The 52,287-nt window shown below is 54.1% G+C and carries 35 protein-coding genes; 22 read left to right on the forward strand and 13 right to left on the reverse strand.

All coding sequences use genetic code 11. The features are described 5' to 3' along the window. Nucleotides 1-86 precede the first annotated feature (86 nt). From AC0QHF_RS28695 to psb27, 4 genes are all read right to left on the reverse strand, one after another. Complete coding sequence (locus tag AC0QHF_RS28695; RefSeq protein ID WP_324707703.1) at nucleotides 87-2,027, reverse strand: ABC-F family ATP-binding cassette domain-containing protein; 1,941 nt, start codon at nucleotides 2,025-2,027, stop codon at nucleotides 87-89. A 248-nt stretch (nucleotides 2,028-2,275) separates the two neighbouring features. Next, on the reverse strand, nucleotides 2,276-3,127 hold the full coding sequence (locus tag AC0QHF_RS28700) for a prohibitin family protein (protein ID WP_324707704.1): 852 nt from the start codon (nucleotides 3,125-3,127) through the stop codon (nucleotides 2,276-2,278). A 129-nt stretch (nucleotides 3,128-3,256) separates the two neighbouring features. Then, a complete protein-coding gene (locus tag AC0QHF_RS28705) occupies nucleotides 3,257-4,735 on the reverse strand; it encodes a family 10 glycosylhydrolase (RefSeq protein WP_324707736.1) in 1,479 nt (492 codons plus the stop codon). 198 nt (nucleotides 4,736-4,933) lie between these two features. Beyond that, nucleotides 4,934-5,332: a photosystem II protein Psb27 gene (psb27, locus tag AC0QHF_RS28710; protein WP_324707705.1), complete on the reverse strand. Its 399-nt coding sequence runs from the start codon at nucleotides 5,330-5,332 to the stop codon at nucleotides 4,934-4,936. Between the two features lie 226 nt (nucleotides 5,333-5,558). Between psb27 and AC0QHF_RS28715 the strand changes: the two genes are divergently transcribed. After that, nucleotides 5,559-11,183 (forward strand): PAS domain S-box protein, encoded by a 5,625-nt coding sequence (locus AC0QHF_RS28715; protein WP_324707706.1) that lies wholly within the window; start codon nucleotides 5,559-5,561, stop codon nucleotides 11,181-11,183. 93 nt (nucleotides 11,184-11,276) lie between these two features. Here AC0QHF_RS28715 and AC0QHF_RS28720 read toward each other — a convergent pair whose 3' ends face one another. Next, nucleotides 11,277-12,470, reverse strand: a complete 1,194-nt coding sequence (locus AC0QHF_RS28720) for a methyltransferase domain-containing protein (RefSeq protein ID WP_324707707.1) — start codon at nucleotides 12,468-12,470, stop codon at nucleotides 11,277-11,279. 318 nt (nucleotides 12,471-12,788) lie between these two features. Here AC0QHF_RS28720 and AC0QHF_RS28725 point away from each other — a divergent pair, with 318 nt between their 5' ends. Continuing rightward, complete coding sequence (locus AC0QHF_RS28725) at nucleotides 12,789-13,679, forward strand: polysaccharide deacetylase family protein (protein WP_324707708.1); 891 nt, start codon at nucleotides 12,789-12,791, stop codon at nucleotides 13,677-13,679. Between the two features lies 1 nt (nucleotide 13,680). Here the strand turns inward: AC0QHF_RS28725 and AC0QHF_RS28730 are convergent, their stop codons facing one another. Beyond that, nucleotides 13,681-13,950, reverse strand: a complete 270-nt coding sequence (locus AC0QHF_RS28730) for a hypothetical protein (RefSeq protein WP_324707709.1) — start codon at nucleotides 13,948-13,950, stop codon at nucleotides 13,681-13,683. 619 nt (nucleotides 13,951-14,569) lie between these two features. On the opposite strand from AC0QHF_RS28730, the gene glgA reads away from it, so the two are divergent. The 4 genes from glgA to AC0QHF_RS28750 all read left to right on the forward strand — a co-directional run bounded on the left by glgA (nucleotide 14,570) and on the right by AC0QHF_RS28750 (nucleotide 18,510). Beyond that, on the forward strand, nucleotides 14,570-16,045 hold the full coding sequence (glgA, locus tag AC0QHF_RS28735; RefSeq protein ID WP_324707710.1) for a glycogen synthase GlgA: 1,476 nt from the start codon (nucleotides 14,570-14,572) through the stop codon (nucleotides 16,043-16,045). 88 nt (nucleotides 16,046-16,133) lie between these two features. After that, on the forward strand, nucleotides 16,134-16,928 hold the full coding sequence (locus AC0QHF_RS28740) for a sulfotransferase domain-containing protein (protein WP_324707711.1): 795 nt from the start codon (nucleotides 16,134-16,136) through the stop codon (nucleotides 16,926-16,928). Nucleotides 16,929-17,666: 738 nt separating this feature from the next. Next, nucleotides 17,667-18,101, forward strand: a complete 435-nt coding sequence (psbU, locus tag AC0QHF_RS28745; RefSeq protein ID WP_324707712.1) for a photosystem II complex extrinsic protein PsbU — start codon at nucleotides 17,667-17,669, stop codon at nucleotides 18,099-18,101. 247 nt (nucleotides 18,102-18,348) lie between these two features. Next, nucleotides 18,349-18,510: an AAA family ATPase gene (locus AC0QHF_RS28750; protein ID WP_324707713.1), complete on the forward strand. Its 162-nt coding sequence runs from the start codon at nucleotides 18,349-18,351 to the stop codon at nucleotides 18,508-18,510. Between the two features lie 148 nt (nucleotides 18,511-18,658). On the opposite strand, the gene AC0QHF_RS28755 is transcribed toward AC0QHF_RS28750, so the two are convergent. Then, nucleotides 18,659-19,582: a TIGR04168 family protein gene (locus AC0QHF_RS28755; RefSeq protein WP_324707737.1), complete on the reverse strand. Its 924-nt coding sequence runs from the start codon at nucleotides 19,580-19,582 to the stop codon at nucleotides 18,659-18,661. A gap of 427 nt (nucleotides 19,583-20,009) precedes the next feature. Here AC0QHF_RS28755 and nadA point away from each other — a divergent pair, with 427 nt between their 5' ends. Then, complete coding sequence (gene nadA / locus AC0QHF_RS28760) at nucleotides 20,010-20,975, forward strand: quinolinate synthase NadA (RefSeq protein ID WP_324707714.1); 966 nt, start codon at nucleotides 20,010-20,012, stop codon at nucleotides 20,973-20,975. 327 nt (nucleotides 20,976-21,302) lie between these two features. Here the strand turns inward: nadA and AC0QHF_RS28765 are convergent, their stop codons facing one another. Further along, the gene (locus AC0QHF_RS28765) at nucleotides 21,303-22,010 is read right to left on the reverse strand and encodes a Uma2 family endonuclease (protein WP_324707715.1); all 708 of its coding nucleotides are present in this window, start codon (nucleotides 22,008-22,010) and stop codon (nucleotides 21,303-21,305) included. 389 nt (nucleotides 22,011-22,399) lie between these two features. Between AC0QHF_RS28765 and mutS the strand changes: the two genes are divergently transcribed. The 5 genes from mutS (at nucleotide 22,400) to thiS (ending at nucleotide 29,360) form a co-directional block, all read left to right on the forward strand. After that, on the forward strand, nucleotides 22,400-25,036 hold the full coding sequence (gene mutS, locus AC0QHF_RS28770) for a DNA mismatch repair protein MutS (protein ID WP_324707716.1): 2,637 nt from the start codon (nucleotides 22,400-22,402) through the stop codon (nucleotides 25,034-25,036). 395 nt (nucleotides 25,037-25,431) lie between these two features. After that, nucleotides 25,432-26,202: a hydroxyacylglutathione hydrolase gene (gene gloB / locus AC0QHF_RS28775; protein ID WP_324707717.1), complete on the forward strand. Its 771-nt coding sequence runs from the start codon at nucleotides 25,432-25,434 to the stop codon at nucleotides 26,200-26,202. A 317-nt stretch (nucleotides 26,203-26,519) separates the two neighbouring features. Then, complete coding sequence (gene rplI, locus AC0QHF_RS28780) at nucleotides 26,520-26,978, forward strand: 50S ribosomal protein L9 (RefSeq protein WP_324707718.1); 459 nt, start codon at nucleotides 26,520-26,522, stop codon at nucleotides 26,976-26,978. A 93-nt stretch (nucleotides 26,979-27,071) separates the two neighbouring features. Continuing rightward, nucleotides 27,072-28,937, forward strand: coding sequence for a replicative DNA helicase (dnaB, locus tag AC0QHF_RS28785; RefSeq protein ID WP_324707719.1), 1,866 nt, complete (start codon nucleotides 27,072-27,074; stop codon nucleotides 28,935-28,937). Between the two features lie 207 nt (nucleotides 28,938-29,144). Next, nucleotides 29,145-29,360: a sulfur carrier protein ThiS gene (gene thiS, locus AC0QHF_RS28790; protein ID WP_324707720.1), complete on the forward strand. Its 216-nt coding sequence runs from the start codon at nucleotides 29,145-29,147 to the stop codon at nucleotides 29,358-29,360. Here thiS and AC0QHF_RS28795 read toward each other — a convergent pair. Continuing rightward, nucleotides 29,357-30,355 (reverse strand): J domain-containing protein, encoded by a 999-nt coding sequence (locus tag AC0QHF_RS28795; protein ID WP_324707721.1) that lies wholly within the window; start codon nucleotides 30,353-30,355, stop codon nucleotides 29,357-29,359. The genes thiS and AC0QHF_RS28795 overlap by 4 nt on opposite strands. A 127-nt stretch (nucleotides 30,356-30,482) precedes the next feature. Then, the gene (gene dnaK, locus AC0QHF_RS28800) at nucleotides 30,483-32,495 is read right to left on the reverse strand and encodes a molecular chaperone DnaK (RefSeq protein WP_324707722.1); all 2,013 of its coding nucleotides are present in this window, start codon (nucleotides 32,493-32,495) and stop codon (nucleotides 30,483-30,485) included. Nucleotides 32,496-32,664: 169 nt separating this feature from the next. On the opposite strand from dnaK, the gene pds reads away from it, so the two are divergent. After that, a complete protein-coding gene (gene pds, locus AC0QHF_RS28805) occupies nucleotides 32,665-34,128 on the forward strand; it encodes a 15-cis-phytoene desaturase (protein WP_324707723.1) in 1,464 nt (487 codons plus the stop codon). Between the two features lie 43 nt (nucleotides 34,129-34,171). After that, nucleotides 34,172-35,098 (forward strand): 15-cis-phytoene synthase CrtB, encoded by a 927-nt coding sequence (gene crtB, locus AC0QHF_RS28810; RefSeq protein WP_324707724.1) that lies wholly within the window; start codon nucleotides 34,172-34,174, stop codon nucleotides 35,096-35,098. A 193-nt stretch (nucleotides 35,099-35,291) separates the two neighbouring features. Here the strand turns inward: crtB and AC0QHF_RS28815 are convergent, their stop codons facing one another. Next, on the reverse strand, nucleotides 35,292-35,759 hold the full coding sequence (locus AC0QHF_RS28815) for an RNA recognition motif domain-containing protein (RefSeq protein ID WP_324707725.1): 468 nt from the start codon (nucleotides 35,757-35,759) through the stop codon (nucleotides 35,292-35,294). Between the two features lie 747 nt (nucleotides 35,760-36,506). Next, the gene (locus tag AC0QHF_RS28820) at nucleotides 36,507-38,897 is read right to left on the reverse strand and encodes a zinc metalloprotease HtpX (protein ID WP_324707726.1); all 2,391 of its coding nucleotides are present in this window, start codon (nucleotides 38,895-38,897) and stop codon (nucleotides 36,507-36,509) included. Between the two features lie 214 nt (nucleotides 38,898-39,111). On the opposite strand from AC0QHF_RS28820, the gene AC0QHF_RS28825 reads away from it, so the two are divergent. The 5 genes from AC0QHF_RS28825 (at nucleotide 39,112) to bchB (ending at nucleotide 43,807) form a co-directional block, all read left to right on the forward strand. Continuing rightward, entirely contained in the window at nucleotides 39,112-39,666 is a 555-nt protein-coding gene (locus AC0QHF_RS28825) for an adenylate kinase (protein WP_324707727.1), read from the forward strand. A gap of 27 nt (nucleotides 39,667-39,693) precedes the next feature. Next, nucleotides 39,694-40,416 (forward strand): ribonuclease PH, encoded by a 723-nt coding sequence (gene rph / locus AC0QHF_RS28830; protein WP_324707728.1) that lies wholly within the window; start codon nucleotides 39,694-39,696, stop codon nucleotides 40,414-40,416. A 164-nt stretch (nucleotides 40,417-40,580) separates the two neighbouring features. Next, nucleotides 40,581-40,868 (forward strand): hypothetical protein, encoded by a 288-nt coding sequence (locus AC0QHF_RS28835; protein WP_324707729.1) that lies wholly within the window; start codon nucleotides 40,581-40,583, stop codon nucleotides 40,866-40,868. Between the two features lie 85 nt (nucleotides 40,869-40,953). Continuing rightward, a complete protein-coding gene (locus AC0QHF_RS28840; RefSeq protein WP_324707730.1) occupies nucleotides 40,954-41,967 on the forward strand; it encodes a GGDEF domain-containing protein in 1,014 nt (337 codons plus the stop codon). 313 nt (nucleotides 41,968-42,280) lie between these two features. Then, a complete protein-coding gene (gene bchB / locus AC0QHF_RS28845) occupies nucleotides 42,281-43,807 on the forward strand; it encodes a ferredoxin:protochlorophyllide reductase (ATP-dependent) subunit B (RefSeq protein WP_324707731.1) in 1,527 nt (508 codons plus the stop codon). 438 nt (nucleotides 43,808-44,245) lie between these two features. On the opposite strand, the gene AC0QHF_RS28850 is transcribed toward bchB, so the two are convergent. Beyond that, complete coding sequence (locus AC0QHF_RS28850) at nucleotides 44,246-44,647, reverse strand: hypothetical protein (RefSeq protein WP_324707732.1); 402 nt, start codon at nucleotides 44,645-44,647, stop codon at nucleotides 44,246-44,248. Nucleotides 44,648-44,779: 132 nt separating this feature from the next. Here AC0QHF_RS28850 and AC0QHF_RS28855 point away from each other — a divergent pair, with 132 nt between their 5' ends. The 3 genes from AC0QHF_RS28855 to AC0QHF_RS28865 form a co-directional block, all read left to right on the forward strand. Then, nucleotides 44,780-50,602 carry an Ig-like domain-containing protein gene (locus AC0QHF_RS28855; RefSeq protein ID WP_324707733.1) on the forward strand — a complete coding sequence of 1,941 codons (5,823 nt, stop codon included), beginning with the start codon at nucleotides 44,780-44,782 and terminating at the stop codon, nucleotides 50,600-50,602. 500 nt (nucleotides 50,603-51,102) lie between these two features. After that, nucleotides 51,103-51,354, forward strand: a complete 252-nt coding sequence (locus tag AC0QHF_RS28860; RefSeq protein ID WP_324707734.1) for a UPF0175 family protein — start codon at nucleotides 51,103-51,105, stop codon at nucleotides 51,352-51,354. 408 nt (nucleotides 51,355-51,762) lie between these two features. Then, a partial coding sequence (locus tag AC0QHF_RS28865; protein WP_324707735.1) for a tetratricopeptide repeat protein occupies nucleotides 51,763-52,287 on the forward strand: 525 nt, incomplete at its 3' end.

A 52,287-nucleotide genomic window follows, 5' to 3' on the forward strand; every position in this document is an offset into this window, starting at 1 on the left:
AACAGTTGTGGGTTTTTCCGAAAAATTACTGCCGCGCCTAACCCACCCTACTATTGCCTCATTTTAGCCGAAACGGTTCACTACGACTAATCCTGAGAGTCGATTTCCGCCAACTCCATCCACCGTTCCGTGGCGCGATCGATTTCTCCCGCCAGGGATTCGACTTGTTGATGTAATTCCTGCACCCGACTCACGGAGGCGGGGGGTGCGGTGTAGAGTTCGGCTTCAATTTGGCTCTTTTTCTCCTCCAGTTCTGCGATCGCGGTTTCGAGTTTTTCGTATTCCCGCCGCTCCTTCGAGGAGAGTTTCCGCCGGCCGTCTTTTCCCCAGGAATAGCGGGGGGATTTCTCCGGTTCGGGTTCCGCCGCTTTTTGGGGGGCGGCGACCTGTATTTGTTCCTCGGCTTTTTTGACTTCTTCGGCTTGTTTGTAGTCGAGATAGACGGAATAGTTACCGGGGTAGAGGCGGACTTTTCCGGCGGACTCGAAGGCGAAAATCATGTCAACGGTGCGGTCCAGGAAATAGCGATCGTGGGAGACGGCGATCGCGCACCCGTTGAATTCTTCCAAATATTCTTCTAAAACCGACAGGGTTTGCACGTCCAAATCGTTGGTGGGTTCGTCCAAAATCAGCACGTTGGGCGCCCCCATCAATACCCGCAGCAAGAATAACCGCCGCTTTTCTCCCCCGGAAAGTTTGTGCAGGGGGGCATATTGTTGTCCGGGGGGAAACAAAAATCGCTCCAACATTTGGGAGGCGCTAATTTGGGTTCCGTCGGCGGTGGTGACGTATTCGGCGACTTCTTTTAAGTAATCAATAACCCGCTGATTTTCGTTCATCGCCGCCAGCAGGTTTTCGGAATGTTGGTCGAAGTAGCCGATGTGGATGGTACTGCCGATGTCAACGGTTCCCGCGTCGGGTTCGGTGCGCCCCGTTATTAAGTCCAAAAGGGTGGATTTTCCGACACCATTGCCGCCGATGATCCCGATGCGATCTTGGGGGCTGAAGGTGTAGGTAAAGTCTTTAATTAACGTTTTGCCGTCGTAGGATTTGGAGATATTTTCCAATTCGATCACTTTTTTTCCGATCCGGCGTCCGGGGGTGGAGATTTCCACTTTCCCCAACGCCTGTTTGAATTCCACATCCTGCATCCCTTCGATGCGCTGAATGCGGGCTTTTTGTTTGGTGCTTCTGGCTTTCGGCCCCCGCTGCAGCCACTCCAATTCCCGCCGCAATACGCCCCGGTGTTTTTGCTGTTGGCCGGCGGCGACATCTTCCATTTCCGCCTTTTTTTCCAAATAGTAAGAATAGTTGCCGGAGTAGGTGAACAAATCGCCGCGATCGATTTCCACGATGCGATTGGTGACGCGATCCAAAAAATAGCGATCGTGAGTAATTAAAAAGAGTGCGCCCCGATAACTATTCAAATAATCCTGCAACCACTCCACCGACATGGCATCCAAATGGTTCGTCGGTTCGTCCATCAACAAAACGTCCGGTTCCCGCAGCAGCGCCGCCGCCAGGGCGATGCGCTTCCGATAGCCCCCGGAAAGGGTGCCGACTTTGACATCAAAATCTTCGATACCCAGTTTCGTCAAAATAATTTTCGCCTGGGTTTCCAACTCCCAAGCGTTGCTAGAATCCATGCGCTGCATGACCTCGGAAAAGCGAGTCATCAGGCTTTCATCTTCCGGGAATTTGGCAATTTTTCGGGATAAGTCCTCGTACTCTTGAATCAAATGCAACTTCTCGCCGCTGTCGGCAAAAACCTGCTCCAAAACGGTATTATTTTCGTCGAGTTCCGGCTGCTGCGGCAGGTAAATTAATTTAATTTTCGGATTGACCCACAATTCCCCCCCGTCGGTAGGTTCGGCGCCGACGATCATTTTCAGAAGGGTCGATTTACCCGAGCCATTCGTGCCGATCAAACCCACTTTATCCGACACGCCCAAACTCAGATTGGCATCCCTGAGAATTTCCTTGGTGCCGAAATCTTTTTGAACCGATCGCAGAGTTAAAATATTCATATTCAAACGCCAAAAATAAAAATTTTATCAGTTGATAGATTATCAATTATAACAATCTGAATCCACAGAATCCGTAATCTGCGCCATCTGCAAAATCCTTAAAATCGGCGATCGCGGAGGGGGGAATGGGAATTTCACGACATCCCACACCCCCATCCTCCGGCAAATCACCCAAATTCCACTGATCGATTTTCAACTCAATTCAATCTGTGTAATCTGCGTAATCTGCGGATCGCCTCACACCCCAATTACTGGGCTTCTTCGGCAATATCGCCGACATTAAACAAGAAAGGAACGCTGCTCTTCGAGTCCCCGAGGATCAGCACCTTCGGCATCTGAGAGCCGCCCTGGCGCCAAGCTTCAATCGCCTCTTTTTGCAGCACCAATTCACCCCCCTGAGCTTTCAAGGTTTCCGCCAACAGCCGCTGGGCTTCGGCGCGACCTTTAGCCCGGTTGATATCCGCCTGGGCTTGCTGTTCGGCTTCCCGCGCCACATAAACGGCCCGCTGCGATCGCTGTTCGGCGATCTGTTTGTCCTCGACCGCCCGGGCAAATTCCGGGGAGAAGGCTAGGTCAACCACACTGGTATCCAATACGATAATGCCATACTTATCCAATCGAGAAACCAGAGCATAATCAAAATCAGCTTTCAGTTGTTCCCGTTGGGTAATCGCTTCTTCAATGGTCCGTTTTGCCGCCGCAATTTTGAAGGATTCCTGAGTCTGGGGGGCGATAATTTTGGAGACGACATTTTGCAGGGTTCCCTGTTCCCGGCGGATCTTGACCACGTTCACCGGATCGAGGCGGAAGTTGATCGCGAAACTGGCGGAAAGCTCCTGCAAATCCTTGGTGGAACTCTGGGCCGGAACTTCAAATTTCTGCACGGTGACATCGTAGATATCCACCGCAGAAATGAGGGGCGGCTTGAAGTGCAACCCCTCCAACAGCGCGCCATCCTGGGCTTTTCCCAAAATGCTCAACACAGCCGCTTGGCCGGGGGTGATGATCACGAAGGAATTGAGGCCGATGAGAAGGGCCGCTGCGGCGATAATTCCGAGGATAATTGCGGGTAAACCTTGTTGAGGTTGTGCGCTTTTCAAAATACTTACTCCTGTTTTGGATACGACAATTTGAGGGAATAGGGAATCGGTAACTTTTCACTGTTCACTGTTCACTTTCCCCACCGAGCACCGAGCACCGAGCACACCCCAACTCTCCCCACACCCCAATTATTGGCAAAATTTTCGCTCCCGGGTGATTTCCGGTTCCTGCCAGTCGTAGGAATAATGGCTGACGGATTGAATCTGGGGAACGGCGTTGATGATGTCGCGCATCTGGGTTTCCAGAGGGGGGCGGTTTTTGATAGACTGGCCCGAGTCTCCCGCGAGGGCGGGGATAATTTGGGTTCCGGGGGGAGCCCCGGCGGCGACGGTTTGCACCTGTTCGACGATGCAACTTGTGGTTCCGCAGACGCCGTAAGCCATCGGATGCCATTGTATCGAAGATGGGAAGCGATCCCAAGGTTGGAGGCGGGAGTCGAATCCCTGTCCGCCGATGCGGCGGTTGCCTTCGGGGAAAAAGACGGCGCCGGCGGGGATATTGCGCGATCGCACCCTTTGGCTGACATTGCTCAAAAAGTCGATCACCCCCTGCTGCGCGTGGGCGACACTCAACCGCCACAGTTGTTGATTGTAAGTGTCCCCGAGGGAGGGAATTCCGGCCAGGGCGGGCAAAGCTTCCTCGTCGGGCCACGGAGACGGGGGCGGTTCCTGTTTCTTGTCGTCGTCTTCGGACAGTTTGTCTTCCGCCCCGACATTGGCGGGGGAATATTTCTGGCGGATTTGGCTGACGTCGTTTTCGGTTAAATAGCCCTGTTGGAGGTAGCGCCGCAGCAGATCCCGGCCCATGTCGGTGTTGGGGCGTCGCAGGAAGGTTTCCAGGGAGGCGTCGCCGTAAATCCACAGGTCCTTGACGCGGGTGGCGACGGATTCGGGGCCGAGCCCTTTGGGATAGCGAACGTAGTCGAATAAAACGCCGTCGGGACGGCGGCTCAAAACCGCATTCAGGAGGATGTCATAATCCTGCCGCCCCCGGGGATTGTAGGGATCGACGAAGCCTTGGTTGACGTAGCTTTCGCCGAAGTCGTCCCGGTTGGTGGCGTCCACGTCGGCGCTGACGGTGGTTTCCCCGGCGCCGTTGCGGGCGAGAACCTGCTGCCGATCGCCCAACAGGGTGTAAGTGTAGCCGAAGTTGAGCATGAACATCCAGGCGTACACTTGCAGCCCTCGCCGCCGGCCTTTTTGGATGGTTTCGGCTAAAAGGTCCACTTGTTCCAAACCGGGCGATCGCATCGCGGAAGGCCAAGCCGTGGGATTATTGGCGACGGGGAGCAATACCTGGCCATCATAAAACACCTCCAGATAAACCTGGTTGTAGCCCTTGTTGATGATGTCGTCGAGCAGCCGTTCCAAGGCGCCCGCTCGGGCGTCGCAGTCGTACAACCGCACCCAGATCGCCTGATTTTGGGGGCGACTCTGCCGGCGGCAGCGATCCACAGCCTGGGCGTGTTGGGTGAGGAGGTCGTTGTATTGCTGCTCGGCGGTGGCATCTCCGCCCAGGGCGGCTTGGCGGAGGCGGTCTTTTTGGGCGATCGCATCTGGGGACAGGCGGCAGTAGGCCTGGGTTTGCGATCGCGCCGCCGTCATCATCAGGGGCGACAAGAAAACGGCCAGGAGCGTCCCCGCCAGGGTGCGTTTCAGGGCCTTTCGGTGGGGGATTGGGGCGATCAAAGGGTCGGACATGGGTTCACGGGAAAAAAAACGGAAGCAACTCCAAATCAATACGCCTGAAATTGAGTTGCTTCAGTCTATGGGTCGGTTTGAGAGTGGGAAAGTTCGGATCTCGGATCAGGCGCCCCGTTTGATCGCCGCCTCGACTTGCTTGAACTCCTGTTCCAGACGCTGCTGGAGTTTCTCCGGAACCGGGCGGTTGGGGTAAGAACTGTAATGTCCGGCCAGGGCGTTCAATGCCGTCCGCATGGTCGTGAAGGAGGCCAGGTTGGCGACGGCGGGATCGCGGCGGTAGCGGGAGGCGAAACTGTTGATCAGGGTCCGGGCCTCCGCCTGGGCGGCTCTCTTTTCGGGGGCTTCTTCGGGGAGTTCGATCGCCGTTCTCAAGCTGTTGACGACGGCTAAAGTATCCTGGCTGTAATTTCCCGTCAGGCCGTCGGTGGCACTGCCACACCCCACGAGGGTAATCGCGACAACCATAACGAGGGCGAGCAGGCGTGAAACAAAATATCTCATAAAAACGTTGTCAAAATCTTTTCTGTCCTATCCTACCTTGAATTCAGGACGGCGATTATAAACTCCTAGAATGTAGGAGTCCGCACGCAACCCGATCGCCGATCGTGTTACTCCGATTCTCTATCTCCCGCAGGGTCCGCCGAGCGCGATCGCTCCACCGCAGATTGATTGTTCCGCGATCGAGTCGATTCAATGCTGATTGCCCCTATTCTGTAATCTCAACTCCATGAGCAGCTCAAGTTCTCTACTGTCCAACTTGTCGTTGGATACTGCGATCGATCCCCACCCGCTCACCGCTTCTCCTCAAACTGCTTTGACGGAGGTCATTTCCCTAATGAGTCGGGAGCGCGGCCGGTGCGACCTGTCGGAAACGGTGTCGGAGCCGGCCCGGGAAGTTCGGGGCAGTTGCGTTCTGGCCGTCGAAGGCTCCCGACTGGTGGGGCTGCTCACTGAGCGGGATCTGGTGCGTCTGTCCACGCAATATCACGACTTGGGGGATCTGACCTTGGGAGAGGTCATGACCCGGGATTTGATCACCCTGCAAACCTATCCGAACCCGGATATTTTCACGGCCATCGCCCTGATGCGCCAACATCAGATCCGCCACCTCCCCCTGGTGTCGGAAACGGGCGAAGTGCTGGGGCTGATCGCCTCGGAAAGCATCCGCGCCCGGTTGCAACCGGCTGACCTGTTCAAATTGCGTCAGGTCGGAGAGGCGATGACGCCGGAGGTGATCCACGCCTTACCCGGCACGTCGGTGCTGGAACTGGCGCGGCTGATGACGGAATATCGGGTCAGTTGCGTGGTGATTGTTGAACCCCAGATCGCCGCGTCCCACGCACCCCGTCCGCTGGGGATCGTCACGGAGCGGGATATCGTGCAGTTTCAAGCGCTCCAACTCGACTTCCGGCGGGTGACGGCGGCCCAAATCATGAGTGCGCCCCTGTGGAGTTTGCGCCCCACGGACCACCTGTGGACGGCCCACCAGGAAATGCAGCGACGGCGCGTCAGGCGCCTGGTGGTGTGCGACGAACGGGAACAATTGCTCGGGATCGTCACCCAAACCAGTTTGCTGCAAACCCTCAGCCCCGTGGAACTCTACCAGACCGTCCGGGCCCTGCAACAGGAAGTTTGCCAACTGCAGACGGAACGGCTCGAACAGATCCATCAGAACCGCACCGAACTGATCCGGCAAGAGCACACCCAGAGCCGGTTGGAACTGCAACAGGAGCGGGATTTTACCACCGCCATTCTCGATACCGTCGCCACTTTGATCGTCGTTTTGGACCGGCAGGGGCGGATCGTCAAATTTAACCAAGCCTGCGCGAGGGCGACGGGGTATTCTTTGGCAGAGGTGCAAAACCGAGTCTTTTGGGATCTGTTGGTTCCCGAACCGGAGGTCGAGGGGGTGCGGGACACGTTTGCACGGCTCCAGTCGGGTCGGTCGATGAATTGTTACGAAAATTCTTGGGTGACGAAAACGGGCGATCGCCGCCTGATTTCTTGGTCGAATACGGTGCTGTTCAATGATGCGGGGGAGGTGGAGTTTATTATCGGCACGGGGGAAGATATCACTGATCGCCGTCGGGCCGAACTGGAGTTGGAAGAACGGAAGGAAGCCTATCGAAAGTTGTCGGAAGAATTGGAATTGCAAGTCGCCCGACAGACCGAAGAATTAGCCCGCATCAATGAAGAACTCAAGTGCGAAATTGCAGAGTGCAAGCAGACGGAGCGGGACTTGCAACTCGCCCGGGAGCGTTTGGATTATTTGCTCAAGTCCAGCTCGGCGATTATTTACAGTTGCGAACCGGAGACGTTTCGCAGTACGTTCGTCAGCGAAAATGTGCGGGATATCCTGGGTTATGATGCCCAAAATTTTGATGATGACGGGGACTTTTGGCGCGATCGCATCCACCCGGACGATCGGGATCTGGTTTTTGGAATGAGTCCCCAGGAACTGCCGGACCGCTACTGTTACGAGTATCGCTTTCTCCATCGGGACGGCTCCTATCGGTGGATGCGAGACGAGTTCAAACTGGTGCGGGACGGGGCGGGAAATCCCCTGGAATGGGTGGGCTACTGGATCGATATCGGCGATCGCAAGCGGGCGGAAATTGCCCTGAAAGAGAGCGAGAAACGCTACCGGCAGATCGTCGAAACGACCCTGGAAGGGGTTTGGATTATCGCCCAAAATAATATCACCACATTTGTCAACCGGCGCATGGCGGAAATGCTGGGATATACGGCGGAGGAAATGCTCGGGCAATCTTTGATGAAATTTATGGAATCAGGCGATCGAAACTTCGCCGCCCAAAATCTCGTCAATCGCCACCAAGGAATCGGAGAAACTCACGATTTTAAATTCATTTGTAAAAATGGCGATCCGATCTGGGTGTTGGTTTCGGGAACGCCGATTTTCGGCCACGGCGGCGAATATCAAGGCTCTCTTGCCCTGATGACGGATATCACGGAGCGCAAACAAATGGAAGCGGCTCTCCGGGAGAGTGAACAACGGTTTCGCGTCATCTTTGATGAAGCGGATATCGGAATCGGCGAACTCGATTTGGAAGGCAATTTTATTTTAGCCAATCCCAAATTAGCCGAAATTACGGGGTATTCTGTCGGCGAAATACTGCACAAAAATGTCCGAGATATCACCCATTTGGAAGATGTTGCTAACACTCGGACTCAACTCCTGGATTTGCTCGAACAAAAAATCCCGAAGTTGTCCTATGAAAAACGCTTTGTCCGCAAAGATGGTTCGCCCATTTGGGTCAATATCAGCGGTTCTTTGATTGTTAATGATGCCGGGGAACCTCAATATATCCTGGGAATTGCCCAAAATATCAACGATCGCAAACTCGCCGAAATGGCGCTGCAAGAACGGGAGGCAATTCTCAACAGCTTATACAACAGCACGACCCTGATGATGGGGGTGGTGGAACTCCTCGAAGATGACATCCTGCACATCTGGGATAATCATGCGACCGCCGGATTTTTTGGCATTCTTCCGGAGGAAATGAAGAATAAAAAGTCGAGTCAACTCGGCATTCCTGAATCCACGATCGCGCTGTGGTTGAACCATTACCGGCAGAGTCAAAAGCTCGGAAAGCCCGTTCAATTCGAGTACGTCCACTCCACCGCCACGGCTGAATATTGTATATTAGCGACGGCTAACCCCATTCTCAATTCCGACTCCGATCACATCCGTTTTTGTTATATCGCTGAGGATATTACCAAGCGCAAACAAACCGAATTGGCACTCTATCAAACGACCCGAAACATCCTCCAATCCCAAAAAATTGCCGGCATTGGAACTTGGGGATTTGATGCGGTTTCCCGCCAAATTACTTGGTCGGAAGAGGTGTTTAAAATCTTCGGCATCGACCCGACTCAGCCCCACCCGAGTCTGGAAGAACTTGTGGAGATCATTCACCCGGATGACCGCTTCATTCACGAAGAACAATTGAGGCGAACGTTGACGATGGCAGAACCGTTTAACGTCGAATATCGCCTGTTCCGTCCCAGCGGCGAGATGCGGTATTTGAGAGCCCGGGGGGAAGTGGAAATGGATTCCCGGGGACAGGTGGTGCGCCTGTTCGGTCTGGCGATGGATATCACGGACAAAAAATTGGCGGAAATCGCCCTCAGCGCCTCGGAGGCCAAATATCGCCGCCTGATCGAACAGATGCCGGCGGCGACCTATACGGCATCTTTCGACGAGATTTGTTCCACCCTTTACATTAGCCCCCAAATCGAACGCCTGTTGGGATTTTCGCCGAGCGAGTGGCTGGAAAATGCGAATTTTTGGATGGAACGGGTGCACCCCGACGATCGCGATCGGGTGTTGCGGGAGATCGGCGAGGAGACCCAGCGGGACGGGGGATTTAGCGTCGAATATCGGATGGTGTCGCGATCGGGTGAGGTTCTCTGGGTTCGCGATCGCGCCCGCACCGTCGCGGATGAGGGCGGACAACCCCTGTTCATCCAGGGCATCCTGATTGACATTACCGAGCAGAAAAATGCCGAAATTGCCCTCCAAGAAAGTGAGGAAAAATTCCGACAAATTGCCGAGTCGGTTCGGGAAGTTTTCGTGATCACGTCTTTTGACGGCCAGGAAATGCTTTATATCAATCCCGCCTACGAAGCCATTTGGGGGCAAAGCTGCGAGAGTCTCTACCGCAATCCTCGGGCTTGGATGGAGTCGGTACATCCCGAAGATCGGGAGCGGGTCGCCCAAGCTTACCGGCGACAAATTCAGGGGCCGAATTCCTTCGATGAGGAGTATCGGATCGTCCGCCCGGACGGTCAAATTCGGTGGGTGGAAGTCCGCATCTTTCCGGTGAAGGATGAGTCGGGAAACATTTATCGATTTGCGGGTATCGTCGAAGATACAACCGAGCGAAAACGGGCGATGACGAAATTAAAAGAAAGCAACATCTTTATCAAAAAAATCGCCGATACTCTCCCCAATATTCTCTACATTAACGATATCATTCAATCCCGAATGATTTATGTCAATCAAAGCATTCGGGACGTGTTGGGCTACAGTTCCGATGAAATACGGGACCTGGGCGATAATTTTTTAAAACGACATCTTCATCCGGACGATCGCAGGGCCGTTCAAGAACACTACCGACGCTTGGAAGGGGCGCAAGATGGCGAGATTCATTCCGTCGAATACCGATTGCAGCGGTCTGACGGACAGTGGCGCTGGCTGTTCAGCCGCGACGTGATTTTCAGCCGCACTGCCGGCGGAAAGGTGCAAGAAATATTGGGGACGGCGACGGATTTGACGGAACGGAAACAGACGGAAGAGGCACTGCAAAAAACCTATCAGCGGTTGAAGCAGCGCAACCGAGAAATGGAAATCATCAGTGACATGATGGAATTCCTGCAAGCTTGCGACAAGGTTGAGGACGGGTACGGGGCGATCGCAGAGTTTCTCAAACAACTGTTTCCGCAGTTTTCCGGCGCGGTTTTGCTGGTCGAAAATAACGCGGATTATGGCGGCGATCAGGCAAATTTAGAGGCGGTTTCCGCCTTCGGAGAACTCCGCGACAGCGAAATCAAATTCAACCTCAAACAGTGTTGGGCGCTGCGGCGCGGCCAAATTCACGCCGCCAACCACCGACAACCGGGGCTATTTTGTCAGCACGTTCACCTCGATCTGCCTCCCGCCAATACCGTATGCATTCCCCTGATTGCCCAAACTAAAATTTTGGGACTGTTCTATTTGAGAACTCAACTCCCGTCGTCGAATTGGCCCTACCTGGAACAGTTGGCCCGCACCGTGGCCGAACAGTTATCCCTCGCCCTTTCCAACCTCAAATTGCAGGAACAATTGCGCTTGGAAAGTATCCGCGATCCCCTCACGGGACTTTTCAACCGCCGCTATCTGCAAGAAACCCTCAACCAAGAGTTTGCTAAAGCGCGACGAAACCAAAATCCGTTGTGTATTATCATGGTCGATATCGACCATTTCAAGGGCTTTAACGATACCTTCGGCCACGAGGCGGGGGATTTCGTCTTGCAAATCATCGCCAAATTCTTGCAAGAAAATGTCCGCGCCTCGGATGTCGCCTGCCGCTACGGCGGGGAAGAACTGACCCTGATTTTGCCGCAAACGTCCCTGGAAACCGCGATCGCCCGGGCTGAGTTTTTATGCCGGGGAATTCGAGGGTTACAACTCCGACATCAGAGTCGAGATCTCGGTCAAATTACCGCCTCTTTCGGGGTGGCTTGTTTCCCCGAACACGCACAAATTCCCGACGACCTGCTCAAGATGGCCGACGATGCGTTGTATCGCGCCAAAGAGCTGGGGCGCGATCGCGTCATCGTCTGGGAGTGAAAACTCGGGGAAAATTGATAATTGATAATTGATCATTGATAATGATCAATTGATTCCCCCGACTCCCGATTCCCATTTTCAAGTTTGTCACCCTCAACAACAGCCGGACGGTGAGCAGCAAGAGTCCCCGTCATTGTCGGTGGTGACGCGATAATCCGCCCCCTTCGTCAGCTTCGGGTTGCGGACGGAATTTCGCAGGCAGTCGAATTCTTTCGCCTCCTCCAGCGGAATTTCTTGGTAAGGAGAAATGGGGATAATATCTTCGTGGTAGGGGCCGTGGCGATCGCCGTACAGTTGGAAGGTTTTGTCGCAAACCGCCATCCGCTGTCCTCGGTACAAAATGTGACCGTCGTCGTCCATCACCTGCTTCCAAGGACCTTTGTAAATGACGGCCTGATTCCGGTCTAGACAAGGCCCGTCTTTGCCCTTGTAGGCGCGGACGGTGAGCGATCGGAATTCGATGCCGTCGATCGCTTGCCAGGGTTCCACCTGGCGGGTGAGGATTTCGACGCCGTAAAATCCCGCCTCTTCAAACATTGCCAAAAATTCGTCTTCCCGAAATGCTCCGGAAATGCAGCCGCTCCACAATTCGGGATCGTTCATCATTTCCTCCGTCGGATTTTCGTCGCAGACGATATCGGAAATGACGGCCCGTCCCCCCCGCTTCAAGACGCGATAAATTTCTCGAAACAGTTGTTTTTTATCTTGGGAACGGACGAGGTTGAGGACGCAGTTAGATACCACCACGTCTACACTGTCGTCGGGGATCAGCGGCTCCTCTCGGCGGAGGCGATCGCAGGTCGCCTCGAACCCGGAAATCTCCTCCACGGAGGCGATGGGGTGCGCCCGCAACCACTCCTGAACCCGATCCAGATTCAAACTCAGATCTTGAATTTTACCTTTCACAAATTCGGTATTTTTGTACCCCAACTTTTCGGCGATCGCATCCTGATATTTTCGGGATAGCGACAGCATTTCGTCGTTGAAATCGACCCCGATAACCTTGCCGGACTCCCCGACTTTCTGGGCGATGATGTAACAATTTTTGCCCGCACCAGAGCCGAGATCGACGACGACTTCCCCCGCGTTGACGTATCGGGTCGGGTCGCCGCATCCGTAATCTTTATCAATAATTTCTTGGGGCAAAATTTCCAGATAATTGTTATCGTAGGAGGTCGGACAGCACAGGGACGGTTGGACGGCTTTCGCGCCGGATTTGTAACGCTCCAATACTTCCCGCTCCAAATCGGAGTTGACTTTCATTTCTTGGGGTTGGGCTTGGGTCATCGGGAAAAACTCTCCTCGCGGCTTCTATTGATCGTTCTTAATTGCCAGGGATGAAACTCGCGATCGCGGTCATCCGACTTCAAATTATACCGCCAATTCGAGCGGTAAAACTTAATTTTTTCTGAGAATTGACGGAGAATGCCCGCAGCGTAAAACCGAGGTCAATTTATCAATTTTTTTTGATGTGAAGTGGCGCTTTCAACGGCAGTCGAGTCGGGGACGCGAATCGATCATCAACAAATCTCAATTTTTCCGAAGCACAGGCCGCGCCCGATGAAGATAGAATGAGTCGTAATCATTACTCACCCAAAACCGACGATGGGAGTCCAGGTTTTCAACCCAATACTCGGAATCGGGCCGATCGCCCTGGGAATGTTGACGGCGATCGCATCCCCGGAACCCGCCCGGGCGGACATCCCCGGACTCTGGCGGCCCTCGGAACCCGAGGCGGTCGAAACCGATCCCTTCGCGGCCCCCGCCGTCCCCCCCCTCGGCGAAGGGCGTCTCTACCTGCCCAATCCCGCACCGCCGTCGCCCCCGGTTTTTCCCAAATCCGCGCCCAAAACCCGCACCTTTACGATTCCGGCCCGATATTACGGTGCGATCGTCAATCGAGTCTACCCCAAACAGGGGGAACGGGTGGTCGCCCTCACCTTCGACGATGGCCCCTGGCCCGACACCGATCGCGTCCTGGCGGTGCTGCGACGCCACGGAGTGCGGGCCACCTTCTTTTTCCTCGGCCAAAACCTGCCCCGGTACCCGGACATCGCCCGCCGGGTGGTCGCGGACGGCCACGCGGTGGGGAACCACACCTGGAACCACCCCTACCAGGCCCTGGACGGGGCGGCAGCAGCCCGGGAAATCGACGAGACGGCCCGCCACATCGCGGAACTGACGGGGACTCCCCTGTTGATTTTTCGTCCCCCCGGTGGCATTCTCGATAACGGGGCGGTCGATTATGCCCGCCGGAAAAATTATGTAGTGGTGATGTGGTCCATCGACACCCAGGACTATCAGCAGCCGTCCGCGGCCACCCTGGCCGATCGCGTCCTCACCCAGGCCCACCCCGGTGCGATCGTCCTCATGCATGACGGGGGGGGAAACCGGGGGCGGACGGTGGAGGCCCTCGGAACCATTATCGCCGGACTCAAAGCCCGGGGTTATCGGTTTGTCACCGTACCGGAATTGCTGGAAATGGATGGCGAGTAGATCACGGGATGTATTCCGGACACATCTGTTTGACCAAACTGTTGCGAATCATTTGATCAGCCTGCAAGATCTCCCGCAGTTGGGGGTCCGGATTCACTTCCTGGCGGAGGGACTCCTCTTGAATTTCCTGGCGTTCCTGCCAGGTCAACTCCCCGGATGCCAGGGCTTCGCAGGTTTCCCCCACATCTGCAACGATGGAGTTGAGATCGTTTTGTGCCGAAATCAGCAACATCCGCTTGTTGGGTTCCGGTTGCGAAGACTGCTCGACCATGCGCCTATAACGGGAGATAATATTGGAACCGGTCAGAATTGTCGGCGGCCCGGCTCCGGCCGGCAGTCCAGAAACCGCAATCCCAAGAGAAGCTAAAACTCCTATCCACCCATACACACCGTTCTTCATCAGGGTTCCCTCCTAAGCGGAAGTTTAAATCGGTACGGTTGTTAACGGATTCTCCAGTCCGGCCCGGGCCCAATCGGGGGAAGGGGCTATCCTCGGGATCGGCATCGATCCGGATCGACGCCGGACTCGAATCCATCACCCAACCAGGTCTGGGGGGCGATCCCCGTCGCCCCGACTGGTTTTTGAGTCCTGCGACATTCTAACCTCAGACTATACATCAAGTCTCGAATCAGCGGACCATTTGACCCGGTTTGCCCGAAAATAACTATCTGGGGTCCGAGAGCCGATCCCGGCTGATCCCCGCCATCGCACTCGGGTGGGGAAATGGGCGATCGTCGCCCCCCCGGGTTCTCGGTCCATCACCCCGGTTGAAAGATGATTCTATGGGTAGAAATGGCGGGGGTTATTTGCTCAGTTCCCGAGCGATCGGTGCTTTTTCCTGGTTGAATGGGAAAATAGAATATAAACTTTTGTTACGCGAGGAGTGAAGATGTACATCGTACAGATTGCCTCTGAATGCGCCCCCGTTATCAAAGCCGGAGGTTTGGGTGATGTCGTATTCGGGATCAGCCGGGAGTTAGAAAAGCGGGGCCACGCCGTCGAGATCGTGCTGCCCAAATACGATTGTATGCGTTATGACCACATCTGGGGGCTGCACGAAGCCTACAAAGATCTGGTCGTCCCCTGGTACGGTGCGGCCATCTACTGCGACGTTTACTGCGGCTGGGTTTACGGACGATTGTGCTTTTTTATCGACCCCCACTCCGACGACCTGTTTTTCAACCGGGGCTGCTACTACGGCTGCGAGGACGACCCCATGCGGTTCGCGTTCTTCAGCAAAGCCGCCCTGGAATTTTTGCTGCGGACGAACAAGCGGCCGGATATCATCCACTGTCACGACTGGCAAACCGGTTTAGTCCCGGTGATGTTATTCGAGGTTTACAAATATCACGGGATGGAAGATCAGCGGGTCTGCTATACCATCCACAATTTCAAACATCAGGGCATCAGCGGAACGGATATTTTGTGGGCGACGGGTTTGAATCGGGAAGCTTATTATTTTGCCAGCGATCGCCTCTGCGATCCCTTCAATCCCTTCGCATTGAATATGATGAAAGGCGGGATCGTCTACTCCAATTTCATCACCACGGTGTCTCCCCATCACGCCTGGGAAGCGCACTATGGAGATTGTGGCTACGGTTTGGGACACACCATCCACGAACACCAGCACAAGTTCGGCGGGGTGCTAAATGGCATCGATTACGAGGTTTGGAATCCGGCGAGCGATCGCTACATTCCCCACCATTTTGATGCCGATACTTTTGAAGAAAAAGCTAAAAATAAAAAGGCGCTGCGGGAGCGACTGTGGCTGGCCCACGACGACAAACCCCTGGTGGCTTACGTCGGCCGTCTGGACCAACAAAAAGGAGTCCACCTCGTCCACCACGCTATTTACTACGCCCTGCATCGAAACGCCCAATTCGTGCTGCTGGGTTCGGCGACAGAAAAGGGGATCAACAATTGGTTCTGGCATGAAAAGAATCACCTTAATAATAATCCGGATTGTCACGTCGAAATTGGGTTCAATGAAGAATTGTCCCATTTGATTTATGCGGGGGCGGATATTATTATCGTCCCGAGCAATTTTGAACCCTGCGGGTTGACTCAAATGATCGGATTGCAGTACGGGACGGTTCCGGTGGTGCGCGGCGTGGGCGGTTTGTTGAATACGGTGTTCGATCGCGATTATGACAACTATCACGACCCGGATAAACGCAACGGTTACGTTTTCTTCCAAACGGACAATACTGCGTTAGAATCGGCGATGGATCGGGCGATCGGGCTGTGGTATCACTATCCCAAGGAATTCCAAAAATTGGCAATTCAGGGGATGGAATATGACTACTCTTGGAAGAATCCCGGGACGCAGTATTTGTCAATTTACGAATACATCCGGCACAAGTAAGAGGGCGGGAGGAATTGAAAATTATTAATTATTAATTATTAATTATTAATGGATATTCCTTCCCCCGTCGTTTCAGGGCGATCGCTTTATGTTTTCATCGAGTTACCGATATCAGATTAACCGCTGGTATTTCCGGCCGAGCGATGTCTTCATCGCCTCCTATCCCCGCTCCGGCAATACCTGGATGCGGCTGTTGTTGAGCGATGTCATCCGCCAGTTGGGGGGTCACGAAACGGAGGCCGGGGGCAACGTGATTCCGGACGTTTACAAGGTGGATATCGAAGATTGGTATCGCAATCCCCAGATTGACATCCCGTTTCGGGCGATCAAAACCCACGAACCCTACGATTTGATTTCCGACTATCGGATCATTTACCTGTTCCGAAATCCGAAAGATTGCCTCTGTTCTTACTATTATTATTCGCTGCGATCGCCCAAATTTCGGGATAACAATTCCGGCATCGACGCCTTTTGTTTGGGGCGGATGGAGCAGTGGAACGCCCACATCAAAAGTTATCTGGCTGGGAAAGAAACGGCCGGCGATCGCATCTTTTTGGTATCCTACGAATCGATGAAACGGAATCCCCAAAACGTCCTCAAACGGGTCTGTCAGTTTCTCGGCCTGGAGGTGACGGACTGCCCATGTCGGAGGGCCGTCGAACATCAAGAATTTCACCGCCTCAAACAATTGGCCGACCGCGAAGATAGCCGCCGTTTGGGATTCGCCGAACAGGGGGGATTTCAGAATTTCTTTCGTCGGGGTCGAGTCAACGGCGGCGATGAAGAATTGTCGGCCGAGACGGTGAGAATTCTGGACACCCACTCCCGCCCCCTCTACGACCAGATCAAACAGTGGGAAGCCGATTTTTCCCGACCCGTTTGACGGTCCGGGGCGATTTTCGTCCCGCCGGTCCCGAAACCCATTCCGCCGCGGTCGCCCCCGGGGATCGCGGTCCTCGGATGGAGGCCAACCTCCCGGCACCGGGCGATCGCAATTTGGCCCCCTATTTTGGGTGTCGGGCGTCCGGTATTGCGGTATATTAGCAAAAAATTGGGTCTAAAGTCTTTCCCCGGGAGACTTGATGGTATCATTGGATCGGTTTGAATCCCCCTGAGTGTTGCATTGAGGCAAAATAGCCGACGATCGCCACTCAAAGGTATCCGCCGAGGATACAAAAAATTGGGTCGCGAAAACCAATAAAAACAGAGCGATCGAACTGGAGCGTCGCACGACCATAAAAGTCAAACTTTGGCTTGGAAAACGTATCGCGGGACGGGCGAGAACGCTAGGTAAATTATCCTAGTAAGCCTCGGGCGATCGTGCCATTGGGGTCAACTCGACCGGGCGTTTTTACCGGTTTTTGCCGAACGGTGAAACGGTTTAAAGATTGCCCGTCAGAGCGGGTGGATTCCCGGGGGCGATCGCAGAAACGAGGAAGTCTTGAAAGTGATTTCAAGAATCCCCATTCCGTCAGGTTGGGGAGGGCGTCAAAAACAGTATCATTTATTGCGAGACGGTGATGAAATATCGCCAGCAACGATGCTCCCCACTCAAACCGATTGGGAGTCAGTTCCTGGCATCCCGTCTGCACAGTTGATATCAATTAGGAGAAGAGTTTTGATGAAACGATTGGGACAGCTATTGGCTTTGTTGGGCTTGTTGGTCGGTTTTCTCGGGTGGACCAGTCCCCAGCGGGCAGACGCGGCAAATTTGAGCTTCGTTCAATTTCCGACGATTCAGCCCCCCGTTTTAGCCGAAGTCAACCGCATCAACCGGGCGGATAAAAAGTTGGGAACTGAATTCGGTGACAAATTGGATTTGAACAACACTTCGATTCGGGAATTCCGCAAATTACCCGGAATGTTCCCCACCCTCGCCTCCAAGATTGTCAAAGAGGCACCGTTCGACTCGGTTGAAGAAGTCTTGGAAATGCCCGGATTAACCGATGCTCAAAAAGAAGTGTTAGAACGCTATATCGACGAGTTTACCGTAACTCCGATCGAGCCGATTCTCCAAGAGGGCGACTTCCGACTCAATACCGGAACCTACGACTAGGACGAATTGCCAATTCGACACCCAAATTAAACGACCCTCGGCGTAAATGCCGGGACTGAGATGACCGCTGCCATCTCTGGGGACACCGCATCAAACGAGTGTGGTTCTCTCAAAGGTGGGAGCGGTTTAATCTATGGCTTCCCGATGATGACGTTCCCCCTAAATTCCCCTTTTCAAGAGGGACTTGAAGCAGTGCGCGTTGTGCTATAATTGACTGGAAAGCCGTAATTTTTAATTTTAGAAAAGTATGGCAACTGAAAAACTGATAATTAAAAATTTTGCAGGCTTAAATCATATCGATATTGAAATAAAAAAAATCAATATTTTGATGGGTCCTCAAGCCAGCGGGAAAAGTATGATCGCCAAAATCCTCTTTTATTGCAAAGGGTTGTCCGAACCATCCCCCTAAATCCTCCGTGGGGGCAATCGTCTCGGGTTGCCCCTTCGCCCCTTAGTCAGGGGGACGATTCCGATCCGAACCATCCCCCTAAATCCTCCGTGGGGGCAATCGTCTCGGGTTGCCCCTTCGCCCCTTAGTCAGGGGGACAGCTCAAAATTCATTTGACGCTTTCTATCGACTCCCGCTTCTCTATCAGCGGTTTTTCGGCGAGAATTTCACCGTCCGAACCCACCCAAACCTGGGAGGCTGCGGCAATTTTTCCGCCCCGCAAAACGGCGATCGCGAAATGTCGGCGTTTTTCGAGTCCGGTCCCCTGAATTCGCGGGACGCTGGCGGCATTGAGATAAACGGTATCGTGCTCGTCCACCTCCAAAGACGATCGCAGGCGGGTTTTGGTGTGGCGGAGGGTGTGGTGCATATGGCCGAAGGTGACGAGGGGAATCGTTTTTCCGAGGTCGCGGGTTTTTGCGATCGCCTCGGCAAAATCCGGGTCGCCGAAGTCCCCGCCCAGGGGCTTCCAATCCCGCCCGCAGGCCGATTCCGGGGTATCTCCCAACCCCGTCGGGCCGTTATGTCCCAAAAAAATAATTTGATTGTAAGCCGCCGTTTTCGCCGCCTCCACGATGCGATCGCGAGATTCGGCCAAGTCATTCACCCCGAACCATTCTCGGTAAAAGCTTTTATACCGCCACTCCGGACCCCCCCAACTGAAGGGGCGAGTCCCCACCACCGTCAGTCCCAACTCGGGAAAATCCCGCTTTCCATAGCCGACGTGGGCTTCCCCCAACAGGTCGATCTGATCCTGCACCCAATCTTCGGCGGCGCGATCGTAGGGGCACCGCTTCCGCCCCCAGTCCGTCATCGTGTACCAGGCATCGTGATTGCCAAACACCGCCGCCTTGGGGATATCCAGATCCGCGATCGCCCGGACGACTTCCACCGCCTCGTTGCCGAAATCCCCGACAAATAGGGCCAGATCCACCCCCAACTGTTTCAACGCCGCGCCGTCTTCCGGTTCCCACTGGTCGTGAACGTCTCCAATGACAGCAATTTTGACGGCCGTTTCCGGATTCAAACTCATGCGGTTCCTCTCGCCACTCCTTTTATAAGGATAAGGCAATGGGGAGTCGGGAGTCGGGAGTCGGGAGCAGAGGAAGCGGAGGGAGCGGAGGGAACGGAGGAAGCGGAGGGAGCGGAGGAAGTCGAGAAACAGGTTGAACAGCCAAACCGCTTGGGAATTAATTCCCAAGCTAATAGCCAAAATCATATTCAGATGATTGGGGAGATTTAGGGGGGGATAACCAGATCTGATATTAGTAAACAATAGAACTGAGTCCACTAGAGTGGACTTTAGCTATTAGCCTTGAAATTTATTTCAAGGCGGGTCTTCCTCAGCCCCCTCAGCCCCCCCTGCCTCCTCCGCCTCAACCGATGGCGGTTTCCCCCCCGACACTTTTGGTGAATTCAACTATAATTGTCACTACAGAGTAAAAACACCCAGTCAAGCCATGTTTGCAGCGACCTTAGACCGACAATCGAGCCGTGCCGAAACGCCGGACGACCTGTTCGAGGCGATCGCGACGTTGAAAAAAGACCTGAACGCGATCGTTTTGGCCCACTACTACCAAGATCCCGACATCCAGGACATCGCCGACTACATCGGGGACTCCCTCGGACTCTCCCGCAAAGCCGCCGAAACCGATGCCGAGGTCATCGTTTTTGCCGGGGTCCACTTCATGGCGGAAACGGCGAAAATCCTCAACCCCGACAAACAAGTTTTGCTTCCGGATCTCAACGCCGGGTGCTCCCTCGCCGATAGCTGCCCCCCCGACGCCTTCGCCGCTTTCAAAGCCGCCCACCCCGATCATTTGGTGGTGTCTTATATCAACTGCACCGCCGAAATTAAGGCGATGAGCGATATCATCTGCACCAGTTCCAACGCGGTGGATATTGTCAATCAAATTCCGCGCGATCGGCCGATCATTTTCGCCCCCGATCGCAACCTGGGCCGCTATGTAATGGCGGAAACGGGACGAGAAATGCTGCTTTGGGAGGGCGCTTGCATCGTCCACGAGAATTTTTCCGAAAAGAAAATCGTCCGACTCAAAGTCGAACACCCCGGCGCGGAAGTGATCGCCCATCCCGAGTGCGAACCCCCCGTTTTACGCCATGCCAACTACGTCGGCTCCACCACGGCTTTGTTAAAATACGCCAAACAGAGCCCGAATTCTTCCTTTATTGTGGCGACCGAACCGGGCATCATTCACCAAATGCAAAAAGAGGCATCCGGGAAAACCTTCATTCCCGCGCCACCGACGAACAGTTGCGCCTGCAATGAATGTCCCCATATGCGCCTGAATACGCTCGAAAAACTGTACTGGGCGATGAAAAATAGAGAGCCGGAAATTACGATGTCGGAAACGGTCAGGTCTGCTGCCCTGCGCCCGATTCAACGGATGTTGGAAATGAGTTAGGTGCGAGATGAATTGAGAGTCGAAATAGGTGAGTTATCTGTACCCAAGATAATTCCGGAAAATCCGGCTCACATCCCCCGAAAGATAGAGAAGCAAAAAAAAGCCTGATCTGGATACATTTCAACCTTTTTGGTCTATTCTCTATCTTCCTTCCTTTTTTCGCGTCAATGGAGCTGGGAAGGCACGGGCGCGAGAAGATTGGAAAATCGGGGAATTTTTTCTCATTTCCGAGGAATTTGGCACGGGGGCGGGCCAGGGAACCGCCCCGAGAAATGACAACTGCTGTAGGGGCGCAAGGCTTGCGCCCCGCATCCGATGCCGAGAATATCAATCCTCCGGTTCAATTCCAGCCGCCCGCAGTTGGGCGATCAGTCGTTCGGCGCGATCGCGTTCTTGTTGCACCTGTTCCGTACCCCACAAGAGTAAATTCCCCTGTTCGTCCCACCAACGCAACCAGTAACCGTCTCGGTTTTGCCGCGTCCCTTGCCAGACGCCCAAGAAAAGCTGCATTTCCGGGAGCCAAAATCGGTTGTTTTCGTCGGGAGATGCCAACTTATAGCGTTTATTTTCGCCGAGGCGATAGAGTTCCAACGTGCCGGTTTCCAAGTTAAAAATACCGTAACTCGGGATTTGCAAAATTCGCTCGTAGAAGAGGAATTTGCCGGGAGGATAGGTTTCTTTGATCGAGTATTCTTCCCCCGGCGTATCCGATAAAAATTCCAGCGCCACCATCGGGATTTCACCCTGAAGTTGGGGGGTATAACTGCGGACAACTTCGGTGCGATCGACGGTAATTCGGGGGATAAAAGCCCAATCGGGCGCTTTCACCACGGTTTTGCCGTCAACCGTGGCACAAATGCCGTAGTTGGTCGGAGTGAGGGCGGTTTCGGGCAGTCGGCCGGCGACTTGCAAGCTTTCAGTTAAAGCCGCGGCGAGGGCGGGTTGATTGATATTGTCCACGGGATCATCGGGGAGTTTAAAATCATCGGGTAACTTTTCCCATGTAACGTTGTAAGTTGGGGGAGTTGCTAACATGATGATTCGTCGAATTATTGCACTCCAATTCTAACTCAAAATTGAGGCGGGGGGATTTCCATTTCAGATATCGGACGGGGAGTCCGCGAATCGGGGGGACTTTTCACAAGTTGGAGGCTTGTGCTATTCTATTGGCTGAAAGTCCGATCCGAACGATCCCCCTAAATCCCCCTTAAGAAGGGGGACTTTGATACGATCCCCCTCAATCCCCCTTTTCAAGGGGGACTTTGAGGCCGAAGCGGTTTTCGATCTGATGAGAGCCGAACGATCCCCCTAAATCCCCCTTAAAAAGGGGGACTTTAGCCCCAAACTGTACTCCGCCAGCTTGAGAAACTCTAGATCTAAATTTCCGACAATAAATCGTTAAATCCCGACATCTTCAAAATCCTATGACTGTCTCCCCCAGTGCATCTGAATCGCCATCCCCCAACACCGACTACCGACAGCTCGATCGCGACAAACTGTCGGAAATGATGCAGCGTTACATCGACGTAAAATATCAATATCCCCACGCTTTACTGTTTTTTAGAGTCGGGGATTTCTTCGAGTGTTTTTTCCAAGATGCCGTCACCATTTCTCAAGAATTGGAACTGGTGCAGACCACGAAATCCGCCGGTAAAGAAATCGGCCGGGTGCCGATGACGGGGGTTCCCTTCGAGCACGTCTACCGCTACAGCAATATGTTGCTAGAAAAGGGCTATTCGGTGGTAATTTGCGACCAGGTGGAAGATGCGGCGATCGCGGCGAAGGAACGGCGGCAGGTGCGGCGGGAAATCACCCGAATTCTCACCCCCGGAACCCTGACGGACGACGAAATGTTGCGGGGCCGGCAGAACAATTATTTGGCGGCGGCCGTCATCGCCGGGGACCATTGGGGACTCGCCTACGCGGACATTTCCACGGGGGAATTCCTCGCCACCCAGTCCAAAAACTTGGAACATTTGACCCAGGAATTGATGCGGTTGCAGCCCTCGGAAGTGCTATTTCCCACCAACGCCCCCGACTTGGGGCGGATGCTGCGTCCGGGGGAAACCAGCCAGAGTTTGCCGGAGTGCCTGCCGGAGTGTTTTTGCTATTCTTTGCGATCGCAACTTCCCTTCACTTTGGGAGAGGCGAAATCCCGCATTTTGGAAGAATTCCAACTGCGATCGCTCGAAGGCGTCGGCTGCGAACACCTGCCCCTGGCGGTGCGGGCGGCGGGGGGATTATTGGAATATTTGGAAGAAACCCAAAAGGAAAATCCGGTGCCCTTGCAGTGCCTCCACAGCTACACGATCACCGATTATCTGATTCTCGACCACCAGAGCCGCCGCAACTTGGAAATTACCCAAACCGTCCGGGACGGGACGCTGCACGGTTCGTTACTGTGGGCGATCGATAAAACCGCCACGGCGATGGGAAGCCGCGCCCTGCGTCGCTGGCTGCTTCAACCCCTGTTAAATCTCAAAGGTATCCGCGCCCGCCACGACACCATTCAAGAACTGGTGGAAAATGCCGAATTGCGGCAGGATTTACAACAGCTATTGCGGCAAATTTACGACCTGGAACGCCTCACCGGGCGGGCGGGAAACGGCACGGCAAACGCCCGAGATTTGGTCGCCCTGGCGGATTCCCTCTCGAAATTGCCCGCACTGTCTAACCTGGCGATGTCGGCAAAATCTCCCTATTTGAAAGCCCTGCAAAAAGTTCCCCCGACGCTGGAAGAATTGGCGACAAAAATTAACAGTTGCCTCGTCGAATCGCCGCCCATCCATTTGAAAGAAGGGGGATTAATTCGCTCCGGAGTCGATCCGCAACTCGACGAAATGCACGCGCTGGCGGCGGGCGATCGCGAGTGGATTGCCAACTTGGAAGTGCAGGAACGGGAACGGACGGGCATCCCCACGTTGAAGGTCGGTTTTAACAAAACCTTCGGCTATTATATCAGCATCACGCGATCGAAATCCGACCAGGCGCCGGACGATTATATCCGCAAACAAACCCTCACGAATGAGGAGCGTTACATCACCCCGGAATTGAAGGAACGGGAGGCGCGAATTCTGACGGCAAAAGAGGATTTGAATCAACTGGAATACGAGATTTTTGCCCGGTTGCGATCGCAAGTGGGGGAACACACGGATTCGATCCGGGATATCTCTCGGGCGATCGCCGCGATCGATGTTTTGTGCGGGTTTGCGGAAATCGCCGTTTATCAGGGTTACTGCCGCCCCGAGATGGTCAACGGCCGAGAAATTCGCATTATCGAAGGGCGGCATCCGGTGGTTGAAAAGTCGCTGCCGGCGGGATTTTTTGTTCCCAATACCGCCCAACTCGGTAGCCGGGAGGAGGGCGACAATTCCGCACCGTCCCACCCGGATTTGATTATTTTAACCGGACCGAATGCCAGCGGAAAAAGTTGTTATTTGCGGCAGGTTGGGTTGATCCAATTGTTGGCACAGACGGGCAGTTTCGTCCCGGCAACTTCGGCGAGGTTAAGTATCTGCGATCGCATTTTTACCCGCGTGGGGGCCGTGGACGACCTGGCGACGGGTCAATCGACGTTCATGGTGGAGATGAACGAAACGGCGAATATCCTCAACCACGCCACCCCGAAATCCCTGGTTTTGTTGGACGAAATCGGCCGGGGGACGGCGACATTTGACGGCTTGTCGATCGCGTGGTCTGTGGCGGAATATCTGGCGACGGCGATCGCGGCGAGGACGATTTTTGCCACCCATTACCACGAGTTGAACGAACTGGCTTCGATTCTGGAAAACGTCGCCAACTACCAGGTGACGGTGAAGGAATTGCCCGATAAAATTATCTTTTTGCACCAGGTGCAGCCGGGGGGTGCGGATAAATCCTACGGCATCGAGGCGGGGCGGCTGGCGGGGTTGCCGGACGTGGTGATTCGGCGGGCAAAACAGGTGATGAAACAGATCGAAAAACACAGCAAAATCGCGATCGGTTTGCGGAAGGGAATTCAGAAGCAAAAACCGAAAGATAGCGCGATCGGGCAGTTGGATATTTTTGAGGATGATATTTGAATCTAAAAAATAATATCACACCCGGTTGAATGCCCGGAACACAACGGGTTGGATATCGAGTCCGCTTGGGAATTAATTCCCGAGGGCGCAAGCCAGGGGCCCCTACAAGCTCAAATCCTCGCTTCGTGGATTGGGGAGTTTGTTTTGAGTCATCTTGAGATGACTTTTGCTATGAGCCTTGAAATTTATTTCAAGGCGGGTCTAAAATTGACAGATCTGTCCGAACCGCTCTGGCAGTTGCTATAAATATCTTAGTAGTTGATGCTAAAACGGCAGAGGTTCAACAATGGATACCATAACTCGCGGCGATCGCCAAATCTTCCCCCCAGCACGATGTCGCAACCGGGCAACAATGTCACAATAGAAAATCGATGTTGACTCAGCGGTAAAGATTCATGGACGTTTATCGACTCCCGGCCCTCTCCGACAACTATATTTTTCTCCTCCACGACACCGAACGAAATCAGGCGGCGGTGGTCGATCCCGCCGAAAGCCGCCCCGTCCTCCGCAAGTTGAAGGAACTCGGCGCCGAACTCGTCGCCATTTTCAACACCCACCACCACTCGGACCACGTTGGGGGAAACCGCGATTTGATGCAAAAATTCCCCAACCTGACGGTTTACGGCGGCGCGGAAGATCGCAACCGCATCCCCGGACAGGAAGTCTACCTGCAAGAAGGCGATCGCGTGGAATTTGCCGATCGCACCGCCGAAGTCTTCTACATCCCCGGCCACACCCTCGGCCACATCGCCTACTATTTCCCCCCCACCGACACCGAAGGCGGCGAATTGTTCTGCGGCGACACCCTATTTGCGGGGGGATGCGGGCGCCTGTTTGAAGGAACCCCGGCCCAGATGGTCGATTCCCTCTCCAAACTGCGATCGCTCCCCGACGACACCCGCTTCTGGTGCGCCCACGAATACACCCTCAAAAACCTGAAATTCGCCCTCACCGTCGATGAAAATAACCCGAAATTGCGCGATCGCTTTGAACAGGTGAAATCTGCCCGCGATCGCGACGAAGCCACCGTCCCCTCCTCCATCGGCATCGAAAAGCAAACCAACCCCTTCTTCGGTTGGGACCGCCCCGAGTTACAGTCTGCGGTCCAAGGCAAAGATGCCGTCCAAACCTTCTCCCGCCTGCGGGGAATGAAAGATCGCTTCTGACACCCAATGTAGGGGCGCAAGGCTTGCGCCCTCCCCCGAACCGGCATCCCCCGAACCGGCATCCCCGAACCGGCATCCCCCGAACCGGCATCCCCGAACCGGCATCCCCCGAACCGGCATCCCCCGAACCGGCATCCCCCGAACTTACAGAAGATATTGCAGAGGGCGAATGCCATAGATATTGCAGAGGGCGAATGCCATAGATATTGCAGAGGGCGAATGCCATTCGCCCCTACATTCACCTCCGCCTTATTGCAATCTCGCCACTTCTGTCGTTATGATAGAGTGTTTGGGATAAAAATTTATCAGGAACCATTATGTCAAAGCGGATTCAAGTCGTTCTGACCAAGGATGTCAGCAAATTGGGACGGGAAGGCGATCTCGTCGATGTGGCGCCCGGTTACGCCCGGAACTATTTGCTCCCCCACAGTTTCGCGGTGCGGGCCACCCCCGGCGTGCTCAAGCAGGTGGAACGGCGCAGGGAAGAGGAACGGCAGCGGTTGATCGAACTGAAAAAAGAGGCCGAAGCCCAGAAAACGGCCCTGGAAACCGTCGGCCGCTTTACCATTTCCAAGCAGGCTGGTGAAGGCGAGGCTATCTTCGGAACCGTCACCGCCAGCGAGCTCGCCGAAGCCATTCAGGCGGCCACCGGCAAAGAAGTCGATCGCCGGGAAATCACCCTTCCGGACATCAGCAAAACCGGCTTTTACAAAGCACAAATTAAGCTGCACCCGGAAGTTACCGCAGAAGTGGAAGTTCACGTGGTCGGAAAATAGCATAAATGTTTCGGGAATAATTATTAACTATTAATTGTTAATTATTAATTATTCCCGACTCCCTAATACCGACTCCCGACTCCCAATTTTCCTATGGCTGACAATCTCCCAATTTCACCGTCCGATCGCCTGCCGCCCCAAAATATCGAGGCGGAGGAGGCGATTTTGGGGGGGATTCTCCTCGATCCGGAGGCGATTTCTCGGGTGGCGGAACTGCTCAGACCGGAGCATTTCGCGATCGCCGCCCACCAGACCATTTATCGGGCGGCCCTGGCGCTACACTTGCAGGGGAAACCCACGGATTTGATGACCGTCACCAGTTGGCTGGCGGACCAAAAGCAACTGGATTCGGCCGGGGGTCAGATGAAGTTGGCGCAACTGGTCGATCGCACGGTTTCTGCGGTGAATATCGACCAATATTCCCTGTTGGCGATCGACAAGTTTATCCGCCGTCGCCTGATTCAGGCGGGGAATGAAATCGCCCAGTTGGGATATCAGACGGCGACGGATTTGGACGTGATTCTAGATCAGGCGGAACAGCGGGTTTTCAACGTCACCCAAGTTCAGCCGAAACAGGATTTGGTTTCCATTTCGGAAACGTTGATCAATACTTTTCAGGACATTGAAGACCGCAGCGAAGGCATCGCCCTCCCCGGCATCCCCTGCGGTTTTTACGATTTGGACGCGATGACGGGGGGATTTCAACGGTCGGATTTAATTATTGTGGCGGGGCGTCCGTCGATGGGAAAAACTAGCTTTGCGGTGGCGATCGGACACAGTATCGCCAAGATGCAAAAGTTGGGAATTGCGGTGTTTAGCTTGGAGATGTCCAAGGAACAATTGGTGCAGCGGCTGCTGTCGAGTGAGGCGAGAATTGAGAGTAACCGATTGCGATCGGGGCGCATCAGCCAAGCGGAGTGGGAACCGCTGACGGAGGCGATCGGAAACTTGTCGGAATTGCCCGTTTTTATCGACGATACCCCCAACGTTACCGTCACCGAAATGCGATCGAAAGCGCGGCGGTTGCAGGCGGAACAGGGGGGCGCGTTGGGGTTGGTTTTGATCGATTATTTGCAGTTGATGGAGGGGGGAAATCCGGACAACCGGGTGCAGGAATTGTCACGAATTACGCGATCGCTCAAAGGGTTGGCGCGGGAACTCAACGTCCCGGTGATCGCCCTGTCTCAGTTGAGTCGCGGCGTGGAATCCCGGACAAATAAGCGCCCGATGATGTCGGATTTGAGAGAATCCGGCTGTTTGTCGGGGGATAGTTTAGTCACCCTCGCCGACAGTGGCTTGCAAGTTCCCATGCGGGAATTGGTCGGCAAATCGGGCTTTTCGGTTTGGGCCGTGAATGAAGCGACCATGAAGTTGGAAAAGGCGACAGTTCGGCGCGTTTTTCCGACCGGAATCAAGCCGATATTTTGTTTGAAAACTCGTTTGGGTCGCACCATAAAAGCGACGGGAAATCATCAATTTTTGACGGTTCGGGGTTGGCAACGTTTGGATCAGTTGAGCGCGGGTTCTCGGATCGCTTTACCCAGATGTTTGCCGAGTTCGGACGGGCGATCGATGAGTGATAATGTCAGCCGCGAACGAGCCACAAAATTGGCTCAAATTGTCAACTCGCGTCAAATCGCTGGTCTGGCAGAAAGTGATATTTATTGGGATGAAATTTGCGCGATCGCACCCGCCGGAGAAACGGAAGTTTACGATCTGACCGTTCCGGGGTTACATAATTTTGTGGCAAATAATATCATCGTCCACAACTCCATCGAACAAGACGCCGACATGGTGATCATGCTCTATCGCGACGATTATTATAACCCCGATTCCCCCGATCGCGGCATCACGGAAATCATCATCACCAAACACCGCAACGGCCCCACCGGCACCGTCAAATTATTGTTCGACCCCCAATATACCACCTTCCGAAATCTCGCCACCGGCAGACATTAAAACCGATTTCGTATTCTCCCCCCTACCTCCCCCCTTACAAAGGGGGGCGGGGGGGATGGGGGTTGGGGGGGATCTCTGTCTTTATTGAGGAGCGGCGATCCCCCATTATCCCCCTTCAAAAGGGGGACTTTGAGAACACAATTTATAAAGATTTATATTAAAATAAAAACCGCGATCGCACCCACCCAGTCCAACCATCAAAAACCGATGTCCGATTCCACCATCACCCTGAAAGTCAACGGAGAACCCCAAAGCTGCCCCCCAGACACCCCCCTGCCCGCATTTTTGGAAAAAATGGGGCTCAATCCCCGTTTGGTCGCCGTGGAGTACAACGGGGAAATTCTGCACCGCCAATACTGGGACGCCACCACCATGCAAACCGGCGACGTGCTCGAAATCGTCACCATCGTCGGCGGCGGCTAGACGGGGAGGGCCTGGCGGGGTTTGAACGTCTCCACCTGGCGGAGTTTTTCGTACAACTCCCGCTCCTGGGACGTCACCTGCTTGGGCACCACGATCTCAATTTCCACCAACTGATCGCCGCGATCGCCATTTCCGTTCGGATACCCCTTATTCGCCAACCGCAGCCGCTGGCCGGACGTCACCCCCGCCGGGAGCCTCATCTTCACCCAACCGTCCAGGGTGGGCACCTCGATATCGCCCCCCAACGTCGCCTCGCTCGGCGTCACCGGCACGCGACAGATGATGTCCGATCGCTCCAACTGAAAAAACTCGTGGGGCTCCACCACAATTTTCAGGAACAGGTCCCCCCCCTGAATGCCCAAATTTCTGAGGCGAATCCGCTGTCCCGTCACCATTCCCGGCGGCATATTCACCTCCAGCGATCGCCCGTCCTCCAGGCGAATCCGCTCCGTCCCCCCCGTGTAGGCTTTCTCCAGCGGCAGCGTCAACCTCGCCTCGATATCCCGTCGGGGTTGCGTCGGCACCCGCTGCACGGTTTTGCGGCTGGGGCGGTAGGGGTCCGAAGACGTCACGCGGGGGGTATCCGCGCTCACCGTCCGCACCTCCCGGCGGCGTCCGAGAAGCTGATCGACGAAGGTGTTGAAATCGGCGTAGTCGCCAAAATCCACCGGTTTGGTCTGGGTCTGGGTTGGGGCGCGGCCGGCCACCCGGGAACCCCAGGTTTTGATCCCCGCCATCGGCGATCCTTTCTTGCCGCCGAATCCCTTCTGTTTCCAGAATTGGCTGTACTCGTCGTACTGCGATCGCTTCTCCGGGTCGGACAGAATATTATAGGCCTCGCCGATATCCTTGAACTTCTCCTCGGCTTCCTTGTCGCCGGGGTTTAAATCGGGGTGGTACTGTCTCGCCAACCTCCGGTAGACCTTTTTAATCTCCTCGACGGAGGCATCTCTGGAAACCCCTAAAATTTGATAGTAATTCCGAAAGTTTTGCATCAGCGGTCAGTGTAGTAGGGCAGGCAACAGGGAACAGGCAATAGGCAATAGGGGAGGGGATGGGGAATGGGGAAAATTTCATTTTTCACTTTTCACTTTTCACTTTCCCCATCTCCCAATTTAACGTCTAGAGCCAATCGTCATCGTCATCGTCCCAATCACTGCTCTGCTGGGGATAGTAGGGGCGCCCGGGACGGCCGGTTCCCACGCCGTCGTAGGGGGAATAGCGCCCCGGCGCCACCTCGTAGGGATCGACCCGGCGCCGCTCGGTGCCCCCGAAGGTGCGGCGGATGGAGCCGAACAGGTCGTCTTCATCCTCCTCCTGGGCGAACAGCGACACCTCCCGACTCAAATCGTACAGGGCATCCTGGAGGTCGGAACTCGCCCGGTCGATGCCGCGATCGTCGTTCCGCTCCAAACTGTCCCGCAGGGCTCGAATTAAGGTTTCGATGCGGCCCCGCTGCCGTTGGGCGAACTGCATCCCGTAGTCCAGGGCAACTTCCCTCAGTTGCCGTTCCGCCTGGTAGGTGAGGGCTTGGGCGCGGTTGCGCTTTTCCACCCGCTCCCGCTGCAGGCGATCCTGGTCGGCGAACTCTTCGGCCTCCCGGATCATCTGGTTCACCTCGTCCGGGGACAGGGTAGAAGCGCCCTGGATGGTGATGCTCTGTTCCCGGCCCGTGGTTTTGTCCAGGGCCGTCACCAACAAAATCCCGTTGGCGTCGATATCGAAGGCGACCTGAACTTGGGGCACCCCCCTCGGTGCCGGGGGAATTCCCGTCAGTTTGAACCGGCCGAGGGATTTGTTGTCCTTCGCCAGTTCCCGCTCCCCCTGGAGGACGTGGATTTCCACCAGGGTCTGGTTGTTCTCCGAGGTGGAGAAAATGTCCGATCGCCGCACCGGGATCGTCGTATTGCGGGGGATCAGTTTTTTCATTACCCCGCCGATGGTTTCCAACCCCACCGAAAGCGGCGTGACATCGAGTAAGAGAATGTCGCGGACTTCCCCGCCCAGAATACCGGCCTGGATGGCCGCGCCCACGGCCACCACCTCGTCCGGGTTGACCCCCTGATTCGGTTCGCGATCGATGAGCGATCGCACCAACTGCTGGACGATGGGTATCCGGGTCGAACCCCCCACCAACACCACCTCGTCAATTTGGACGGGGGAAATCTGGGCGTCGGCCAGAGCCCGCTTCACCGGGCGCCGCAACCGCTGGATCAAATCCCCGCACAGCCCCTCGAACTCCCCCCGGGTGAGGCGGGTTTCCAGGTGTTTCGGGCCCTCCTCGTCCGCGGCGATGAAGGGCAGGTTGATGTCCGTCACCCCCACCCCGGACAGTTCGATTTTGGCTTTCTCGGCCGCTTCCGTGAGGCGTTGCAGGGCTTGGCGATCGCGCCGCAGGTCGAGTCCCTCTTCCTGCAAAAACTTCTCCGCCAGCCAGTCCACGATCTTCTGGTCGAAATCGTTCCCCCCCAGTTGGGTGTCGCCGCTGGTGGCTTTCACTTCAAACACCCCGTCCCCCACTTCCAGGATCGAGACGTCGAAGGTTCCCCCCCCCAAGTCGAACACCAAAATCGTCCCGAAATCCTGCTTTTCCAACCCGTAAGCCAGGGAAGCCGCCGTCGGTTCGTTGAGGATGCGCTTCACCTCCAACCCGGCGATGCGTCCGGCGTCGCGGGTAGCCTGCCGCTGGGAGTCGTTAAAATAGGCGGGAACCGTGATCACCGCCCCCGTGATTTCTTCCCCCAGATAGCGACTCGCCTCCTCCGCCAGCTTCCGCAGCACCATCGCCGAAATCTCTTCCGGGGCGAAATCCCGCTTCAGCCGGGGGCATTTGAGTTTGATGTTTCCCGTGTCGTCCCGGCGGATGGTGTAGGGGACCCGCTTCGAGGCCGGGTTGAGCTCGGCGTACTTGCACCCCATCAGTCGCTTGACGTTGTAATAGGTATTTTGGGGGTTGAGCACGGCCTGCCGCCTAGCCATCTGTCCGACAATCCGCTCCCCCTCTTTGGTGAAGCCAACGACGGAGGGGGTCGTCCGCATCCCTTCGGAATTGGCGATCACGACGGGCTTGCCCCCCTCCATGATCGCTACCACAGAGTTGGTCGTCCCCAGGTCAATGCCGACTACTCTACCCATTCGTTGGTGTTCTCCTTACTCTTTTTGATGTGGCTAGATCTTTCAATAATTTTATCGTCTGACATCCTCGACGCCCCAAAGGTGCGGGGATCGCTACCTCATCCATTGAATGTAACAAGATGTAACGTATAATGAGAACGAAATACAAGCAAGTCATAAAGGGTTGTCAATGCGAGTTGCGATCGCCGGGGCGGGTTTGGCCGGCCTCAGTTGCGCCAAATATCTAACGGATCTGGGTTATACGCCCATCGTCCTGGAACGCCGGGACGTCCTCGGCGGCAAGGTCGCCGCCTGGAAAGATGAGGACGGGGACTGGTACGAAACCGGACTGCACATCTTCTTCGGGGCCTATCCCAATATGTTGCAGTTGTTCAAAGAACTCGACATCGAGGACCGGCTGCAGTGGAAAGAACACACGATGATTTTCAACCAGCCGGACCATCCGGGAACCTATTCTCGATTTGACTTTCCCGACCTCCCGGCCCCCATCAACGGCATCATTGCGATTCTCCGCAACAACGATATGCTCACCTGGCCGGAGAAAATTCGCTTCGGTTTGGGCTTGATTCCGGCTATGATCAAGGGTCAGAAATACGTCGAGGAGATGGATAAATATTCCTTCTCGGAGTGGCTCAAACGCCAGAACGTGCCGCCCCGGGTGGAAACGGAGGTGTTCATCGCCATGTCCAAGGCTTTGAATTTTATCGGACCCGACGAGATCTCCTCCACGGTGATTTTGACGGCCCTGAATCGCTTCCTGCAGGAGAAGAACGGCTCGAAGATGGCGTTTTTGGACGGATCTCCGACGGAGCGATTGTGTCAGCCCTTGGTAGACTATATTACGGAGCGCGGTGGACAGGTGCGGTTGAATGCGCCCGTCCGGGAGTTCCTGTTGAACGACGACGGCAGCGTCCGGGGATTCCGGATTCCGGGGCGCCATGGCGAACCGGAGGAGGAGTTGACGGCGGATGTTTATGTATCGGCGATGCCGGTCGATCCCCTGAAGCTGATGCTGCCCGATTCGTGGCGGGAAATGGACTATTTCAAGCAACTTGAGGGTTTGGAAGGGGTCCCGGTGATCAACGTCCATTTGTGGTTCGATCGCAAGTTGACGGACATCGACCACCTGCTGTTTTCGCGATCGCCACTGCTGAGTGTCTACGCGGACATGAGCAACACCTGCCGGGAGTACGCCAACCCGGACCGCTCGATGTTGGAGTTGGTTTTGGCCCCGGCTCAGGATTGGATCGGCAAGTCGGACGCGGACATTGTGGCGGCGACGATGGCGGAATTGGAGCAACTGTTCCCCGAGGAGTTCCCCCACCGCGCCCAACTGCTGAAATCCCATGTGGTGAAAACGCCGCGATCGGTGTACAAAGCCACTCCCGGCCGCCAAGCCTGCCGCCCCGACCAAAGGACACCCATCCCCAATTTTTACCTGAGCGGAGACTACACCATGCAACGCTATCTGGCGAGTATGGAGGGTGCCGTACTTTCTGGTAAGCTGACAGCACGAGCGATCGAACGGGATTCAAAGACCGGCCGCGATCCGAAGCTGTCAGACCCGTCTGAAGCGGAAAACGGACAATCCCCCGTCACGGTTTCCGAACTCCCGACCCCCGTCAAGCAGTAGCTTGAGGACGATGGCTGATAGCTGAGGGCTGAAAAAAAAACGAATGCTGCAACTCTCTAAATCCCCCCGCATGAGAACTCAGGCAACCCGGTCAGATTCCTACGAACTCTGTCGTCAAATTACCGCCGAGTACGCCAAGACGTTTTACTTGGGAACTCAGATCATGCCCGAGGCGAAGCGTCGGGCGATTTGGGCGATTTACGTCTGGTGCCGTCGCACGGACGAACTGGTGGACGGCCCGATGGCGGCTTCGACGACGGACGAGACCCTCGATCGCTGGGAAGAACACCTGGAATCGATTTTCGCCGGAAACCCCATCGACGAGGTGGATGTGGCCCTGGTGGATACCCTGAGCAGATTTCCCCTCGACATCCAGCCGTTCCGGGACATGATCGCTGGCCAGCGGATGGACCTGTACCGGAGCCGCTACAGGACTTTCGAGGAATTGAAGCTGTACTGCTACCGGGTGGCGGGGACGGTGGGTTTGATGTCGATGGCGGTGATGGGGACGGCCGAGCCTGACCCGAGCCCCTGGAACCGCGATCGCCCCCCGTACTGTCCCAAAGAGGAAGCGATCGCCCTGGGAATCGCCAACCAACTCACCAATATTTTGCGGGATGTGGGGGAAGATGCCCGCCGGGGACGGATTTACCTGCCCTTGGATGACCTGGCGTTGTTCGATTACACGGAGGCGGATTTGCTCAACGGCGTGGTGGACGACCGCTGGCGGGAGTTGATGCGCTTCCAAATTCAGCGATCGCGCAAATTTTACGCCCGGGCGGAGCGGGGGATCGCTTCCCTGAACCCGGACATCCGCTGGCCGGTGTGGACGGCTCTGATGCTCTACAGCCAAATTCTCGACGAAATCGAGCGCAACCAATACGATGTCTTCACCAAGCGGGCTTACGTCCCCACCTGGAAGAAGATGGCCTGTCTCCCCGTCGCCCTGCTGCGGGCGAAAGTCCTTTAAGTTGGGGTGTGGGGTGGGTTCGGTGGGGTGTGGGGATTTGAGATTTGAGATTTGAGATTCCCCCCGGTTCGGAAATTCCCTATTCCCTATTCCCGACTCCCTAGGACCGACTCCCTCAAAATAGACAGACCCGGCACCGATTTTAAAAGTGCCGGGTCTGTTTGGTTAAATGGAGAAAAAATTGGGCGGGGGATTAAGAATTGCTCGTTTGGGCGGAGAGCATTTGCTTGAGTTTTTCTAAGTCGCTGGCCCAGCGGGGATCGGGTTGGATGGAACCCGAATCGCCGGAGGGGGAGGAAGAACTGCCCGCGCTGCGGTTGGATTTTTTCCGGTTCTTGCCGCCACCGCTGGAACTGCTCTTTCCGACGGGGGCGACGGAGCGATTTTCCTCCTCGGATTCCCCTTTACTTTTCTTGCGGGGTTGTGCCCGCTCGATTTTCAGGGCGTTTTCCCCGAACATGACACCATTGTATTTCTCGACGATTTGATCGGCTTGATCGTCACTTTGGACGGTGACGAAGCCGAAGCCCCGGCACTTGCCCGTTTTGCGATCCGTGATCACTTTCGCCGAGATGGATTCGCCTTCCTCTGCAAACACGGCTTGCAAATCTTTGCGATCGAGTTCTTTTGGCAAATTTCCGACATAAAGGCGAACAGACATTGATGATACCTCCAGTAAGTAACTGTAATATTTGGGTTGAAAAATCCTGTTAAATCAGGTCATCTTAAAAAAAGCACAATTAAACTCAGGCTGACTTGACAACGCCAATTGCCTGCGACTCGTTTCCGCTTGGGCTGTTTGCAAATTACCATCGTCTTCGACCCAAAAATAACGTCTCAAGTTGGCTTTGAATCGGAGTCGCAAACATGGAAAAGATTGATCTGGGAAATTGTCGCGTAAAGTTTGAGTCATGCTTCAAAACTGACTGCTATAGATTTTGACATCACTCTTGCCGAGTTCCAATTTGAATGCTTCTATAGCCAAGATCGTCAAAAGAAGTGTCAAAGGACTTCAACTTCGGAACAATGAAATGCTTCTTCAAGTTTAGTACGGTTGGGGCAACAAAACAAAAAATTTTGCAGAACGATTAATTTGTCTCGTAACTATTCAAGTGAGAGAACGGTGACAACCGAACTGCGGCGCTATCTAGTCATCCCAAAAAGAACGGTAAGAACAGACCATCCTCTAAGATACCACAACCTAGCGCACATTCCTAGCAGTTGACCGAAACAAATTTCCGTCTTCCCTGTGGATGACAGGAGTCTCGGCCGTTACCCCGCAAGCGATCGTGCTTTCCGCCATGAAGTCAGCAATCTTGTTAAATTCTATTTTTCAATGTAAACAAATGTAACACCGTCGGGACAAAATGTAAACCCTCGCCGGGAAACATTACGATCGCATCCGGCATCAAAACCCCCCCCGGGAAATCAAACTCGCCCCCCACAGGGCGATCGCGATCGCCAGAATCACCGACCACAGGGGATGTCCGCCGTAGAGTTCCAGCCGTTTCTCGACGCTTTGCAACCGTTCCACGTCGATCCAGGGGGTCGCCCCCCGCCGCCACCACCCCGTCACTTTCACCGGACGCCCGATCAGATCCTTGGGGTGGGGAGATTTCAACCAGAAGTTAGCGAGGGGGGTAAATGGGGGGACGTAGTGGAGGCGGACCAAACCGCCGGCGGTTTTCAAGATCAGATCCTGACCCATAATATTGTCGATTCCCCCCCGTCCGATCAACTCGCCCTGTACACAAATCGGTTTGGAGTCGATGGGGAGGGTTCGGGGATCGCAAAATAACTCCCGCAGGTCCGGATCGATCGCCGTTTTCGCCGGTTTGATTTCGGGAAAAAAGGCGTTATTCCGCAAAAAGATCCCCAAACTGCAGCCGATGGGAATGCAACCGTACAAAATCCACCGATCCCCGAACAGCCATTCCAACTGCCAGAATCCGATCAGCCCGAAGATCGCCCCCATCAGCCAAACCGCCAAGCCGATGGCCACTCCGGCGGGGAGTCCGAAATAGGGGGCGCCCTGGATCGCCAATTTTTCGCGATCGCCCCGAGATTTCGACGGGGCGGGACTTTCCAGATTCAACTCCTGATCCAATTTCCAGAATTGGGCGTAGTAGGAGAGGATCAATAAGCGATCGCCCAAAGCCGGGTGGGAATTGGGGATCTCCAACCATTTGCGGTGGGGATTTTGCAGATCCCATATGAATAAGGACTCAAAATCTCCCCCTCTCGCCAGACTTCCCAAAGTCATCGCCTGCCGGTATCCCACCGGAGTCAACAGATCGAACCCCTCCAATAGGGTATCGGTTTTGCCCTCCGCCGCGATCGCTGCGGCCATTCCCACCGCCATTTTAGACAATGCCCGGGTCAGGCCGTTGGGATTGCCCGTCAAATTGCAGGCGAGGCGATCGTTATAGTACACCCGGCGCCGAGACACCCACAGGGCCGGAAATCGCAGAATTTGATAAATCCCGTAGGCTGCGGCGGAGATGGGAAACGCCAGAAAGCGGAAAATTTTAGCGGGGGGTTTTAAAAGCGACGGGGCGAAATCCGGAACCCAGCGGGGGAGTGAGTCCCTTTGGAGGCGATCGAAATCGTTTTCGCCCCAATCGGCGAACTGACAATAAATCAAATAGGGAATTTGAGTCAACACCGTCGCGAAAGACATCGCCAAAAAATCCCAATTTCCCACCGAAGCGATTTCGCGGGCGTAGATGGCGGCGAGCTCGTCTTCCGTCAGGGTGTCGAGTAACCCCTGGCTGACACAAATGCGGACGAACCGGGGCCAGCATCCGTAGGTCATGGCGATGGGGGCGGCGGTGGGCAACACCCGCAGGGCTGGAAATTTCCAGTTTCGGTTTCGGCAGTAAGTCTGCAAAATGCGGCTGGCTTCCTGGGAGGATTGTAACAGTTGGGTGCGGGGAAAAACCTGTTGGCCGTAACAGAATTTGAGCAATGCATCCAACAGCCAGGGGGAGGCGACAAATAAGATTCCCAAGGTTAGATAAACCCACCGGCTCGGGTCGCGATAAAAAAACTGGATCGGTTTGACAAAGGGCAGTTGTCTCAAGATATGGTTGGTGGTTTCCAAGAGAAATTCCACCAGGCGGGGACTCAGCCACAGCAATACGAAAACGGTGAGGAATTGTTCGATCCGAAATCGGGTCAATTTCAGTTTGCCCAGACGTCGCCATCCGATCGCGGCCCGTCCCGCCTGTTTCCACTCGTGTCGGGGTGGGGTAACGTCGGCGACAGGGGGCTGGGGTTCGGATTCCACCGTTTCGGCGGGGGCGGGTTCTTCCTCCGTCGTCGGGGGGGCGAATGTGGGCTGTCCCTGCTGTTTTTGGAGTCGGACGTAGACGGGCGGATTTTCGTCTGTTTTGGGTGGTGTCGGTGTCGGTTTCGGGGGGGGTGGGGGGGGTTGGCGGTTGGCGGTGGATTCGACTTTGGGGGGTTGGAGGGTGGGATCGAAGGGGACGAAGCCGGTGGAGACTGGGGGTTGGCGGCGGCGGAGTTGTTCGAGGATTTGGGTGGCCCGGGTTCTGACTTTTTCGGATGGGTGGCGGGTGAGGGTTTCGCACAGGGCGATCGCCCGATCGCTCTGTCCGGCGCGATCGTAGGCTTTGACCAGTGCCATTTTAGCTTTCAACCGGGCGGTGTGATCGGGTTGGGATGCGGCGACGGGCTCCAACAGTGCGATCGCCTGCCGGTATTGCTTCTGTTTGAGGGCAGCCAACCCCCGTTCCAGGGGGGAAGAATCGGAACCGCGATCGGGGGTGGATGGCATGGGCGTTCCCTCATTCAACCTTCCTTCTAAGATACCCCAGGCGGTCGGAGATATTGCGATGGGGGATTGGGTGGGGATGGGATGGGGAATATCTGGGACAACCGTATCAGGTTGCCATCGATCGGGAGTCGGGGGGAATCTAAAATCTAAAATTCAACAACCCGATGGCACAATATCAGGGGACACCGTTGATGGAAAGAGGAGCCGGACGGACGTGAAATTGGCGATTCTCGGGGGACCCGGAGCCGGAAAGGGAACCCAGGCGAAAATACTGTGCGGCTACCTGGAGATCCCCTGTGTGGATATGGGTCAGATCCTGCGACGGGCGATCGCATCCGGGACGGAGTTGGGACGCCAAGCCGAGCCCTACGTCGAAAAGGGGGAACTGGTTCCGGATGAAATTCTGATTCAATTTGTTCGCGATCGCCTTCTGGAGCCGGATGTCAGCAACGGATGGCTCCTCGACGGCTATCCCCGCACGGCTTTTCAGGCGGAAGAGTTGGATTTTCTGTTGGAAGATTTGGGACAAAAACTGCGGTGGGCGATTTATCTGAATGTCTCGGATGATGTCTTGATGACCCGTTCTTTGAAGCGATCGCGGGCCGACGACACCCCACAAATTATCCGGCGCCGCATCGAAGTGTTTCACCAGCGCACCGTCCCCATACTAGAATATTACGAGCCTCGGGGGCATCTGCTCGATATTAACGGCGATCACCCGCCGGAACAGGTTTCTCAAGATATCCTCGATGTCCTCGTCCGGCAGTAGCGGCCCACCTTGAGGTGATAAAAGATCATGTCCTGGCAACGTCCCGATGGCAGAGAGCCCCAACAATTGCGTCCGGTTGCGTTTGAACTCGATTATACGAAGTTTGCCGCCGCTTCGGTTCTGACCAAGTGTGGCAACACCCAAGTGCTGTGTACGGTGACGATACAGCCCGGAGTGCCGCGGTTTTTGCAGGACTCGGGACGGGGGTGGCTGACGGCGGAATATCGGATGCTGCCGGGGGCGACTCCCCAACGGCAGTCCCGGGAGTTGATGAAATTGTCGGGGCGGACCCAGGAAATTCAACGCCTGATCGGGCGGAGTTTGCGGGCGGCGGTGGATCTGGAGGCGATGGGAGAAATGACTGCGATTGTAGACGCGGATGTTCTCCAGGCGGACGCGGGAACCCGGACAACTTCAATTACTGGCGGGTTTGTCGCCCTCGCTCATGCGTTTGACAAGATGGTGAAACGGGGGGAATTGGAGCGATCGCCCATCCGCCACCAGATCGCGGCGATTTCGGTGGGACTCATGGAGGGGGAGGCGTTGCTCGATCTCAACTACGAGGAAGACGTGGCGGCGGACCTCGATTTTAATGTGGTGATGCGGGACGATCTGGGGATGATCGAGTTGCAGGGGACGGCGGAGGCGGAGAGTTTCAGCCGCGCCGAGTTGAACAAGATATTGGACTGCGCCCAAAAGGGCATCCTAGAATTGTGCGAATTGCAACGCCGCGCTTTGGCGGATACCTGAACCGGGGGGCTGCGATCGGCCGGGGTGTGGGCAAAAGTCGCGATCGCATTTAAGATTGAAAAGAAAGCCCCCTTAAAAAGGGGTTGCGATCGGTTTTTTTCATCGATTCGTCTGCATCTGCGATGGTGGGATGTGACGAGGATTTTTACAGGAGATTGTCAACAATGTGGGTCAAGATCAATGTCGTTTTGATCGGAATTACCCTGGTTTATACGATCGCTCCTCTGGCGATCGCATTTCTGGGGGTGGCACTGGCCGGTCTGTTCGGCTGCGAATCCGGCGGTGGAATGGACGTTTACTGTCCGGGAAAACCCGGGTTGGGACAGTTGCTCACCACGATGGGAATGATGCACTGGTTCGCCCTGTTTACCCTTCCGTCCGGGGCAATTATCGCAATTATATTGTCCGTCGCCTTGGGCGTGCAGTTGATTGGCCCCAAATTGATCCGTTAAATTCATCGCGCTCTCAAGTCCAATCCATAGTCATATCCATCTAAGCGTTCGACCGTGAGTCATTATTTATTGCTCTGAATTTTTAATGATGGATCATCTTACCGTAGAATCCACCCTCGTGGATTTGAAGCTTTATGATACCCGGGCAGAATTGAGTCAATTGGGAAAGGTACTCGCCCAAATTTTTGAAAATGATGGGAATATTCCGGGAGTTATTCTCTGCGATCGCGGTGAGTTTTTGGGGATGATTTCCCAGCGACAATTTTGGCGACTTCTCAGCCGCCCCTACGGGCGGGAGCTCTTTTTAACCCGTCCCATTCAATCCTTATATCGATTTTTGGGGGTGTCGCCGTTGGTGTTGCCCGCCCAGACGACCATTTCCGATGCGGCCCGCCAAGCCGTGAAACGCCCCCCGGAACATCTGTACGAACCCTTGGTGGTGCGCCTTTCCCCTTCCGAATTTCGAGTCCTCGACACCCAACAACTCCTCGTCGCCCAATTGTTCGTCCACCAACTGGCAATTCAACTGTTGGAAAATACGGAACACCTCCTCAAAGAGGCTAACTTGGAACTGCACCGAATGGTGCGGATCGACCAACTGACCCAAATCTCAAACCGCCGCAAATTTGATGAGTTTATTGAGGCTGAGTGGAGGCGACATTTTAGATTACAGTTTCCTCTGTCAATTATTATCGCAGATGTGGATTATTTTAAAGCTTATAATGACTATTACGGACACCAAGCCGGAGATGATTGCCTCAAAACCGTGGCCCAACTCATCGATCGCGCCGTCCGGCAATCTTCCGATCTCGTCGCCCGCTACGGCGGGGAAGAATTTGCCGTCATTTTACCGGAAACCTCCCCGGACACTGCGGAGGCGATCGGCGAAAGAATTCGGGCGACGGTGGAACAACATCAACTTCCCCACGTCAAATCTAAAGTTTGCCCCTATATCACTTTGAGCCTGGGAATTAGCAGTCAAATTCCCACCTATTCTACCTCATTTAAAATGTTGATTTCTACCGCAGATGCCGCCCTTTATAGAGCTAAAGAATCGGGTCGCAATCGTATCGTTAGCCTCTGTGGTGAGAAGATTTGAATGGGATTTTTACTTCGTCGCACAGGCTTCTCGCCGGCGATCGCCGAAATCTCAAGCCCGTAAGTTTTTGTACTCAATTTCACTTGTCAAGATACCGACTCCAAAATTTACAAATCTCCACAAAAAATATAAGAATCATTGCATAAAACAATTTTGGTATTGCTTTAATGGCACACTGAATCCTCAGAACCGACAAACGTCAGACCTTGCGGCAGAAAATAGGTGTTTTTACTCCCCTGCTGCGATCGCGTTTAAGGTTTGAGACAATAGCGAAAAGCTACCCGCACTGATTATCAATACCGGAGAAAATTGTATGAAATTGGCTTACTGGATGTATGCAGGTCCGGCCCACATCGGCACTCTCCGCATTGCCAGTTCTTTTAAGAACGTCCACGCCATCATGCACGCCCCCCTCGGCGACGATTATTTCAATGTCATGCGATCGATGTTGGAACGGGAACGGGACTACACGCCAGTCACCGCCAGCATCGTCGATCGCAACGTGCTGGCCCGGGGTTCCCAGGAAAAAGTCGTCGATAATATCGTCCGCAAAGATAAGGAAGAAAACCCCGATCTGATCGTCCTTACCCCCACCTGCACCTCTAGCATTCTCCAGGAAGATCTGGAAAATTTCGTCAGCCGCGCCCAGTTGGACGCCCGAGGAGACGTGATGCTGGCGGATGTGAACCACTACCGCGTCAACGAACTGCAGGCAGCCGATCGCACCCTGGAACAAATCGTCAAATTCTACATCCAAAAAGCCCGCAAAAAAGGCGAACTCCCGGAGGATAAAACCGAAAAACCCTCCGTCAACATCATCGGGATGTCAACCCTCGGCTTCCACAATCAACATGACTGCACCGAACTGAAGCGGTTGATGGCCGATCTGGGCGTCGAAGTCAACGAAGTGATTCCCGAAGGGGCGTCGGTTCACAACTTGAAAAACCTGCCCCGGGCTTGGTTTAACTTGGTTCCCTATCGCGAATTGGGATTGATGGCGGCGCGGTATTTGGAGGCTGAATTCGGAACCCCTTATATCGACATCACGCCGATGGGGGTGGTGGAGACGGCCCGCTGCATCCGCAAAATTCAAGCGGTGATTAATAACCAAGGGGCAGATGTCGATTATGAAGACTATATCGACAATCAAACCCTGCACGTTTCCCAGGCGGCTTGGTTCTCCCGTTCCATCGACTGTCAGAATTTGACGGGTAAAAAGGCGGTGGTATTTGGAGACAACACCCACGCCGCCGCCATGACCAAAATTCTGGCGCGGGAAATGGGAATTCATGTGGTTTTGGCGGGGACTTATTGCAAGTATGACGCGGACTGGTTCAAGGAACAGGTGGGCGAGTATTGCGACGAGGTTTTGATCAGTGATGATAATGGCGCGATCGGGGATGCGATCGCCCGCATTGAACCGGCGGCAATCTTCGGAACCCAGATGGAACGCCACGTCGGAAAGCGGTTGAGTATCCCCTGCGGCGTGATCGCGGCCCCCATCCACATCCAGGATTTCCCCATCGGTTACAAGCCGTTTTTGGGCTACGAGGGGACGAACCAGATCGCCGATTTGGTGTACAATTCCTTTACGTTGGGGATGGAAGATCACCTGCTGGAAATCTTCGGCGGACACGATACAAAAGAGGTGATTACGAAGGGAATTTCGGCTGATTCCGATTTGAGTTGGGCGAAGGATGCCCAGGCAGAATTGAACAAGGTTCCCGGTTTTGTGCGGGGTAAGGTGAAGCGGAATACGGAGAAATTTGCCCGCGATCGCGGTTTGCAGGAAATTACCCTGGAAGTCATGTACGCGGCGAAAGAGTCTGTGGGTGCTTAGTTGGGGATTTGGGGAAGAAGAACCACAGAGGCACAGAGGACACAGAGAGAATTTTTTTGTGTCTTTGTGGTTTGCATTAGAAATGAATGATCGGGGTATTTTATAGTTTGGAAGGACGCAGGAGATCCCCCTAAATCCCCCTTAACAAGGGGGACTTTGAATTCGGTTTTTATCCCTTAAAATGGGATAACACGGTTAGGACAGATCGGCTAATTTGAGTCCCGCCTTGAAATGAATTTCAAGGCTGATAGCAAAAGTCCACTTAAGTGGACTCGTTCGGAGTAATCGTGTCCCAACCTAAATGCGTACTGCTATAATCCCTTAAAAATGGGGGCTTTGAATTCGGTTTTAACTCCTTAAAATGGGGGGCTTTGAATTTGTTTTTTATTACTTAAAAGGGGGGATTCACTGGCTTGGGAAAGTTATAATTTCATATTTTCAACGCCCAATTCTTCCGGGAATGATGACGTTGGTGCGATCGAAGCTGGGGGGTAAAGAGGGGCGGGGTGTTACTCCATCTTCGGAGAAATTGCCGCGCAGAAAACTCGGGGAAAAATTGCGATCGCCGAGGACTCCTCGTTGAACTTCTACGTTTTTGAGAGAGTCTACCGTTGTCGCCACTCCTTTACTGGTGGTTAGGGGATCGGCGACGCCTCCCAAGGCGTCGATCAAAAATGTGTTGCTGAAGCCGCCAATCATTTCGACATCCTGTTCTTCTTCAAAGAAACCGGGACGCAGGCGGCGGGTTGGTTGGGCATTGGTGGGGGATTCTCCCCAAATCACTGCGGCGATCGCAACACCGGACAACAGACAGAAGAATCGAAAAATACTGCAATTCATGGGGGTGTCTCCGTTTCTATCAATTTTATCGGCATATTTTGATCGTCTCCAATGTATATTAAAACTGTTTGATAATTGTGAACAGTTTTTGAATTTAAACCTCAACAAGCCCCGAATAACGGACAATTGACCATGATCCAGCCGACCACCCCACCCCTACAAACCCTTCCCGGCGAAGGAATGCTCGTCGCGATCGCCCCCCAAGTCGAAGATTACCAAATGCTGGAGGCGGGGGTGCTCCCGGGGGCGAAGGTTCTGATACTGGACGGGGATGCGATCGCCCAGATTACGGCGGTTTTGGAGGCGGATGCCTCCATCACCCGTCTCCACATCATCTGTCACGGTGCCCCCGGTGTATTGGAGTTGGGGACGACTCGCCTCGGCGGGGAGAATGTGGGACGGTATCGCCACCAGTTGCGGCGGTGGCGTGTGGCGGAGATTCTGCTGTATGCGTGTAATGTTGCCCCCCTAACCCCCCAATTTTGGGGGGTGGCCCCCCTAACCCCCCAATTTTGGGGGGTGGCCCCCCTAACCCCCCAATTCTGGGGGGAACCCATTTCTGTAATTGCCTCCCCTCGCCCAGAATTGGGAGAGGGGCCGGGGGTGAGGGCCGATCTCCTGTCCCGCCTCCACGAACTGACGGGGGCAAATATTGCGGCGGCTTCCGGTTGGGTGGGAAGTGCGACAAAAGGGGGAAGTTGGAATCTCGATCGCGCGATCGGACGGGTTCGGCGTGACTTCCCATTTGTCGATTCTATTCAACAAAATTATAGCGGAATTTTGGCAACTTTTACAGTTACGACAACCGACGATATTATTACGGGATCTCTTCGAGATGCGGTCGAAATTGCCAATGTGACACCCGGAACAGATAGCATTATTTTTAATATTCCCATCACCGATCCAGGTTACGACCCGATCACCGGAATTTACACGATTCAACCCTTTTCAGAACTTCCTGAAATCACCGATTCTGTTATTATTGACGGTACGAGTCAGCCCGGATTTGCCGGGACTCCAATTATTGAAATTGACGGTTCTCTCATTGACGATGATGCCGACGGTTTGACAATCAGTGCCGCCAGCAGTACGGTTAAAGGTTTGGTTGTCAACCGCTTTTCCGGAAGTGGCATTCGAGTGCAGTCCGACAATAATACAATTGAAGGAAATTTGATCGGCACTGATGGAACGGGAAATTCAATTTTGGGGAACGGAGTCGGCATCGATATTGCAGGCAATAATAATGTCATCGGCGGTGCGATCGCGGACTCACGAAATCTGATTTCCGGCAATGAAGAAGATGGAATTAATCTCCTTTTGGGAGCGTCAGGAAATCAAATTCTGGGAAACTTTATCGGGACTGATATTAGCGGTGCGATCAATTTGGGAAATGGAGATGATGGCATCAGTGTCTTGGGTGATAATAATTTTATCGGTGGTTTCGAGGCTGGAAATATTATCGCATTTAACGGCGATACCGGTGTCGCCGTTCAAATTGATGCCACTGAAAATGCAATTCTCGATAACCGCATTTTTGATAATGAAAATTTGGGAATCGATTTGGATGGAGATGACGATGATATTGACGATGATGGAGTCACACCAAATGACGGCGGAGACGGAGACACGGGGGGCAACAATTTACAGAATTATCCCATTTTAACCGCCGCCATTCTGGGAACTGGCGACACCACCATTGCGGGGACGCTGAACAGTACGCCGAACACCACTTTTACCGTCCAATTCTTCTCAAATCAAGAATTAGATCCCAGCGGTTTTGGCGAGGGCGAGACTTTTTTGGGACAAGCCAGCATCACCACGGACGCAGCAGGAAATGTCAATTTTTCCGAAACTCTTCCGGTGGTTTTGACGGGGACTGAATTTATTACCGCCACCGCCACAGATCCCGATAATAACACCTCGGAATTTTCGGCCGGAATCCCCCTCAATGTTGCGCCGAATCTCGATCTGGATGGAACCGCCGACGGCATCAATTTTAATACTAATTTTGTCGAGGGGGAAGGCGCGATCGCGATCGCCAACAATACTCAAATCGCCGATCCAGACAGTCCCAATTTGGCATCCGCCACCCTCACCCTATCTGTCTTTGATTTCGGTTCCGAAACGTTATCTCTCCCGACTCCCCCCGCCGGAATTGCGGTTGACGGTTTTGAAGATACCGAGTTGGAACGGTATATTTTGGAGTTGACGGGAACCGCCACGATCGCCGATTATCAGAATGCGATCGCCGGGGTAATTTACAATAACATTGCCACAAATCCCGACACCAGCGATCGCACTGTCGAAGTTATTGTTAATGACGGACAGGCGGACAGCGAAATTGCCACAACGACGATTACAATCACACCAAATTTACCTCCCACCGCCGCCGACGACACCGCCACAACTCCCGCCAACATTCCGATTACATTTAATATCACCGAAAACGATAGTGACAGCGACGGAAGTATCGACACCGCCACCGTGGATCTTGATCCGGCGACGGAGGGAATTCAAACCAGCTTCACCGCCGCAGAGGGAGAATTTACCGTTGATGAAACGGGAGATGTCACCTTTATTCCCAATACTGGATTTGTGGGAAATTCCGCGATCGCTTACACCGTCGGAGACAACCTCGGGAAACGCTCCAACGAAGCCACAATTACCGTCAATGTCGAGAATACACCCCCCACCGCGACAGACGACACCACCCTCACCTTGGCGGGACTTTCCGCCTCCGTTGACGTTTTGGCGAATGACTCCGATCCAGACGGGGATAATTTGACGGTAATTGCCACGACACCGGGAAATTTCGGGACTGTTGCGATCGCCGATAATAACCGAGTTGTCTACACGCCAAACGCCGGTTTTCGGGGAAATGACAGCTTCACCTACACCATTTCCGATCCCAACGGCGGAACGGATACCGCCAGGGTAAACCTCTCAATTCTCAACAGCAACCCCATCGCTTTTAACAATAGTGCAACCACCCCCAGTAACAGTCCCGTTAATGTTAATGTCCTCGGAAATGATTACGACGGAGACGGGGATATTCTCTCTTTGGTTGATTTCACTTCCGGGGAAAATGGCGATGTCAGCCGCGACGACAACGGAACCCCCAAAATTCTCACCGATGACTCTCTCATTTACACCCCAAATACAGGATTTAACGGTTCGGATACCTTCACTTATACCGTCGATGACGGCAACGGTGGAACCGATACGGGAACCGTCGTTGTCGAAGTGACAAACGCAACCCCTACCGCCACCGACGACACCGCCGAAACTTCAAACAACGCCGCAGTTAATATCGACGTTCTCGCCAACGACAGCGATCCGGACGGGGATATTCTCAGCATTACCAATGTCACCTCCGGCGATAATGGCAGCGTTGAAATCAACGAGAATAATACCGTCACTTACACCCCAAACCGGGGATTTTTGGGAACCGATACCTTCTCTTATACCGTCGATGATGGCAACGAAAATACCGCCACCGCCACCGTCACCGTCGAAGTGACAAATAGTCCCCCCGTCGCCAACGACGACACCGCCGAAACCCGACACAACCCGGCATTTACAATAACTCCACAAGACTTGGCGACAGTGACGATTGACGTTCTTGCCAATGACAACGATCCGGACGGCGATATTCTCAGCATTACAAATGTCGTACAAGGCGAGAATGGCAGCGTTGAAATCAACGATGATAATACCGTTACTTACACCCCAAACTATGACTTTTTGGGGACTGATACCTTCACTTATACCGTCGATGATGGCAACGAAAATACCGCCACCGCCACCGTCACCGTCGAAGTGATAAACAGTCCCCCCATCGCCAACGACGACTTCATAGAAGTCCCAAGTGGCATCTCCACTGAAATGCGGTTTCTCCTCAACGATCGCGATCCGGATGGCGATATTCTGGTGGTGACAAGTGCCACCCAACCGATGAATGGTGAATTAAATTTACAGCTAGAAGATGTGACAATTTTTTACACTTCTAATCCCGGATTTATCGGCACAGATAGTTTTACTTATACCATTTCAGATCGCCTGGGGGGTACTGATACCGCAACCATCACGATTAATGTTGTCAATTTTCCGCCGATTATCGATTTAGATGAAAGTGCTGATGGTATCAATTTTAACACAGTTTTCAATGTGGGGGGAGAGGCGATCGCGATCGCGAACAATAGCCAAATTACCGATTTGGACGATACCACCCTCGCCTCGGTGACGGTTAATTTTACTCCCATCGACGGCGAATTTGAGACACTTTCTCTGAGTACCATTCCCCCGGAAATTACTGCCACTCCCACCCCGAACGGTTTGAACTTGACAGGAACCGCCAGTTTGGAAGCCTATCAAACGGCAATTGATGGAATTATTTATAATAATACCGCCGAAATTCCCACTCCTGGCGATCGCATCATTACCGTCACCGCCAGCGACAGCAAAACCACCGGCGAAGTCGCAACCACCACCATTTGCCTCAACCAACCCCCCATCGCCACGAATTTAGAAACCACAACCCGCGCCGATACTCCCGTCAGCCTCGATATTTTAACAGAGGCGATCGATCCGGATGGGGATGCGATCGCAATTTCTAACTTTACAAACGGCGAAAATGGCATCGTCACTTTATCCGAAAATGGCTTAATTTATACCCCCAATCCAAGTTTTGGCGGGTTCGACACTTTCACCTATACCCTCACCGACAGCAACGGTGCCACGGCATCCGCAACCGTCACCGTGGGAGTCAGCAACATCGTCGTCACCCCCCCCATTCCCCCCGTCACGGCAGAAAACGACGGTTCGGCGGTGGATGTGGCGTTGAGTCTCCCGCCGACGGCGGATGTCAGAGTTGGGATCGTCTCTTCCGATCCCACGGAAGCGATCGTTGTTCCCAATACCCTAATCTTTACCCCGGAGAATTTTTCCACTCCGCAATCCGTCATCGTTGCGGGTATTTCCGACTTTGAAATAGACGGCGATTCTGCGTTCAATCTGATAATTTCTCCCGCCGACAGTGCCGATCCAAATTATGACGCGATCGACGCACCCGATCTGGCTTTTACCAATCTCGACACCACCAGCATCATCGAGTTTTCTACCCCCACGTTTATCGTCAGCGAAGAAAATCCGGCGATCGCCATCACCCGCAACAATACCGCCGGCGTTGTCGGCATCCGTTTAGTTCTGAGTGGCGGCACCGCCACCCCCAATTCCGACTACGATCCGATCCCCCTAAATGTCGTTTTTAATGAAGGAGAAAATAGCAAAGTCGTCACCCTTCCCATTTTTGACGATCGCCAAATTGAAGCAGCCGAAACCGTCGAGATCAGCCTTGAAAATCCCCAAGCAAATGCCATTTTGGGAACCCAAACTGTCGCCAATGTGGTGATCAATCCCAGCGATGGCGGAGCGTTAAATTTGAATATTCAGAATTTAAGATCCATTACTTCAACCAATCCCCAATTGCGCGATCGGGGTGTCGAATTTTCCAATAATGCTCTGGGAATTGAGGATTTCAACTTAAATGGCAGCGGCAATTTTATCGATGAAAAACCCGGACGATCCGACGCCATCACCTACGATCGCGGCGACTCCATCGATATCGACGTTCCGGAAGGCTTTGTAGACGAAATTTCCTTCCGCTACGCCTCCCCCTTCCGTTCCCATCAAGTGGTGATTCGAGATGCCTTCGGAAACGAACTCGCCAGCCGCACGCTATCGCCGACAAACGATTCCGGACTGACGCCGGGTGCCTACGTTTTGAGCGATCGCATCACGACAATTGAATTTGAAGGAGTCGCCACTTCCGTCGAACTGGGAAGCCAAGCCAACAAGTTGTTAATCGCCGATTTGATGCTCGGTTCTTCTGATAATAATTTACCCGAGTTGGGATTCATGGGTGCGATCGTCGATCCCTTCACCCAGTTATTTTAGTAGGGTGCATTCCCTGCCGTCACCTCCCCCAAAATCTCCCCTATAAACCCGCTTTCTCCCCCCACCAGACACCTAGAAACCGGGTTTCTACCAGCATCTCTCATCCTCCCCAAAAATCTCCCTAGAAACCCGGTTTCTTCCTCCCCAACAGACGCCTAGAAGGTTCCTTCCTCCCCCACCAGATGCCTAGAAACCGGGTTTCTACCAGCATCTCTCATCCCCCACCCACATCTCTCCTAGAAACCCGGTTTCTTCCTCCCCACCGAATCCTTAACCGAGCGTGAAAATCCGGCGGCAGGCGGCGCCGCGCCGCTATAATGGGCAAAACGCCAGCAAGTCACCGGTTATGGACGAACAACCAAAATGTTTACTTATTTCGGATCGAAAAAGAGCAGGCTGAGAATTTGGTTTATAATTGAGTCAGGAGCGCGACCCGGGAAAACTCTGGCTAATCCTGAAGTTGACCCAGAAAGTTAATGTAAGCTTGGGAGGGTGAGCGGATGCAAATTACTCTAAATCTACCGGATAGCCTTAGCCAAACCGAAACCTTTAATCAGAACGACTGGCTTAGGGAAATTGCTGTGGCTCTGTTTGAGCAAGAGCGGGTTTCTCTCAGCCGTGCCAGCACAATTGCGGTGATGGATATTATGGACTTTCAAAAGCTGCTGGCAGAGCGTGGCATCTGTGTACACTACGATGTGGCAGATTTTGAACAGGATGTTGAACACCTGCGCGATCGCGGCTGGTTATGATTGTTGTGAGCATCTCTCATTCTCCCCAAAAATCTCCCTAGAAACCCGGTTTCTTCCTCCCCAACAGACGCCTAGAAGGTTTCTTCCTCCCCACCAGATGCCTAGAAACCGGGTTTCTACTAGCATCTCTCATCCCCCACCCACATCTCTCCTAGAAACCCGGTTTCTTCCTCCCCACCGAATCCTTAACAGGGCGTGAAAATCCGGCGGCAGGCGGCGCCGCTCGGCTATAATGGGCAAAACGCCAGCAACTTCGCCCCCCTAGCCCCCCAATTCTGGGGGGAACCGGAGCTTCAAGTCCCCCAAAGTTGGGGGATTTAGGGGGCGAGTGTTCAATCAGTAGGGATGCGGGATTCGTGCAGGTGTGCGGGTTGGTGGCGGAACAGTTGCAGGGGGAGGCATAGGAACATGAGTTTTTGGCGAAACTGGCTGCGAAAATTAGCGCAATCTCTCAACAATTCTCCCACAGAAAATGACCGTAGGGGCGCAAGGCTTGCGCCCGACACCGCCAATTCGGACGCCTCCACAGCAGAAGATTTGGCATTTTTACAGGAAGCGGTAAAATTGACAGCCGAGAGTAATGTTAACCCATCCGTCGTTTATCCGTTCCTCGCCACTCGCACGGCTCAACTTAATATCAACTTAATTGCAGCGATTCGAGCCTTTGCTACAGATAGCACAATTATCGATCTCTTGAATTTTGCTAATTTAGTCCAGCAATTTCCCCTCGGTCAGCGCGATGTTAATCTAGAAATTTCTATCGCGATTTACAGTATTGCTCTGGACTTTTTCAAGCGGGATACTAACGCCTCTTCTTGGGCAACAATCCAAAATAATCTGGGGACTGCCTACTCTGACCGCATCCGGGGAGAGCGGGCACAGAACATAGAAGATGCGATCGCCTGCTACCGAGACTCCTTGCTAGTCTACACC

It is taken from the genome of Lyngbya sp. CCY1209, assembly GCF_055795065.1.

Bases quoted from the DNA above. Each gene is read 5' to 3' on its own strand.
- AC0QHF_RS28695 (WP_324707703.1), bottom strand. From the start codon at position 2,027: ATGAATATTTTAACTCTGCGATCGGTTCAAAAAGATTTCGGCACCAAG.
- AC0QHF_RS28705 (WP_324707736.1), bottom strand. From the start codon at position 4,735: ATGATGACGGCGGCGCGATCGCAAACCCAGGCCTACTGCCGCCTGTCC.
- psb27 (WP_324707705.1), bottom strand. From the start codon at position 5,332: ATGAGATATTTTGTTTCACGCCTGCTCGCCCTCGTTATGGTTGTCGCG.
- AC0QHF_RS28715 (WP_324707706.1), top strand. From the start codon at position 5,559: ATGAGCAGCTCAAGTTCTCTACTGTCCAACTTGTCGTTGGATACTGCG.
- AC0QHF_RS28720 (WP_324707707.1), bottom strand. From the start codon at position 12,470: ATGACCCAAGCCCAACCCCAAGAAATGAAAGTCAACTCCGATTTGGAG.
- AC0QHF_RS28725 (WP_324707708.1), top strand. From the start codon at position 12,789: ATGGGAGTCCAGGTTTTCAACCCAATACTCGGAATCGGGCCGATCGCC.
- AC0QHF_RS28730 (WP_324707709.1), bottom strand. From the start codon at position 13,950: ATGGTCGAGCAGTCTTCGCAACCGGAACCCAACAAGCGGATGTTGCTG.
- glgA (WP_324707710.1), top strand. From the start codon at position 14,570: ATGTACATCGTACAGATTGCCTCTGAATGCGCCCCCGTTATCAAAGCC.
- AC0QHF_RS28740 (WP_324707711.1), top strand. From the start codon at position 16,134: ATGTTTTCATCGAGTTACCGATATCAGATTAACCGCTGGTATTTCCGG.
- psbU (WP_324707712.1), top strand. From the start codon at position 17,667: ATGAAACGATTGGGACAGCTATTGGCTTTGTTGGGCTTGTTGGTCGGT.
- AC0QHF_RS28750 (WP_324707713.1), top strand. From the start codon at position 18,349: ATGGCAACTGAAAAACTGATAATTAAAAATTTTGCAGGCTTAAATCAT.
- AC0QHF_RS28755 (WP_324707737.1), bottom strand. From the start codon at position 19,582: ATGAGTTTGAATCCGGAAACGGCCGTCAAAATTGCTGTCATTGGAGAC.
- nadA (WP_324707714.1), top strand. From the start codon at position 20,010: ATGTTTGCAGCGACCTTAGACCGACAATCGAGCCGTGCCGAAACGCCG.
- AC0QHF_RS28765 (WP_324707715.1), bottom strand. From the start codon at position 22,010: ATGTTAGCAACTCCCCCAACTTACAACGTTACATGGGAAAAGTTACCC.
- mutS (WP_324707716.1), top strand. From the start codon at position 22,400: ATGACTGTCTCCCCCAGTGCATCTGAATCGCCATCCCCCAACACCGAC.
- gloB (WP_324707717.1), top strand. From the start codon at position 25,432: ATGGACGTTTATCGACTCCCGGCCCTCTCCGACAACTATATTTTTCTC.
- rplI (WP_324707718.1), top strand. From the start codon at position 26,520: ATGTCAAAGCGGATTCAAGTCGTTCTGACCAAGGATGTCAGCAAATTG.
- dnaB (WP_324707719.1), top strand. From the start codon at position 27,072: ATGGCTGACAATCTCCCAATTTCACCGTCCGATCGCCTGCCGCCCCAA.
- thiS (WP_324707720.1), top strand. From the start codon at position 29,145: ATGTCCGATTCCACCATCACCCTGAAAGTCAACGGAGAACCCCAAAGC.
- AC0QHF_RS28795 (WP_324707721.1), bottom strand. From the start codon at position 30,355: ATGCAAAACTTTCGGAATTACTATCAAATTTTAGGGGTTTCCAGAGAT.
- dnaK (WP_324707722.1), bottom strand. From the start codon at position 32,495: ATGGGTAGAGTAGTCGGCATTGACCTGGGGACGACCAACTCTGTGGTA.
- pds (WP_324707723.1), top strand. From the start codon at position 32,665: ATGCGAGTTGCGATCGCCGGGGCGGGTTTGGCCGGCCTCAGTTGCGCC.
- crtB (WP_324707724.1), top strand. From the start codon at position 34,172: ATGCTGCAACTCTCTAAATCCCCCCGCATGAGAACTCAGGCAACCCGG.
- AC0QHF_RS28815 (WP_324707725.1), bottom strand. From the start codon at position 35,759: ATGTCTGTTCGCCTTTATGTCGGAAATTTGCCAAAAGAACTCGATCGC.
- AC0QHF_RS28820 (WP_324707726.1), bottom strand. From the start codon at position 38,897: ATGCCATCCACCCCCGATCGCGGTTCCGATTCTTCCCCCCTGGAACGG.
- rph (WP_324707728.1), top strand. From the start codon at position 39,694: ATGTCCTGGCAACGTCCCGATGGCAGAGAGCCCCAACAATTGCGTCCG.
- AC0QHF_RS28835 (WP_324707729.1), top strand. From the start codon at position 40,581: ATGTGGGTCAAGATCAATGTCGTTTTGATCGGAATTACCCTGGTTTAT.
- AC0QHF_RS28840 (WP_324707730.1), top strand. From the start codon at position 40,954: ATGATGGATCATCTTACCGTAGAATCCACCCTCGTGGATTTGAAGCTT.
- bchB (WP_324707731.1), top strand. From the start codon at position 42,281: ATGAAATTGGCTTACTGGATGTATGCAGGTCCGGCCCACATCGGCACT.
- AC0QHF_RS28850 (WP_324707732.1), bottom strand. From the start codon at position 44,647: ATGAATTGCAGTATTTTTCGATTCTTCTGTCTGTTGTCCGGTGTTGCG.
- AC0QHF_RS28855 (WP_324707733.1), top strand. From the start codon at position 44,780: ATGATCCAGCCGACCACCCCACCCCTACAAACCCTTCCCGGCGAAGGA.
- AC0QHF_RS28860 (WP_324707734.1), top strand. From the start codon at position 51,103: ATGCAAATTACTCTAAATCTACCGGATAGCCTTAGCCAAACCGAAACC.